Genomic DNA, 56,780 nt, shown 5'->3' with positions numbered 1-56,780 from the left:
TGATCTTCGGCTGCACCGACACCCTCGGCTCCCAGGCCGGCGACGTCGCCCGGACGTCCTGGCTGGTCGCCGGCCTGCCCGAGCACGTCCCGGGGGTGACGGTCGACCGGCAGTGCGGCTCCAGCCAGCAGGCGGTGCACTTCGCCGCGCAGGGCGTCCTGTCCGGGACGGCCGATCTCGTCGTCGCCGGCGGGGTGCAGAACATGTCCGCGATCCCGATCTCCGCGGCGATGACCGTCGGCGCGCAGTTCGGTTTCAGCACGCCGTTCGCGCAGTCACCCGGCTGGCGGGAACGCTACGGCGACCAGGAGGTCTCCCAGTTCCGCGCCGCGGAGATGATCGCAGAGAAGTGGGGCGTCTCCCGCGAGCAGATGGAGCAGTTCGCGTTCGCCAGCCATCAGCGTGCGCTCGCGGCGATCGACGAGGGCCGTTTCGCGCGGGAGATCGAGCCGGTCGGCGACTTCGCGGTGGACGAGGGGCCGCGCCGGGAGACCTCGCTGGCGAACATGGCCGGCCTGCGCACCCTGACCGAAGGCGGCCGGCTCACCGCCGCCGTCGCCTCCCAGATCAGCGACGCGGCCTCGGCACTGCTGGTGGCCTCCGAAACCGCGGTGCGCACCCATGGACTGACCCCGCGGGCCCGCGTCCACCACCTCAGCGCCTACGCCGACGACCCGGTGTGGATGCTCACCGCGCCGATCCCGGCGACCCGGCGGGCGCTGGAACGCGCCGGGATGTCGATCGACGACATCGACCTGTTCGAGGTCAACGAGGCGTTCGCCTCCGTCGTGCTGGCCTGGCTGCGGGAGACCGGCGCCGACCACGGCCGCACCAACGTCAACGGCGGCGCCGTCGCGCTGGGGCATCCGATTGGTGCCACCGGCACCAGGCTGATGGCGACCCTGCTGCACGAGCTCGAACGCACCGGTGGCCGCTACGGCCTGCAGGTGATGTGCGAGGGCGGCGGCCAGGCAAACGTCACCATCATCGAACGCCTCTGACCGTCGCCGCTGACCGTGCCTCCGGGCGGAAACAGGGGAAGCAGATGAACGAGGTCTTCGCGCCGGCCGCGCTCGGCCCGATCACCCTGCGCAACAGAGTGATCAAATCGGCGACGTTCGAGGGACGCACCCCGGACGCCCTGGTGACCGACGAGCTGATCGAGTTCCACCGGGAGGTCGCCGCCGGCGGGGTCGGGATGACCACCGTGGCCTACTGCGCGGTCGCCCCGGGCGGGCGCACCGACCGTCACCAGATCTGGATGCGCCCGCAGGCCGTCCCGGGGCTGCGCCGGCTGACCGACGCGGTCCACGCGCACGGCGCGGCGGCCAGCGCGCAGATCGGGCATGCCGGCCCGGTGGCCAACGCGGCCTCCAACCGGGCCCCCGCCCTCGCGCCCAGCCGGATGTTCAGCCCGCTCGCGATGCGGCCGGTGCAGGTTCCCGACATCGACGGGATCGCGCGGGTCGTCGCCGCCCACGCGGATGCGGCGAAGCTGGCGGAGCAGGCCGGGTTCGACGCGGTCGAGCTCCACTTCGGGCACAACTACCTGGTCAGCTCGTTCCTGAGCCCCAGGCTGAACCGGCGCGGGGACCGTTACGGCGGGCCGCTGGAGAACCGGGCCCGACTGGCGCGGGAGGTCGCCCGGGCGGTGCGGGAGGCGGTGGGCGGCCGGCTGGCGGTGATCGCGAAACTGAACATGGAGGACGGGGTTTCGGGCGGCCTCACGGTTCCCGAGTCGTTGCAGGTGGCGGTCCGGCTGGAGGCCGACGGTGCGCTGGACGCACTGGAGCTGACCGCCGGCAGCTCGCTGCTCAACCCGATGCTGCTCTTCCACGGCGACGCACCGCGGAAGTCCTTCGCGAAGGGACTCCCGCCGCCGGCGCGCTGGGGGTTCCGGCTGGTCGGCCGTTCCTTCCTGCGGGAGTACCCCTACCGGGACGGATTCCTGCTCGAGCGGGCCCGGCAGTTCCGCCGCGAGCTGTCCATGCCGCTGGTGCTGCTCGGCGGCATCACGAACCTGGCCATGATGCGCGAGGCGATGGCGGAGGGCTTCGACTTCGTCGCCATGGGCCGCGCTCTGCTGCGCGAGCCGGACCTGCTCCTGCGGATCCAGGCCGAGGAATCCACCCGGTCCGCCTGCGTGCACTGCAACGAGTGCATGCCGACCATCTACTCGGGGACGCGCTGCGTCTACCGCGTCGAGCGGCCGCACGGGTCGCCGTGACGGGTGAAACCTCTAGACATTTGGTGTTATGGTGGGCGGCGTCGATCGAGCAGAGGGCGAGGCGCTCATGCAAAGGCCACTGGCCGAAGTCTTCACCTGGCCGCACGACACGCCGCAGCTGATCGGCAGCCGGTGCGGCGACTGCGCGGCGACGACGTTTCCCGCGCAGTCCCGCTGCCCCCGCTGCGGGCGGTCCAGCATGGCCGAGCTGCTCCTGCCGCGGCGCGGCCGGCTGGTGGCCTGGACGACGCAGGGTTTCGTTCCCAAGCTGCCCTACGCGGGATCCGACAAGGCGGATGGATTCACTCCGTTCGGGGTCGGCCTCGTGCAGCTTGACGATGTCATCCGGGTCGAGTCGAGGCTGACGGAGAACGACCCGGCGAAACTGGCTTTTGACATGGAGATGGAGCTGTCGATCGTTCCCTTCTATGTCGACGACGCCGGTGACGAGGTCATGACCTTCGCCTTCGCGCCGGTTTCCGAAAGCACCGGCAGCACCGGCAGCACCGACACCGATGGCCGCTGAGGAGTCCACGATGAACGATGTCGCGATCATCGGAGCCGGTCTTCATCCCTTCGGCCGGTTCGGCGCCAAGTCTGCGTTCGCCATGGGCGCCGAGGCGATCGACCTCGCGCTCGCCGACGCGGGAGTGGGCTGGCAGGACGTCCAGTTCGCCTGCGGGGGCAGCTGGGAGGTGGCGCAGACCGATCCCCTGACCGGGCTGCTCGGCCTGACCGGTATCCCGTTCATCAACGTCTTCAACGCCTGCGCGACGGCGGCCAGCGCGATCCAGCAGGCGGCCAATGCCATCCGGACCGGCCAGTGCGAGATCGCCGTCGCCGTCGGCCTGGACAAGCATCCGCGCGGGGCCTTCGTCGAGGACCCGATGCTGGTGAACATGCCGTCGTGGTACGCCGAGAACGGTCAGTACGTCACGACGAAGTTCTTCGGAATGAAGATCAATCGTTATATGCACGACCACGGAATCACCTCCCGCACACTGGCCCGGGTGGCGGCGAAGAACTTCCGCAACGGCGTGCTCAATCCCAACGCGTTCCGGCGCAAGCCGATCTCCGAGGATGAGATCCTGGCCTCGCCGGTGCTCAACTACCCGCTGACGCAGTTCATGTTCTGCGCTCCGGACGAGGGTGCGGCGGCCGTGGTCCTGTGCCGGGCCGACATCGCCCACCGCTACACCGATGCGCCGGTCTTCGTACGAGCCTCGGTGATCCGTACCCGCCGATACGGCGCGTACGAGGTGAACACCACCTGGGCGGCCGTCGAGGAGGACGCCGCGCCGACGGTGTACGCCTCGCGGGCGGCCTACGAGGCCGCCGGGATCGGCCCCGAGGACGTGGATGTCGTCCAGCTGCAGGACACCGACGCCGGTGCAGAGGTCATACATCTCGCCGAGAACGGTTTCTGCGCCGACGGCGAACAGGAGAAGCTGCTCGCCGAGGGCGCCACCGAGATCGGCGGCCGGCTGCCGGTCAACACCGACGGTGGCCTGATCGCCAACGGCGAGCCGATCGGCGCCTCCGGGCTGCGGCAGGTGCACGAGCTGGTCCGCCAGCTTCGCGGGCAGGCCGGCGAGCGGCAGGTTCCCGGCAGCCCGCGGGTCGGCTACGCGCAGGTCTACGGAGCCCCCGGCACCGCGGCCGTCACCATCCTCTCCCTTTGACCCTCTCCCTTTGACCGTGGGCGGGGCCGGCGGGAGCCGGCGTGTCCCGCGGGAGCCGGGGGCCCGCGGGACTGCTTGCCGGTCGTGGCGCCCGACGTGTAGTACGGGAAAGGGTTCTTCAGCGCGCTGTTCCCGTCGTGCCGCGTGCCATGTGCCGTGCGAGGAGGTAGGTATGTCCGATCCGGGTGGGGGCCAGCCTGCGGTGCTCGCGGACCAGGCCTCGTTCGACGATCCGGGTTCCGACGGCGGCCAGTCGTCGGCCTACTTCCGCCGTCTCGACGACGGCCGCTACCAGCCCGGCCGCTTCGCCAGCGGCATCTGGGCGAGCGGATCCGTGAGCGGGCGCATCCTCGGCGGCCTGATCGGGCACGTCCTGGTGCAGGAGCAGGCGGAGCCCGGCTACCAGCTCGCCCGGCTCACGGTCGACATGTTCCGCTCGATCCCGTACGCGCCGCTGCAGGTGACCACGTCGCTGGTCCGGGCCGGCGGGCGGATCCGGGTGGCGGACGTCCACGTCAGCCATGACGGTGTGGTCGTCACCCGGGCGACGGCGGTGTTCCTGCGCCCGTCCAGCAACGCGCCGGGCGAGATCTGGCACGCCGAGCGCGAGGCCTGGCCCGCCCCGCGGCTGGGCTCGCCCGTCCCGCAGCAGCCGGAGGGCTCGCGTGCGGACGTGCGGCCGATGGTGCGCGGTGACGAGTCCGGCGGTGCGGTGGTTCCGACGGCTGGCGTCCAGCGGGGTGGGTCGTGGCTGCGTGAGGTGCGTGAGGTGGTCGAGGGCACGCCGCTGACACCCCTGGCGCGGGCGATACTGGTCGCCGACATGACCAGCCCGTTGACCCACCGCGGCACCGGCGGCCTCCAGTACATCAACACGGACTTCACCCTGACGCTGGTCCGCGAGCCGGTGGGCGAGTTCTTCGGCGTGCTCGCCCAGGACCAGTACGCCGTCGACGGCGTCTCGTTCGGCCTCACGACCATCCACGACGCCGCCGGCCTGCTCGGCACCTGCACGACGACGGCGCTCGCCAACGCGGGCCGGGCGGATCCGGCGCACCTGCTGGACCGCAAGCGCCGCATCTGAGGCGCCAGCACCCGCCGCGTCTCCTCCACCGTCCGCCGTGCCGCATAGCGCCGGTTCCGCGGCGCCGCCGGTTCCGCGGAACCGCGGTGCGGCTGTTCCGTGGAACCGCGGTGCGGCTGGTTCCGCGGCGCCGCCCGTTCCGGAGTGCCGCTGGTTCCGCGGAACCAGCGGCAACCCGCGCGTGCGCTGTTCCACTGGACCCCGGCACCAGGCGCACGGTCGAATGGTGGTACGGAGCAACGCGCCCGCGGGTGGACCCGGCGGAAGGAACGAGACGTGATGGCCACACCTCCTCCCCCCAGCCCCGGCCCCGGCACGCCGGCACCGGCGGAGTCCCTGCCGGCAGCGGGGTCGATGAAGCCGGCGACCACCGTCAGCCGTGGGCGGGTCCATGCCGAGCAGGCGAACAAGCGGGTCCGTGCGCTGCTCGGTGGCCACGTCGTCGTCGACACGATCCGGCCCGTGCTGGTCTGGGAGGGCCCGCACTATCCCGTGTACTACCTGCCGGCCGAGGACGTCCGGGCGGCCCTGGAGCCGAACGGGAAGATTGCGCGCTCGCCGAGCCGGGGTGACGCGGTCCGCCACGACGTGGTCATCGGCGGCCGGACGGCCCCGGACGCCGCGGGCACCTACCCCGATTCGCCCATCCCGCAGCTGCGTGGCCTCGTCCGGCTCGACTGGGACGCGATGGACGAATGGCTGGAGGAGGACGAGCTCGTCTACGGGCACGCGCGTAACCCCTATCACCGCATCGATGTCCTCTCCAGCTCCCGGCAGGTGCGGGTGGAGATCGACGGCGTGACGGTCGCCGAGTCGGCCCGGCCGGTCGTCCTGTTCGAGTCGGGTATCCGCCCGCGTTACTACCTGCCGCTGACCGACGTGCGGACGGAGCTGTTGCTGCCGTCGGAGTCGTCCACCCACTGCCCGTACAAGGGAACCGCCGGCTACTTCTCCGTCCAGGTCAACGACAAGGTCCACGAGGACGTCGTCTGGATCTACCGCACCCCGCTGCCGGAGAGCATCCGCATCGCCGGCCTGGTCTGCTTCTACGACGAGAAGGTCGACGTCTACGTCGACGGAACCCACACCTGACCTGTCAGATGCTAGAACCCGGTTCTGTCGTGGTGGGGGCTGGTCCGGTCGGCTGCCGGTTGGCGACCGACCGAACCTGGATGGAATCGGCTTTCAGGTAGCGTGTAGTCGTGGCGAAAGAGGAGACGCTGCCGCAGCCGGTCAGCACCATGACGCCGGCCCAGCTCGAGCGACGGCGCCGGCTGACCGACACGGTCATCGAGATGATCGACCAGATGGGTCCCGAGCAGCTGCAGATGCGCGACGTGGCGGAGCGGTCCGGCGTGGCGCTCGGCACCGCGTACCGCTACTTCTCCTCCAAGGACCATCTGCTCGCGGCGGCCTGGGCGGACTGGCAGCGGCGGCTCACCGACCGGGTCCGCGCCGAGGTCAGCCGGGACGCCTCGCGCAACCGCTCCGCCCCTGGCGGTGCCTGCACCCGGGTGCTGTCCTTCCTCAGCCGGGAGACGCGGGCGTTCCAGCGGCACCCGAACTTCGCCCGCCTCGTCGCCTACGTCGAGGTGTCGGGAGACCCGTTCGCCAGTGAGGAGCTCGCCGGTCTGCGCTCGGACAACTACGCGACCCTCATGGCCCTCATGGAGGGTGTTCCCGCCGATGTGGTCCGCCCGGCGATGACGGCCATCAACGCCACACTCGGCTCCGGCCTCACCGCGTGGATCTGCGGCCGGCTCACCTTCGCCGACTTCTCCCGGCAGCTGGAGGAGGTCGTCCGCCTCATCCTGGGCCCCTACGACGAGGCCTGACGCCCTGGCCGATCAGCCGAGCCGGGTGGAGATCTGGTAGCGGTCGGCGGGGTGGGTGTGGATGCCGGTGCTCACCAGGCGGCCGTCGGAGCCGTAGTGCCGCCGGGTGATGACCAGGGCCGCCGATCCGGGGGCGGCTCCGAGGGCGCGGCCCATCTCGTCGGTGAGCAGGGCGGCCGAGATGATCTGCTCGACGGGTTTGTCGGCGAGGTCGGCGGCCTGGAAGCTGACCCGCAGGATCAGGTCATGCGGCAGGTCGCCCCGCAGGTACTGCTCGCTCCAGCAGACCGGGGTGTCGTCGCCGCGCCGGGTCCGCGCCCCGCGGACGACGAACCACGACGTTCCCGCCTCGGCGCCGACCCGGCGGGCGGTGTCGGCGTCGAGAACGATGTCCGCGGAGGTGGGCCGGGCTATCCGGGTCTCGACCGCGAGGGCGAGGATGTCGTCCGCCGACTGGGCGAACGGCTGGTAGTCGGTGACCGGCCTGGTCGCGACCACCGTGGTTCCGGCGCCGGGCCGGCGGTTGACGAGCCCCAGCTCCTCGAGTCGCCGCAGTGCCCGCCGTACCGTCTCCCTGGCCAGGCCGTGTGCCGCGCACAGCTGTTCCTCGGTGGGCAACCGGCTGCCGACCGGGTAGCGGCCGTCGGCGATGCCGGCGAGCAGCTCCTCGGTGAGTACCCGATGTCGCGGCACTGCCAACGCTAGGTCCCTCCCTGGTCCCTTGGGTCGCCCCGGTCCTGTCGACAAGCTTCCCGGATGCCGTCTCGGATGTCCGTTCTGGACGCCCGTGGTGGCGGGGCCGGTGCGGGCGGACTGGTTCGAGGCTGGCGCGTCCGCGGATCCAAGGCTATCGTCCCCTCAGCACAGTTTGTCTAGACAAAGATTCGCGTAACGCCGCGAAGGAGCGCCGTGAGCGGACTGCTCGATGTCGACCGGCTGGCACGCTGGCTCGACGCACAGGGACTCGAAGCACGACTGCCGGTCTCGGCGGCGCCGTTGGCCGGCGGCAGGTCCAACGCCATGTTCACCGTGGACCGCGGGAACCAGCGGTGGGTGCTGCGCCGGCCGGCGGCCGTCGCCATGCCGAACGCCGACGCCGGGATGGTGCGCGAGTTCCGCATCCTCGCCGCGCTGGAGGGCACCGGCGTGCCCCACCCGGCGGTCGTCGCGCTGTGCGAGGACCCGGCCGTGCTCGGCCGCACCTTCTACCTGATGGAACGGGTCGACGGCGTGGCGCTGACACCGCCGCCGCAGCCGCTGGCGACCGACCCGGGCCGCGTCGAGATCAGCAGGTCCATGGCCGAGTCACTGGCCCGGCTGCACGCCGTCGACTGGCGCGACCGAGGGCTTGCGGACCTGGGGCGGCCCGAGGGGTTCCACGAGCGGCAGACCGAGCGCTGGACGCGCCAGCTGCGCTCCTACGAGGGCCGGGAGCTCCCGGGCGTCGACGGGGTGACCGCCTGGCTGCGCGGCCATCTGCCGGAGTCGTTCACGCCCACGCTCATCCACGGCGACTACCACATGCTCAACGTGCTGATCGCGCCGGAGCCTCCGGGGCGGGTCGTCGCGATCCTCGACTGGGAGACCGCGACGATCGGTGACCCGCTGCTCGACCTGGCCGGGTTCTGCGAGATCTGGAGCACCTCTCTGGGCGACGGGTGGGGAACTCCTGACCAGCTGATCGAGTGGTACTCGGCTGCCAGGGGAGCCGCCTCGGGGCCCGGCGCGGTGGGCGGGCTCGGCCTGGCCGACCTGACCTACTACCAGGTCCTCTACAACTTCCGCCTCACCGTGCTGCTGGAGGGCATCTACCAGCGCTCGCTGCGGGATCCCACCCGCCCCGCCATGGAGGACGTCGGCGCGCGGGCCCGGTGGAACCTCGACCGCGCCCGCCAGCTCGTCCACCTGCACGAGTAGGCCCGGGCCACACGTATCGCGTCACCAGTCCTGCTGGGCAGAAGGGGACAACAGATGGTCAGTTTCGATGTGGAGCCGGCGCTCGCCGCGGAGCTCGCCTGGATCCGGGAGTTCGTCGCCACCGAGATCGAGCCGCTGGACCTGGCGTTCGGCGACGAGGAGATCGTGTACGACAAGTCCCACCCGGTGCATGAGCGTCACCTGCGCCCGCTGCAGGACCGGGTGCGCGAGCGCGGGCTGTGGTCGTGTCACCTGACCCCGGAGTTCGGCGGCCAGGGCTACGGGCAGGTCCAGCTCGCGCTGATGAACGAGATCCTGGGGCGCTCCGCGTTCGCGCCGACGGTCTTCGGCTGCCAGGCGCCGGACTCCGGCAACGCCGAGATCCTCGCTCACTACGGAACGCCCGGGCAGCAGGAGCGCTATCTCGCGCCGTTGCTCGACGGGCGGATCTCGTCCTGTTACGCGATGACCGAGCCGCAGGGCGGCGCCGACCCGGCGCTGTTCACCACCCGCGCGGTGCGCGACGGCGACCACTGGGTGATCGACGGGGAGAAGTGGTTCTCCTCCAGCTTCGAGAAGGCCGCGTTCACGATCGTCATGGCGGTCACCAACCCGGACGTCTCCATCTACCAGGGCACGTCGATGTTCCTCGTGCCGGCGGGAACACCCGGGCTGGAGGTGATCCGGCGCACCGGGCTGGGCTACGACGCCGCGGGAACCGGCAACCATCCCTACGTGCGCTATGACGGGGTCACGGTCCCGGCGGAGAACCTGCTCGGCGCCGAGGGGCAGGCGTTCGTCATCGCCCAGACCCGGCTCGGCGGCGGCCGGCTGCATCACGCCATGCGCACGGTCGGCGCGGTCGCCCGTTGCCTGGACATGCTGTGCGAGCGGGCGTTGAGCCGAACCACGCAGGGTGAGCTGCTGGCGCGAAAGCAGCTCACCCAGCAGAAGATCGCGGACGCCTGGATCGAGCTGACCCAGTTCCGCCTTCAGGTGCTGCACGCGGCCTGGTGCGTGGACACCTACGGGGCGAAGGCCGCCCGCCGGGAGATCGCCGCGGTCAAGGTCGCGACGCCGAAGGTGTACCACGACGCGGTGGTGCGCACCATGCACGCGCACGGAGCCCTCGGGATCTCCAACGAGATGCCGCTGGCCCGGATGTTGCTCGGCTCGATCGCGCTCGGGATCGCCGACGGGCCCACCGAGGTCCATCAGGCCACCCTGGCGCGGGAGGTCCTCAAGGAGCATCGCCCCAGCCCGGACAGCTGGCCCAGCGAGCATGTCCCGGCCCGCCGCGCTGCCGCCCGCACCCGCTACGCGGATCTTCTGGAGGGCTGACATGGTCTATCCCGGCTTACACGCGCAGACCGACCCGGACCGGCCGGCCGTCATCATGGCCGCCGGCGGTGAGCGTCTCACCTACGCACAGCTCGATGCGAGATCCACCCAGCTGGCACGGCTGCTGCGGGCCCGCGGCCTGCAGGTGGGGGACACGGTCTCGATCCTGGCCGAGAACCACCCCGCCTTCTTCGAGGTGTACTGGGCGGCGAGGCGGTCGGGGCTCTACATCACCGCGATCAACCGGCACCTCGCCCCGGCGGAGGCGGCCTACACCCTCAGCGACGGCGGGTCGAAGGCGATCGTCGCCTCGGCCGCACTCGGCGCGACCGCGGCCGAGGCGGTGGCACTGGTGCCCGACTGCGCCTGCCGGCTCGTCCTGGACGGCACGCTGGACGGATTCGAGCCCTACGAGGAGGCGCTGGCCACCGAGCCGCCCACGCCGCTGGACGACCAGCCGCGGGGAGAGGTGATGCTCTACTCGTCCGGAACGACCGGCCGCCCGAAGGGCATCCGCCGCCCGCTGTCCGGGCGCAGCGTCGACGACCCGGAGAACGTCGGCACCTCCACCCTCGAGCGCGCCCTGTTCGGGATGGACGAGACCAGCGTCTACCTGTGCCCGGCACCGCTCTACCACGCGGCGGGGCTGCAGTGGTCGGCCGGCGTCCACGAACTCGGGGGCACCGTGGTCGTGCTGGAGAAGTTCGACGCCGAGGGCATGCTCGCCGTGATCGAACGCGAGCGGGTCACCCACACCCAGATCGTCCCGACGATGCTCGTGCGCGTGCTGAAGCTGCCCGACGAGCGGCGGCTGCGGTACGACCTGTCGAGTCTGCGCCGCGTGGTCCACGCGGCGGCGCCCTGCCCGCCCGCGGTCAAACGGGCGATGATCGACTGGCTGGGCCCGATCGTGGACGAGTACTACGCGAGCACCGAGGGCTCCGGGCTCAGCTACATCGGCGCCGCCGACTGGCTGCGCCATCCCGGCTCCGTCGGGCGGCCGCTGGTCGGCATCCCGCACGTCTGCGGCGACGACGGCGCCGAACTGCCCGCCGGCCAGCCCGGGCTGATCTACTTCGAGCAGGCCGAGGCACCGTTCGCCTACCACGGCGATCCGGAGAAGACCCGGGCCAGCCGGCACCCGGACCACCCGAACTGGACCGCGGTCGGCGATGTCGGCTACGTCGATGACGAGGGCTACCTGTATCTCACCGACCGGAAGAGTTTCATGATCATATCGGGTGGGGTGAACATCTACCCGGCCGAGATCGAGTCCTGCCTGGTGATGCACCCGGAGGTCGCCGACGTCGCGGTGTTCGGCCTGCCCGACCCGGAGATGGGCCAGTACGTGCACGCCGTCGTCCAGCCGGCGGCCGGGGTGGCGCCGTCATCGGAGCTCGCGGAGCGCCTGCGCGCCCACGCCCGCGAGAGCCTCGCCCACTACAAGGCCCCCCGGGTCTTCTCCTTCCGGGAGGAGCTGCCCCGCATGCCCACCGGCAAGCTGGCCAAGGGCGCGCTGCGCGACGAGTACCTCCAGGACGCGGACGTGTCGTCATGACCGGGCCCTCGTTCCGCCTCGACGGCAAGGTGGCGCTGGTGACCGGCGCGAGCCGGGGGCTGGGCCGGGCCATCGCGCTCGGGTTCGCCGCGGCCGGCGCCGACGTGGTCGTGTCCAGCCGCACGGCGGCGGCCTGCGAGCCGGTGGCCGCCGAGATCCGGGCGCAGGGCCGCCGGGCGCTCGCGGTCGGCGCGCACGTCGGCGACTGGCATGACTGCGAGCGGCTGGTAGCCCGGACCGTGGGCGAGCTGGGCCGGCTCGACGTGCTGGTGAACAACGCCGGGATCGCGCCGGTGCCGCCGTCGCTGGCCGGTGTCACCGAGGCGCTGTTCGAGAAGACGGTCGCGGTCAACCTCAAGGGCCCGCTGCGGCTGACCGGGCTCGCGGCCGAGTATCTGCCCCCGGGCGGATCGGTGATCAACATCAGCTCGAAGGCGGCGACCCACCCCGCCCCGCACACCGTCGTGTACGCGGCGGCGAAGGCCGGGCTGAACGCGCTGACCGCCGCCGCGGCCAGCGAGCTCGGCAGCCGAGGCGTCCGGGTGAACGCGATCGTCTGCGGCTCCTTCCACACCGACAGCTTCGACCGGTCGATCCCGACGCCCGAGCTCGCCGAACAGGTCGCCGGCCGGATCGCGCTCGGCCGGATCGCCGGCCCCGAGGAGATCCTCGGAACGGCGCTGTTCCTCGCGTCGGACGCATCGTCCTACATGACCGGCGCGCTGCTCGCGCTGGACGGAGGCTGAACATGACATCGACCGTGACGCCTGCCGAGGAGCAGGTGCGCGCCGTCGTCTGCACCGACCTGGTGGGCGAGGACGCCCTGGAGCTGCGGGACCGGCCCCGCGCGCCGCTGGGGCCGAAGGCCGTCCGGATCAGGGTCCGGGCCGCGTCGGTCAACTATCCCGACGTGCTGATGATCCGCGGCGAGTACCAGGCCCGGACGGAGCCGCCGTTCGTACCCGGGACGGAGGTCGCCGGCGACGTCGTCGAGGTCGGAAGCGAGGTCGGGGCCGAGGCCGGCGGGATCGCCGTCGGCGACCGGGTCCTGTCGGTCGTCGGCGCCGGGGCCTTCGCGACCGAGGCCGACGCCGTGCCGCCGTGGCAGCAGGTGCACCGCATCCCCGCCGAGATGCCCTACGACGAGGCCGCGGCGTTCACCATCACCTACGGCACCGCCTACCACGGGCTGATCCGCCGCGGCAGCCTGCGGGCCGGTGAGTCGGTGCTGATCACCGGAGCGAGCGGCGGCTGCGGTTCGGCCGCCGTCCAGGTGGCCAGGGCGGCCGGCGCCCGGGTCGTGGCGGTCGCCGGCGGCGCCGAGAAGACCGCGCTGGTCCGCCAGCTCGGCGCCGATGTCGTCATCGACCACCGGGAGCTCGACCCGCAGGATCCGAAGGCCCTCTCGGCGCTGGTGCGCGGGCACACCGGTGGCGAGGGGGTCGACGTCGTGTTCGACACCGTGGGCGGCACCGACATCCGCGAACCGCTGCGGTCCCTCGCCTGGTACGGGCGCTATCTGACGATCGGGTTCGCGGGCGGTATCCCGACCGTGAGCGTCAACCAGACGATCCTCAAGTGCGTCTCGATCATCGGTGTCGCCTACGGGATGTCCGCCCTGCGCGACCCGGCGGCGAACGAGCAGGACATGCGGGCGCTGTTCGACTGGTATCGCCAGGGCCTGGTCCGGCCGTCGATCGGGCACCGGTTCCCGCTCGAGCAGGCCGCCGAGGCGCTGCGGGTCGTGCGGCAGCGCCGGGCGCTCGGCAAGGTCGTCATCGAGATGCCGCCGCCCGCCGCCGACCGGGAAGCGGGACGGTGAGCGGGCCGGACCCGGCCGCGACGGCAGCCGGTGCCCAGGGGCTGCCGGAGCCCGGCTCACCGCGGGTCGCGGTGGTGACCGGCGGGGCGAGCGGGATCGGCCAGGCCACCGCCGGACTGCTCGCCGCGCAGGGGGTGCGGGTGGCCGTTCTCGACCGCGCGGGCGACGCCGGTCCATCCGGCGGCGGCATCGGTCTGGGCCCGGTGGATGTCAGCGACAGTGCCGCAGTCGGCGAGGCCGTCGCCCGAGTGCGCGACGAGCTCGGGCCGATCGGCGTCGTGGTGAACGCGGCCGGGATGCCCGCCGGCGGCAACCTGGGGGACGAGCATTTCCCGGAGGCCTGGGAGCGGACCCTCGCGGTCAACCTGACCGGCGCGATGCTGGTGGTACGGGCCTGCCTGGCGGACCTGATCGCGTGCGGCGCCGGGCGGATCGTCAACGTCGCCTCCACCGAGGCGCTCGGCGCCGGCCGGCTCACCGGGCCGTACACGGTGTCCAAACACGGGCTGCTCGGCTTCACCCGGTCACTCGCGGTCGATCTCGGGCGGCGCGGGATCACCGCGAACTGCGTATGCCCCGGCGCGACGCTGACCGGGATGACCGAGGCGATCCCGGCGGCGCACCGGGAGACGTTCGCGCGCCGCGCCATCCCGGCCGGCCGTTACGGCCGACCCGAGGAGGTCGCGCACATGATCGTGGCGTTGACCGCGCTGGAGGCGTCGTTCGTGAACGGCGCGGTGATCACCGTCGACGGAGGCATGTCCGCGCAGGGCCGTTGAGCGGTGCGCCGTTGAGCGGTCCGCCGGGCCAGGCCGGCCGGCCTGGCCCGGCCCGGCGTCAGGCGTTGCCGGCCAGGGGCGAGTAGGTGGTCCGGATGGCGCGCTTGAGCAGCTTGCCGGTGTCACTGCGGGGCAGCGGCTCCGCGGACAGCCACACGTGGGCCGGGACCTTGTGCGCGGCGAGGAGCGTGCCGACATGCGCGCGCAGGTCCTCGGTGGTGGTCGGGGAGCCGGCCGCGACATGGACGACCGCGGCGACCTCCTCGCCGAGGGTCGGGTGCCCCACCGCGAAGACGGTCGCCTCCAGCACGGCCGGGTGCTCCATCAGCGCGGCCTCGACCTCGAGCGTCGAGATGTTCTCGCCGCCCCGGATGACGATGTCCTTCAGCCGGTCGACGATGTAGAGGAAGCCCTCGTCGTCGAAGCGTCCGAGGTCACCGCTGCGCAGCCAGCCGTCCTCGAACGGCACCGCGGCCAGCTCGGCCCGGCTCCAGTAGCCGGCGCAGACGTTCGGACCCCGGACCCAGATCTCCCCGGAGTCCCCCGGTGCGGCGTCCGAGCCGTCGTCACCGACGATGCGCACCTCGGCCACGGGGACGGGCGCACCGACGCTCGCGGGCCGGTTCTGGTAGTCGGAGCCGTTGATCGAGGTGGTGAGCGCCGAGGTCTCGGTCAGGCCGTAGCCCGTTGCCGCGATCACGGTGGGGAACCGCTCGCGGATGCGGCGTGAGAGCGCCGGCGGCGAGGCGGCGCCCCCGCCGCCGAACCTCTGCAGGGCGCTGAGGTCGCGGCGGTCGACCGACGGCGCGTTGAGGAGGTCCCACAGCATCGTCGGCACACCGGAGAACGAGGTCACCCGCTCGCGCTCCATGAGATCGAGGGCGACCTCCGCGTCCCACCGGCGGATGAGGACGAGGGTCCCGCCGAAGGCGGCGGTGCTGACCAGAGTCGCGTGGCAGCCGGTGGCGTGGAACAGGGGCACCGACAGCATCTGGACGGTCGGCCCCGAGGGAGCTGCCGACGGTGTCGCGTCGCGCTGCATGGTGCGGGCGCCGACGAACATCATGTTCATGAGGTTCGCGCAGGCGTTGCGGTGGGTCCCGGCGACGCCCTTGGGGTTGGCGGTGCTGCCGGACGTGTAGAAGAGCGTGGCGAGGTCGTCGGGCTCGACGTCGACGTCGACGGGGCCGTGCTCCCGCTCGGTGAGCGCCGCGAACGGCAGGATTCCCGCGGGCAGGTCGGCGGTGCCCTTGCGGTCGTCGAGCCGGGTACCGATGACCGTGCGCCCGTCGAGCGCGCCGGGGACGGTCGCGAGCCGCTCAATCCGCTCACCGTCGGCGATGACGACCGTGGCGCCGGAGTCGTCGAGGGTGTAGGCGAGTTCGGCGCCGTTGCCGAACGAGTTCAATGCCACGGCGACGGCGCCGATCCTGGTCGCGGCGAAGAACGCGATCGACCATTCCGGGATGTTGCGCATCGCGATCGCCACCCGGTCGCCCTTGCGGACGCCGAGCTCGTCGACGAGTGAGGCGGCGAGGGCCTCGACGAGCTGGAGGTGGCGAACGTGGGAGATTCGTTCCTCGCCGAGGACGATGAAGTCCCGCGAGCCGCCGGCCGCCGCTCCCTGAGCCAGGACGGCACCGAGGTTCCGGGGAGCGTTCTTCCAGGTCCGGGTCGGCACGCCGCGTATCTCGACGGTCTCCCACTCGAAGAACTGCCCCGGTGCGCAGAGTGCCTCGTGAATTTCCTGGTTGCTGAGCAACGGCGGTGACCTCTCAGGTTGTACCGGTGGCTCTGAGTGCTCATCGGATAATTTATCCAATCATCCAGCGCGCTCGGGGGTAGACGCAACAGTCCCGGGCGCCCGGGCACGGCCGGCGGTGACGACAGCGCCCGGTGAGCGGGGGAGCTGGGAACGGCAGACGTCCAGCCCGGCTAAAGCAGGGCCGCGGCGAGCCTGCGCCACTCCTCACGGGGGAAGGCGGTCTGGTCCGCGGTGAGCACCTGGAGGGTGACGTGGTCCGCGCCCGCGGCCCGGTGCTCCTCCACCCTGCGCCTGACCGCCGCCTCGTCCCCCCAGGCGATCATCGCGTCGAACACCCGGCCGTCCGCGGCTGCCACCTCGTCGGGCTCGAATCCCAGCCGGATCAGGCTGTTGGCGTAGTTCGGGAGGGAGAGGTAGCCGCGCAGCCACCCGCCCGCGATCGCCTGGGCCTCCTCCTTGCCGGAGCACAGGACGACGGTCTGCTCGGGCAGCACGAGCGGACCGTCGCCCACCGCCTCCCGCGCGATCCGGGTGTGCTCCGGCGTGACCAGGTAGGGATGGACACCGCGGGCCCGCCTGGACGCGAGCTCCAGCATGCGGGGGCCGAGCGCGGCGAGGACCCGGCTGTCCTGGGGGACGGGCTGCTCCGCGGCGTCGAGGCCGTCGAGGTAGGTCTTCATCGCGGTCAGCGGCCGCTGGTATCTGCCGGGCTCCGCCGCGGAGTCCACGGCGATCGCGTGGCTCACCCCGATGCCGAGCAGCAGCCGGTCGTCGTGTTTCGCCGCCAGCGCCGCATACGACGCGGCCGCCTGCTCCGCCGGGCAGTACCAGAGGTTGAGGACGCCGGTCGCCACGACGGTGGAGCGAGTGGCGGCGAGCAGCCGCTCGGCGGCCTCGAACGTGTCGCCGCCCATGTCCGGGATCCACAGCGCGCTGAAGCCGAGCTCCTCGAGCTCGGCCGCCGCCTCGGCGGCTTCGCCGGGGTCGCTGTAGCGCAGCTGCTGGCTCCACACGCCGACGCCAGAGAGGTCCATGCTCTGCCTTCCGGAGAGATCGCGCTCCCGCCGTGCGCCGCCATCCGGCGCCGCCGGCGGAACCGCCTGAGAAAACGAGTCAGCCGGCGGCGCGGGGCGCGCCGTTCCCGGCGGAGCGGATCGCCCGCTCCATTCCGGCAATCATGTCGGGATAGCGCCCGGTCCGCGCGCCCCCGTCGACGCTGTACAGGGAGCCGGAGACGAAGGACGCCTGCTCCGAGGCGAGGAAGTAGATGACGTTCGCGATCTCCTCAGGTTCCGCGAACCGCCCGAGGGGGGCGTTGTCGACGAACTCGTCGACCAGGCCGGGCAGGTGCCACACACCACCGGTGAGCCCGGTGCGGACCAGGCCCGGGGCGACCGCGTTCACCCGGATTCCGTGCCGGCCCAGCTCCAGCGCGGCGACCTCGGTCAGCGCCACGGCGCCCGCCTTGGCCGCGCAGTAGGCCGCCACACCGCGGCCGGGCTGCACCGCGTTGAGGCTCGCGACCGTGACGATCGACCCTCCTCGCCCGGCCTCCCGCAGTGCCCGCCCGCCGTGCTTGAGGGTCAGGAACGCCCCGTGCAGGCTCAGGTCGACGATCCGCCGCCACTCGCCGAAATCGTGGTCGGCGACCTCGCCGAGGGTGCCGCCACCGGCGTTGGCGACCACGACGTCGAGGCCGCCGAACCTGGCCGCGGCCAGCGCGACCAGTGCGGCCACGTCGTCCTCGACGGTCACGTCGCACCGGGCGGCCGCGAAGGCGTCGGGGCCGAGCTCGGCGCTCAGGGCCGCCAGGCCCGGCTCGTCGATGTCACCGCCGACGACTTTCCCGCCTTCGGCGACGAACCGCCTGGTGACGGCCCTTCCGATGCCGTTGGCGGCCCCGGTGACGACACCGACCCACCCGGAGCGTGCGCCGCCCGTCATCGGCCCTCGACTCGCCGTAAGGGACGGCTGTGCCGGTTCCCGCTGTGAACAGCTCGCGTCATCTGACGGTCCTCCTGGAAGCGTGGGGCGTCGCAGGTCTCCAGTTCGAGCCCGCGGCCCGCCGGATTCGGAGCCGGATCGGGTGACGGAACCGGCGATGGTCCTGGCCCATGCCGGCGGACGCCCGAGTCGGTGGACGCCCGTGCCGGTGGGCGCGGGGCGATCACGAACGGCGAGACAGTTTTCGTCCGACGTTGTACAGCGACACAGTACGACAGATCTGTCTCGCCGGAGACCCGCGACTTCCGTGACTGTCTCGCCTGATACCGCCGCCGCGACTGATACCGCCGCCGCGCCTATCGGAGTGGCTGACGAGCCCAGCTCTCACTGAGGTGCATCGCGACCGAACCACCGTCCACCAGGAGGTCCGTTCCGGTGATGAACGTCGACTGGGGGCCGAGGAGGAACGACACCGCGTCGGCCACGTCGTCCGGTGTGCCGATCCGTCCCGCGGGGGCCGCGTCGGTGACGGAGCGCAGCGCGTCCCCCCAGGGCCCGTCCAGTTCGAGGCGCCCCATCGGCGTCGAGATCACACCGGGGCTCACCGAATTGACGCGGGCCCTGCGCCGCCCCCAGGGCGGAGCCGCCGCCCGCACGCGCAGCATCGCCCCCAGCTTGGCCAGGCTGTAGGCGCCGGTCGGTTCCGTGACCACCTGGCTCGACAGGAACGGGAGCTCCAGCAGCTCGCAGGCGGGTGTGATGGCGAGCGCGCGCTCCTGGTCGGCGGGCAGCCGCGGCGCGAAGTGCCCGGCGGTGCTGGAGATGACCACGCCGGCTCCGCCGGGCGCGATGACACGTGCGAACTCGTCGAGGAAGTGCGCGACACCGAGCAGATCCACCCGGATGATCGCGTCCGGCCCCGCCTGCGCCATCGAAAGACCGGCCGTGTGGACGGCGTGTGTGACGGGACCCAGACCGGCGGCGACGTCCGCCAGTGCGGCGACGGACTCTCCCTCGGACACGTCCACGGGCCGGGTGACGACCTCGTGCCCCTCATCCCGCAGCGCGCCGGCGACCGTCGTGAGTGTGTCGTCGTTGGCGTCGGCGAGTAACAGGGTCCGGGATCCACCGAACCGGCGGGCGATCGCCGCGCCCATGCCGCCCACACCGAGGACGACCACCACGTCCTTGCTCATCACTGCCTCCGTCATCTCAACAGCGGCGGCCGGGGTCTACGGGACCGCGCCCCGCGGATCCCCGGCGCCTTCGCCGACAGTCTGGCTGGTTCCTGTTCGAGGAGACCCGGCCCCGGGCCGTGGCCGGCGCCCCGCGCCATCTTGGCGAAGCTGGGCGTTTCACGTTTTCCGTCGTGATCGCGGGCGCGAGTGCGCAGTGTCGTCGAGGTATCCGACGGTCCCGGCCCCTCCTGGACGTTGGGCGTCGGGCAGTTGCGGTCACAGCGGACGTCGACCAGGAACGGGCGGTCGGTGGTCGCGAAGGCGCGCGTGTACGCGGCCGCGAGCTCGTCGGGGTGCTCGACCAAGTCGATCATGCGGTGGCCGTGCGAAGAGGAAAGCGGCGGTCCCGCGTCGCGACGCGGGTGGCGATCGGACCGGGCGGGTCGGCAAGGTGACAGTGGTGTTCCTTGCCTGCCGTGTCGAGCCGTCCAACGATGCGGGCAGGTCAGGGCCGCAGGATGTTTCGGCCGCCTGCCCGAACCCGGACGTCTCCATCGTCACCGTCACGCCGGTGGCTATCTGGACAGGGAGTTCTCGTGTCATACAGAAGGACGATCCGTGAGACCGTCGAAAACGGCATCAGTGATCTCTTCGAGCTCCAGGCCTCGCTGCTCACCGCGATCCAGCTGGAGTTCTCCACCATTCCGCCGTATCTGTGTGCACAGTGGTCGGTCCGGGATCCCGATCCGAGTGAGGTGGAGAAGCGACTGAAGACGGTGGTGACGCAGGAGATGCTGCATTTCGGCTTGGCCTGCAACATGTACACCGCTACCGGAGCATCGCTCAAGGGTGAGATCACCGCGGCGGACTTCGTTCCGAGATACCCGGTCACGGGACTGCCTGGTGGCGTACATCCGGGCCTTGTCGTCGGGCTGGCGCCGCTGGGGACGCAGACGCTGCAGACGTTCATGGCCATCGAGTATCCGGAGGCGGGCCCCGCTGTGCCGCAGCCGGTCACGCCTCCGCCGCCCCCGCCGCCGGCGGCGCCGACCATCGGCCAGTTCTACGACGCGATCGCACGCGGATTCACCGAGGTCTTCCCCGGCGGATCGCTGCCGCAGAACCCGTCCCCGAACCAGGTCAACACCAACGTGGGTGCCGATCAGCTGCTCCCCGTCAACACCGTGGCGGACGCCCTGAACGCCATAAAGGTGATCACCGTGCAGGGTGAGGGCACGGACACGTCGCCCGACGAAAGTGCCCCCGACTCGTCCACCTTCGCTCATTACTACATGTTCGCCGAGGTCTACTACGGCAGAGGTTTGGTCGCGGTGGGGGACGGTTTTCAGTACGCGGGCCCGGTCATCGAAACGCCCGCGGTATACACGTTTTCCAGCGGAGGGTCGGATGGATCCGGCCAGCAGGATTTCGCCGGATCCTTCACGGACCTGATGATCGACCTGGAGTCGTGCTGGACGACGAAGGATTCCTCCATAGGCGACGCCATCAGTCAGATGAGCGACCTGAGGACCAGGGGTGTGGACCTGATCAGGGCCGGAATTACCCCTCCGTTCACCCTGACCTGCTGATGTCTGCCGCGGGCCGCCTCGCGGGAGGTCCTCGCCTCCCGAGGCTCTGCCCGGACCGCGGCGCCACCGGCCCCTGCAGAGCCGTGCCGGTGGCACCGCGGGCGTGAGAGAGACAGGTGCCCTCGGGATGGTGCGTCTGTAGCCGGAAGGCCTGTAACTGACTACGCGGTGTTGCTTCAGCGAGCGGGGCTGATCCTGCGCTCGCGGCGCAACAGCCGGTCCCGGATGTCATCCGTGCCAGCGGCGTCGATGGCGGTCCAGGCGAGCGCGGTCGCCGCGTGGATGGCTGTGGCGTCCGCGTCGGCGGTGGCACAGGAGCGGGTGAAGTCGGAGTGGTGGGGGAATCCGATGGCATTGGCGATGCCGACACCTGGATGGATCGCGGGCAGGGCGAGCGAGACGTTCGCCATGTCGGTCGATCCGCCGGCACCGATCCGCACGTCGGAGGGGACCTCGATCGCCTGGCGGCCGAGTGCGGTGACGTTGCGGCCGTAGAGCCGGCTGAGATCGGCGTCGGCCTCCATGTGCGAGTAGGTCTTCGATGTGGGGCGGACCTCCATCTCGCATCCGGTCGCCAGGGCACCGGCCTCGAAGCACCGCCGGACCTTCTTCTCCAGCTCGTGGGCCCGCTCGAGGGTCCAGGAGCGGACGAAGTAGCTCAGTACCGTCCGCTCCGGAATGATGTTCGGTGCTTCGCCGCCGTAGGTGACGATGCCGTGCACCAGGTCACCGGCCGGAAGCTGCTGACGCAGCACACCGATCGCGGTCTGGGCGATGGTCGCCGCGTCGAGCGCGTTGATGCCGAGGTGCGGTGCGCCTGCGGCGTGCGACGCCCTGCCGCGGTACTCCACCTCGAACTGCACCGACGCCAGCACGGTGTTCGTCATGTCGACGATGTCGAAGTCGCCGGGGGCCGGGTGCGTCATCATCGCCGCGTGGACGTCGTCGAACACTCCGGCGTCCAGCATGATGATCTTTCCTCCGCCGCCCTCCTCCGCCGGAGTGCCGATCACCCTGACGGTGATGTCGAGGTCGTCGGCCACGGCGGCCAGCCCCAGCCCGGCGCCGACGCTGGAGGCGCAGATGACGTTGTGGCCGCAGGCGTGCCCGATCGCGGGCAGCGCGTCGTACTCCGCGCAGATCCCGAGCACGAGCGGGCCGGTCCCGTAGCTGGCCACGAACGCGGTCTCCAGGTCGGCGGCCTCGCGTTCGATGCTGAAGCCGTTTCGCTCCAGCAGGTCGGTGGCCCAGCCAGCCGCCTTGCGTTCGGCGAACCTGGTCTCGGGGTTGGCGTGCAGGTCGTGGCTGAGGGTCAACAGCGCGGTGTCGGCGGCGTGGATCGCGGCCCGGGCCGCGGATTTGGGCAGGGTCAGGATGGTGTCGGGTTCGGTGCCGGAGTCAGGCGTCGTCGCCGGGCTGGGGGGAGTGGTCAGGTCGGTCATGGTGAGCCTCCGTGGGCTGCGCCGGTGGGGGCGGGGCCGCGGTGTTCGTGCCGCGGGGGGCGCTTGCCCCGGCGGTCCGGGGCCGGCCGCGCCTGCGCGTGGGTGTGATCCCATGCAGCACCAGGTCGACCATCTGGTCGATGTCGCGCAGGTCCCGGATCCGCCCGGCGTAGTAGGTCTGGTATGCCGGCACGCCGGCGAGGATGTCGAGGATCAGCTCGAGGTCCGCGTTGGGCGGCAGGTCGCCGCGGCGGACCGCGCGTTCGAGGATGGTGCGCCCCATCTCGCGGCGCGGCTTGACGAATCGTTCGCGCAGCTGTTGGAGGGCGTCCTTGCTGTCGGCGGCGAGCTGCTGCATCACCTGACCGGCGATGCCGATCTGGTTGCGGAAGTTCACCGAGCTGAACTCGATGAGATCCTGCCTGGTGTCGCCGGTATCCGGGATCCCGCCCCACTCGAGCCAGCGGTCCATGATCAACTCGACCGCGAGATATGCCCGTGACGGCCACCAGCGGTAGACGGTTGCCTTGCCGACACCCGCCCGGGCGGCGATCTCCTCGATCGTGACCGCCGTGTAGCCACGCTCCCGCACGAGCGCCTCCGTCGCGTCGAGGATCGCCTGATGGGCGGCGGCGTTGCGGTTGCGGCCACGACGGGGCTGGGACGGGTCGGGCGATCCATCGGCAACGGTCACGGGCGCTATTTTCCTGGTCGTGGGCCCGGCGGCGGCACCACGATCGGCCGAGCTCACAACCTTGGTCATGCACTGTGGCTTCCGTCCGACCCATCCGACCCGTCCGCGAGCAACGGGAAGTGGCAGGCCACCTGGTGGTCGGGGCCGACGGGACGCGGCGTCGGGCGCTCGGAGACACAGCGGTCGACGGCGATGGGGCAGCGCGTGTGCAGCGGGCAGCCGGCCGGTGGGTCCAGGGGCGAGGGCAGGTCTCCGGCCAGGGCGGGGGCCTGTTCCGGGTCGACGGCCGGGTCCGGCACCGGAACCGCGTCCAGCAGGGCTCGGGTGTACGGGTGCGCCGGGGCGTTGTACACCGCGTCGACCTGGCCGATCTCGACGATCGTCCCGAGGTACATCACGGCGACCCGGTCGACGACGGCGCGTACCACGGCGAGGTCGTGCGCGACGAACAGCAGGGCGAGCCCGCGTTCGGCGCGCAGCCGGGCGAGCAGGGAGAGCACCTGAGCCTGGATCGAGACGTCGAGCGAGGCGACCGGTTCGTCGCAGACGAGCAGGTCGGGTTCGAGCGCCAGCGCGCGGGCGATCGAGACCCGCTGGCACTGGCCGCCGGACAGCTCGTGCGGATGGCGATCCCCGACGAGCTCCGGGTCGAGGCCGACGTCGCGCAGGAGCGTGGCGGCGCGGGCCGCGCGTTCCTGCCTGGGCCGGTCGCCCCGGATGTCGAGGCCTTCGACGACGATGTCGCGCACGCGGCGGCGCGGGTTGAGCGCGGCGATCGGATCCTGGAAGATCATCTGCAGTCGCGGCCGGCGCGGGCGCAGCTGCTTCTCGTCGAGGTCGCACAGGTCCTCGCCGTCGTAGACGACCCGGCCGGCGGTGGGGCGGGGCAGCTGGAGGATGGCCCGGCCGGTGGTCGACTTCCCGCATCCGGACTCGCCGACGAGGCCGAGCGACTCGCCGCGGAGCACGTCGAAGCTCACGTCGGACACGGCATGGACCGTTCCGCCGCGGACCCGATAGCGCGCCACCAGGTGTTCCACCCGGAGCAGGGGGTCCGGGCGCAGCTGCTCCGCCGTCGCGGGGGCGGCCGAGGCCAGCACACCGGTGCCGGGGGTCATCGGGCCACCGCCGTGAGCGCCCCGACCGGGTGCCGACAGGCATAGGAGTGGGTCGCGTCGAGACCCTGGCGGCGCGGCGGTGGGCCCTGCTCGCAGTCCGCGGCGACCGACGGGCAGCGCGGCGCGAAGCGGCAGCCCGCCGGTGGATGGACCAGGTCCGGCGGGGTGCCGGCGATCGCGCGCAGGGCCGCCCCGCGCGGGCTGTCCAGACGCGGGGCGGCGGCGAGCAGGGCCTCGCTGTAGGGGTGCCGGCGGGCCGCGAACAGCGTTGCGGTGCCGGCCTCCTCGGCGATCCGGCCGCCGTAAAGCACCACGACACGGTCTGTGCGGCCGGCCACCACGCCGAGGTCGTGACTGACGAGGACCAGCGCGAGGCCGCGCTCCCGCTGGAGCTCGGCGAGCAGGTCGAGGATCTGCTTCTGCACGGTGACGTCGAGAGCCGTCGTCGCCTCGTCGGCGATGAGCAGTTCGGGGTCGCAGGCGAGTGCCATCGCGATGACGACTCGCTGGCGCATCCCGCCGGACAGCTCGTGCGGGTACTGGCGCAGCCGCCGCCGCGGCTCCGGGATGCGGACCTGGTCAAGCAGTTCGACGGCGTGTTCGTCGGCCTGCCTGCGGCGCAGCCCTTTCCAGGCGCGCATCGCCTCGGTGAGCTGCCGCCCGATGGTGAGAACCGGGTTGAGCGATGTGGCCGGGTCCTGGAACACCATCGCGATCCGGCGGCCCCAGTACTGGCGGGCCGCCTGCGGGGGCAGCCCGTTGAGATCGACGCCGTCGAACGTGACGGTCCCGGTCACGGTGGCTCGCGGCGGGACGATGCCCATGATCGACCGGACCAGCATCGACTTGCCCGATCCGGACTCACCGACCAGGCCCAGTGTCTGCCGTGGGGCCAGGGTCAACGAGACGTCGTCGAGGGCGCGCAGCGGGCCCCGGGGGGTCGGGATGTCCACGGTCAGTCCCGCCACCCGCAGGAGCGGCTGCGCTTCCGGCACCGTCGGTTGCGCTGCCGGCGCCATCAGTTGTCCGTCCGGCCGAGGATGTCCACCCGCATCGTGCCTTCGTTGAAGAACTCGATGCCGCCCACCTGACCGGTGTGGATCGCCCCGACTTCGGACTGCTGGTAGAACCAGAACGGCACCTCGGTTTTCATGAGCTTCTCGACCTCGGCGATCGCGGCGACCCGGTCCGGCCCGTCGGGTGTGGCGCGGGCCTTGTCGAGCGCGGCGTCCATCTCCGGGCTGCCGTAGTTGCCGTAGTTGTCGGAGCGGCCGGAATGCAGCCGGTTGTAGAGCACCGGCTCGGGGTCGTCATAGCGAATCGTCAGGAAGCTGAGGTCGTAGTCCTTGTTGAACAGGAGGTTGACCTGGTAGCTGGCCAGGTCGACGGTCTTCAGGCCCACCTTGATGTTGCGCAGCCCGCTCAGCGCCGCCTGGATGTACTCGCCCAGCGCACGGGCCTGCGGCGTCGACGGAAGGAGCAGGTCGAACTCCAGCGGCCTACCGTCCGCCGCCAGTTCGTCGAGCAGTTTCTGCGCCTTCGCCGTGTCACCGTCGTCGGTGGCCATGCCCTCGACATAGAACGTCGAGCCCCTGCGGAACGGGTCGCCGCTGGGCAGTCCCTTTCCGTCGTACACGACCTTGTCGAGCCGGTCGCGGGAGAGGGCGGCCGCCACGGCCTGGCGGGCCCGGACGTCGTCGAAGGGAGCGCGCCCGGAGTTGAACAGCAGCACCTCGCCGCCGTTGAGCTCGTGCAGGTCGACCGCCGTGCCCTGGCCCTGCGCCCTGGTGATGGTCTCGGCGGTCTGCGTCAGCATCAGGTCGGTCTCGCCCGCGACGAACGAGTTGTAGCGCTGCTGCTCGTCCGTGTTGACGACAAAAGTCAGCTCGTCGAGATTCGGGAGTGGGGCATTCCAGTAGGTGAGGTTGCGCTTCAGAGTGAGATGGTCGTCGCGAACCCATTCGGAGACCACGAACGGCCCGGCGCCGACGGGGTGCTCGGAGAACTCGGTGAGCCCCTTCTTCAGCGCGGTCGGTGAGGCGATATAGGGAACGCTGCGGGCGATCAGCTTGTCGAAGTGCGCGTTCGGCGCCGGCAGCGTGATCCGCAGGGTGAGGGAGTCGACGACGGTGAACGTGTCGCCCCTGAGCGTGGCGCTCTGCAGGGAGGCGTTCTCCGCGACCGAATGCTGCTCCCAGGTGTACTTCACCGCCTCGGCGTCGAACGGTGTGCCGTCACTGAACTTCACGCCGTCGCGGAGCTTCAGCGTCCAGGTCAGGTTGTCCTCGGTGGTGGCGCTGGTCGCGATGCCCGGCTGCACCTTGTCGGTCTTCGGATCGAGCCGCAGCAGCACGTCGTAGATCGCCGCGAGCCGGTTGCCGTCGACGGCGCCCTGCGGGCTCCCGGCGAAGGGATCGAGCCCGCGGGCCTCGGTGACCAGCGACACGGTCATGGCGCCACCCCGGGTGGGCGTGGCCGATGACGATCCGCTGCCGGACGATGACGACCCGCCGGAGTCGGAGCCGGCGCAGGCGGTGAGGGACACCAGGGCGGCCGCAAGGACAGCGGCGACGCGACGTTTCACGAAGATCCTCTCAGTGGGATGGTTCGCCCGCGGGCCGGCGGCCGTCGGCGGGGAGTGCACGTGGTGACGGCGGGCACCGGCGTCAGACCTTCGACGCGCGCACGTCGAGGCGGGAGTTGAGGCGGTTCGCCACCGTGTTGAGGGCCAGCACGGTGAGGAACATGGCTGCACACGGGACGAACACGTACGCGGGATGATCGGCCAGATCGTCCTTGCCGGCGGCGATCATTCCGCCCCAGCTGGGGTTCGGCGGCGGGATGCCGAGCCCGAGGAAGCTCAGCGAGCCCTCCGCCACGATGAGCCCCGCGATGCCCACGAAGGCGAACGAGATCATCGGCTGCACGATGTTGGGGACCAGCTCCCGCAGGACGATGCGCCGACCGCTCGCCCCCATCGCCCGCGCGGCCAGCACGTACTCCCGCCCGGTCGCGCTCGCGACGTTCGCCTTGGCGAGTCTCGCGCCGGGCGGGACGGCGAGCAGGGCGAGCCCGCAGGCCAGTGTCCACAGCGTCGGTGACACGACGCTGGCCAGCGCCAGCAGCATGATCAGGGGCGGGAACGCGAGCAGGGTGTTGAAAAGGACATCCGTGACCGCCTCGAACCAGCCCCGCAGGTAGCCGGCGAGCACCCCGAGCAGCCCTCCGACCAGCAGCCCGACCGCGGCGGCGCCGACGCTCACCACCAGGGAGGAGCGGGCCCCGTACAGGAGCCTGGCCAGCACGTCTCTGCCCAGGCCGTCTGTTCCCAGCGGGTGCGACCAGTCGGAGAACACCGGGACGCCTGGATCGCCGACCAGTTTGTCGAAGTCGTCGAGGGGCAGCAGCCCGGCGGTGACGGCGCCGAGCACCAGAACCACCAGCCACCCGATCGCAAGCCCCGTGCCAGCACCCTTCGCCCATCCGCGCCGGCCGCTCATGCCGTCCGTACCCGGGGGTCGATCGCGGCGTTGACCAGGTCCACCAGCGCGTTGATGACGACGTAGCTGAGCGCCACCACGACGACAACGGCCTGGATCACCGGCAGGTCCTTGCCGTAGATCGCCTGGGTCGCGAGATTGCCCAGCCCTGGCAGCGCGAACAGCGACTCGATGATCACGGTGCCGCCGATCAGCCGCCCGGCCGCGAGCCCCGTCAGCGTGACCAGTGACGGCGATGCGGGCCGCAGCGCGTGCCGGAAGAGCACGTAGGGCCGGGAGAAGCCTTTCGTCCGGGCGGTGAGGATGAAGTCCTCCCGCAGCACGGCGAGCACGTCGGCGCGCAGGATCCGCGCGAGCACCGGTATCTCGACGACGGCGAGCGCGATGACCGGGAGCACCAGATGCCGCAGGTTCTCGACCGGGTCCTCGTGTAGCGGCACCCAGCCGGCGACGGGGAACACGTGAGCGCGGACCGCCAGCAGGTACGCCAGCACCAGCGCGACCGCGAACGAGGGCGTGGACAGCATCGCCGACGTCAGCACGGACATCACGCGGTCCGCGAGTCCGCCGGCCCGGGCCGCGGCGGCAAGGCCGAGTGGGATGGCCACCGCGAGCGAGACCAGCAGCGCCAGCGCCGCGATCTCGAAGGTCACGGGCAGCCGGTCGGCGATGAGGTCCGTGACCGGTTGCCGCTTGGTGATCGAGCTGCCCAGGTCACCGGTCAACGCGTGGCCCAGCCAGGACAGGTACCGCTGGGGAAGCGGCTGGTCGAATCCGTAGCGGCTGTCGAACGCGGTGACGGTCTCGGGTGAGGCGTCCGGGCCGAGGATCGCCCGCCCCGGGGAGCCCGGCATCAGGTCGACGAGTGCGGTCGCCGCCAACGTCACCAGGAGAAGCACGGGCAGGAGCTGAGCGATTCGGTGCGCCAGAGCGCGAGTCATAGGCCATCCAGAACGGAGGTAGCGGCGTGTCGGTGCATCGCATGGGACACCGGGCTCGTTGGCAGTGTCAAGACGATACGTTTCGTTTTACACAGTGTTTTCCCAGCGTAGCAGCCATGATCAAACAGTGATATGACATTTTTCTGCCTGAGAAGGGTTGCCCTGGTGAAGGTGGGCGGGTCAGACTCGGCGCCATGCCACCCCGAACCGCGCTGGGCTCGCCCAGCGTTCTCGACCTGTTCTCGATCGGCCTCGGCCCGTCGAGCTCCCACACCGTCGGCCCGATGCGGGCGGCTCGCCGCTTCGCCGAGGCGTGCGGTGCGGCGATCGCCGCGGTGGCCCGGGTCGAGGTGACGCTCTACGGCTCGCTCGCACTCACCGGCGCGGGCCACGGCACCGACGCCGCCGTCCTGGCCGGGCTCGCGGGCCTTCTCCCCGAGACTGCGGAGCCGGACGAGGTGCCGGCGATCACCACCGCCGTGCGCGTCAGCGGCCGACTGCGGCTGCTCGACGCGCACGAGGTGGCGTTCGACGTCGACCGTGACCTGCTCCGGCAGCCCGAGCCACTCCCGCGGCACCCGAACGGGCTGCGGTTCGTGGCGTGGAACGCCGGCGGCGGACGGCTTCGCGACGAGACGTACTACTCGGTCGGCGGCGGCGCGGTGGAGGCCGACTCGTCGAGTGAACGCGATGGCGCGGGCGTGCCCGACGCCACCGCGGGCGTCTACGCCTACTCGTCCGCCCGCGAGCTGCTCGACCTCTGCGAGCGACACGAGCTGCGGATCAGTGACGTGGTGCTGGTGAACGAGGCCGCCCGGCACGGCGCGGCGACGCTGCGCCGCGAGCTGCTGGACCGCTGGCGGGCGATGGCCGAGAGCATCGAACGGGGCTGGCGCGCCGACGGGCAGCTGCCCGGCGGCCTTCGGGTCCGCCGGCGCGCCCGGGAGATGCACGACGCGCTGGTCGCGGCCATCAACGGGAACGGTTCGGGCCGGGTCGACGCGCTGCACTCGCTCGACTGGGCGACCGCCGCGGCCCTCGCCGTCAACGAGGAGAACGCGGCCGGCGGGCGGATCGTCACCGCTCCCACGAACGGCGCGGCCGGCATCGTGCCCGCGGTGCTCTACTACTACCGCCGGTTCGTCGCACCCGACGACGCGGCCGCGGACGCCGGAACCATCCGCTTCCTGCTGGCCGCCGGGGCGTTCGGGCTCGTCATCCGGCGCGCGGCGTCACTGTCCGGGGCCGAGGTCGGCTGCCAGGGCGAGATCGGGTCGGCCTGCGCCATGGCGGCCGCCGGGCTGTGCGAGGTGCTCGGCGGAACACCCGCGCAGGTGGAGAACGCCGCCGAGATCGGGATGGAGCACAACCTCGGCCTGACCTGCGACCCGGTCGGCGGGCTGGTGCAGGTCCCCTGCATCGAGCGCAACGCGATCGGCACCACCAAGGCCATCGCCGCCGCCCGGTTGGCGCTGGCCGGCAACGGGCGCCACCGGGTGTCGTTCGACCAGGTCGTCGCGACGATGCGGGCGACCGGGCTCGACATGAAGGCCGAGTACCGGGAGACGTCGCGCGGCGGCCTGTCCGTGGCGCTCGCCGAATGCTGACCCGGCGAACGCCGACCTGGCGAATGCCGGCCTGGCGAAGGAAGGAATCCTGATGACCATCCCGAGCCATCTGCGCTACACCGAAGAGCACGAGTGGCTGGAGATCGACGGTGATCTGGCCAGGGTCGGGATCACCGCCTACGCGGCGGACGCGCTCGGCGACGTCGTCTTCGTGGACCTGCCCGAGATCGGCGCCGCGCTGGCCGCCGGTGAGCCGTGCGGCGAGGTGGAGTCGACGAAGTCGGTGAGTGATCTGTGCGCGCCGGGAGACGGCGAGGTGATCGAGCGCAACGAGGCCGCCCTCGGCGATCCGGCCCTGCTCAACAGCGACCCGTTCGGCTCAGGCTGGCTGTTCCGGATGCGGCTCACCCGCCTTCCGGACCTTCTCGACGCGGACGGCTACACGGTGCTGACGGGGGCGCCGCCGGCCTGAGGATCTGGTGTCGAGGCCGCCGGTGGGAGCGTTGATCCGCTACCGCCGGCGGCCTCGGTGCGTTACTTGCGGCGCTCGTCGAGTTCGCCCATCCGCGGCCGTGGGAGCAGGACCTCGTCCGGCCCCGCCCGTGCCGCGGTTTCGTCGCGCGGGAAAACGAGCCCGGTGGGCAGATCGTCGCCGCGGAAGAGGGTCTCGGTCACCCCGCCGGCCAGGGTGTCCACGGCCAGGATCACCGCCGCGGCCGTCCAGGAGCTGCGTTCCTCGGGCCAGTTGACGCCGGCCTCGAACTGCCAGCCGGTCCAGTAGCTGCCGTCGGCGTGGCGCAGGTGCCCGATGTCGCGCACCAGCTGGACGGCGGCGTCGGTCTCCCCGACCAGGTGCAGGGCGATGGCCAGCTCGCAGGTCTCGGCACCGGTCACCCACGGCTGGTCGTCGACGCAGCGGGCACCCAGCCCGGCGACGACGAAGTCGTCCCAGCGTGACCGCAGCCGGGCCCGCCCCTCGGCGCCGCGGAGGACGCCGCCGATCACCGGGTAGTACAGGTCCATCGACCAGCGGTCCCGGCGGCCGAACAGCTCCGGACGAGCGCGCAGCGCGTGCCGCAGCATCCCGGCCCCGAGCTCCCACTCGGACCGCGGCTCACCGACGAGGTCGGCCAGGGCGAGGCCGCATCTCAGGCTGTGCAGCGTGCTCGAGCACCCGGTGAGCAGTGCCTCGGTGTGCGGGCTGCCGTCGGCCGCGCGGGCCCACCACACCTGCCCGTCCGGCTGCTGCAGGTCCAGGACGAAGTCGAGCGCGGCCCGCACCACCGGCCACACGCGGGCCGCGTGCTCGCGGTCGCCGGTGACGAGCCAGTGGTGCCAGGCGGCGGCGACGTACGCGCACTGGTTGCTGTCCGCTCCCGCGTCCTCGATGACACCGGCCACTGTGCGCATCGGCCAGGAGCCGTCCGGGCGCTGGCTGCGTGCCAGCCACTCCCACCCCGCGGCGGCGGCGTCGGACCGCCCCGCCAGCTGCAGGGCCATCACGCACTCGAGATGGTCCCAGGCATCGGTGTGGTCGCCGGGGGACCAGGGAATCGCCCCGTCGGGTTCCTGCATCGCCGCGATGGCGTCGGCCGTCTCGATGATCGCCGCGGGGGTGAGGAGCGTCGGCGTGCCGTCGGATGGCAGGGCGTATGTGTGGCTCACGGTGTCTGTTGCCGCCAGTCGGCCAGGACGTCCTCGATCGGCGTGCCCGTGGGCGGCGGGCCGACCGGCGCGGCGGTCGGGGTGCGGGTGAAGCGCGGTGCGGGGGCGGCCTGTTCCACTCCGTCGACCGTCACGATCGTCTGTCGTTCCGCCATGTGCGGATGGGTCGACACCTCGCCGAACGCGAGAACCGGCGTCACGCAGGCGTCCGTGCCGGCGAACACCTCGGCCCACGCGTCGCGCGGGCGGGTGGCGAAGATCCCGGCGAGGCGAGCGCTCACGACAGGCCACCCGGCCCGGTCGTACTGGCCCGGCAGCTCCTCGGCGGTGAGCCCGACGCCGGCGAGCAGCTGGGCGTAGAACTGCGGCTCGATCGCGCCGACCGCGACGTAGCGCCCGTCCCCGCAGACATAGGTGCGGTAGAACGGCGCGGCCCCGTCGAGGATGTTCGACGACCGCTCGTCCGACCAGACCCCCATGGCCCGATGCGCCCAGGCCATCTGCCCGAGCACGCTGGCGCCGTCCACCATCGCGGCGTCCACGACCTGCCCGCGCCCGGAGACCGCCTGCTCCCACAGGGCCGCCAGCACTCCGGCGACCAGGAACATCGAGCCTCCGCCGAAGTCCGCGGCGAGATTGAGCGGCGGGACGGGCGGGGCGTCCGCGGGGCCGATCGCGTGCAGGAGCCCGGTCAGCGACAGGTAGTTGATGTCGTGGCCGGCCCGCTGGGACAGCGGCCCGCTCTGCCCCCACCCGGTCATCCGTGCGTAGACCAGCCGCGGATTGCGGGCGAGACAGTCGTCCGGGCCCAGCCCCAGTCGCTCGGTCGTGCCGGGGCGGAACCCCTCGATCAGCACATGCGCGTGTTCCACCAGCCCCAACACGGCTTCCCGCCCGGCGGGGTCCTTGAGGTCCGCGCCGATCCAGCGACGGTTGCGCAGCATCAGATCGTTCATGCCGGTCGCCCCGGGACGCTGGACGCGCACGACGTCCGCGCCCAGGTCGGCGAGCAGCATGGCGGCGTGCGGACCGGGCCCGATGCCGGCCAGCTCGACGACGCGCAGGCGCGTGAGCGGGCCGCCACGGCGAGGCGTGGGTGGAACAGGCTCGACCTCCGTGGTCGCACCGCCGAGCGTGCTATCGGTCATTCCTGTCTCCGAACGTGCTCTTGACGAGTGGAACCGGCCTGGCGGGCACCCGGGCGCGTTGAGTCCTGTGCCGGTTCGGGGAGTGCGGCTACTTCCCGCCGCGGAGCCGCCCGGCGCCGCGCGCATCAGGTGCGAGCGCGTGCACCGACGAGACCTCCGGCCGGAAGCGGCCGGCGAACCAGGGCGAAGTCCGACGATGTGTGCTCGGCGGCACGCTAAGGCCGCCGCAAGCGCGGAGTCAAGAGTTCCGGACGAGAGTCGTCCGGATCAATTCGGGGCTCGGGAGCCCGGAGCCCGGAGTCCGGAGTCCGGCCGCGATCAGCTGATCGCGGCGCGGGCGTGGACCCCCGCCAGGACCAGATCCACGACCTCCGCCGCGTAGGCGTCCCGCCGGGCGTGCCAGACGTCGGTCTTGTCCGACGGCAGGAGGAGGAAGTTGTGGATGATGGTCCCGCGGACCGCGTCGACGATCATTTCGGGGCGGGTGCCCTTCGGGAGCTCGCCCCGCTCGATCGCGCGGTTCACCCCCTCCCGGACCAGCGCGCGGCTGCGCCGCCTGCCCGGGTCGATGTCCGGGAAGGCGACGTCTCCCGTGTACAGCTTGGTGTCCAGGAGGAGTCGGATCTCCGCAATCCCCGCGGGCTGGTCCAGGCGGTCGAGCAGGGCCAGGGCCAGCGTGAGGAGGTCGCCGCGGATGCTGCCCGTGTCCGGAAGCTCGACGAGGTCCGGCTGCGTCGCCGCGAAGGCGCTGGAGAGGATCTCCATCTTGGAGGACCAGCGACGGTAGATGGCGGCCTTGCCGACGCCGGCACGGACCGCGATCGCGTCGAAGGTGAAGCCTGACCAACCCACCTCGGCGTAGATCTGGATCGCCGCGCCGGTGACCTTCTCCTCGATGGTCGGATCCACGGGGCGCCCGATGCGGCGCCTGGGAGGGGTGGACATCACCCCACCATCCCACAGCCCCACATGATCCGTTGATCACGTGGGTGTCCGGCGCTGGTTCATGATCCGGCGGCGGCGGCGGCGGCGGCGGTGGTGGCCATGGCCGGGTGCGGGTCCCGGGTTGTCTTGACGCCGACTGGGCGGTCGAATACCTTGCGCCTATTACAGAACAAGTTCGTCCGAAATGTCACCTGTGCTGCGCGGCGGAGGGGAAGGCGTCATGGCGATCGCCATCAGCGACGAGCACCAGGAGATCGCGCGTACGACGCGGGCCTACCTGGAGAGCCACGGGGCGCGTGCCGCGGGCCGGGAACTGCTGAACGCGCCGCCCACAGCGGTGCCGGACTTCTGGAAGGGGCTCGCCGAGCTCGGCCTGCTCGGCCTGCACCTTCCGGAGGAGTTCGGCGGTGGCGGGGCGGGGCTGCCGGAGCTTGTCGCGGTGGTCGAGGAACTCGGCCGGGCCGTCGCCCCCGGCCCTGCGCTGCCGACGCTGGCGGTCTCCGCGGTCATCGCGGCCAAGGGCAGCCCGGACCTGCGCGCCCGGCTGCTGCCCGCCCTCGCCGGTGGCGAGACGGTGGCGGCGATCGGTCTCGGCGGGACGCTGACGGGTGGCGGCGACGTGCTTACCGGCGATGCCGGTGCCGTGCTCGGCGGTGGCCTGGCCGAAATCCTGCTGGTTGCCGTCGGTGACGACCTGGTCGTGCTCTCGGCCGCGGCGCCGGGAGTCATGGTCGAGGTGCCGGCGTCGAACCTCGACCGTTCCCGCCCGTCGGCCCGGGTGCGCCTCGACAATGTGCCGGTCGCCGCTGACGCCGTCCTCGCCGGGGCCCGCCCCTTCGCGGAGGCGGTCGTCCGCACGCTGGTCGCCGCCGAGGCGGTCGGCGGTGCCCATGAGTGCGTGACGGCCGCGACCGAGTACGCGAAGGTCCGTGAGCAGTTCGGCCGCACGATCGGCACCTTCCAGGCGGTCAAGCACCACCTGGCGAACATGCTGGTCGCGGCCGAGCTCGGTACCGCGGCGACGTGGGACGCGGCGCGGGCCGCCGCGGGACCCCAGGACGAGTTCGTGCTGGCGGCGGCGGTCGCGGCAGCGCTTGCCCTGCCGGCCTTCGTCACCAACGCGGAGCGCAACATCCAGCTGCATGGTGGGATCGGCTTCACCTGGGAGCACGACGCCCACCTGCTGCAGCGGCGCGCCGTGGTCCTCAGGGCACTGTTCTCCCCGATCGAGGCGGCGGCCGACGTCACCCGGCTGAGCGTGGCCGGTGTGACGCGCGAGACGGCCCTCGACCTGCCGCCCGAGGTCGAGGCCGAGCGACCGGCTGTCCGGCGGCTCGCGGCGGAGATCGCCGCGCTGCCCGCGGCCGAGCAGCGCCAGCGCCTCATCGAGACCGGCTACGTCCAGCCGCACTGGCCGAAGCCGTGGGGGATCGAGGCCCCCGCCGGCCTGCAGCTGGTGATCGAGGAGGAGTTCCGGGCCGCCGGCGTCGCGCGGGTGAACCTGTCGATCACCGGCTGGGTCATCCTCACCCTGATCCAGCACGGCACCCCCGACCAGGTCGACCGGTGGGTCCGGCCCGCGCTGGCCGGGGACGAGATCTGGTGCCAGCTGTTCAGCGAGCCGGCCGCCGGCTCCGACGCCGCCGCCGTGCGGACCTCGGCGGTGCGGACCGACGGGGGCTGGGTGGTCAACGGCCAGAAGGTCTGGACCTCCGATGCACACCGGGCGCGCTGGGGCCTGGCCACGGTGCGCACCGAGCGCGGGGTCGGCAAGCACAACGGCATCACCACCCTGGTGATCGACATGGCCGCCCCCGGAGTGGAGATCCGCCCGCTGCGCCAGAGCACCGGCGACAGCATGTTCAACGAGGTCTTCTTCACCGATGTCTTCGTCCCGGACGCCGACGTCGTCGGGGTGCCGGGAGCGGGCTGGACGGTCGCCCGCGCGACTCTCGGCAACGAGCGGGTCAGCCTCGGTGGCAGCGTCGACATGATGGGATCGGTCGACTACCTCGACCTGTACCGGGCACACGGTCACCGGCTGCCCGGCGCCGAGTCCCGGATCGGCGCGCACCTGGCTGAGAACCTCGCACTGCGCCAGCTGAACCTGCGCCGCGCCGAGCGGGCGGTCGCCGGTGGCGGCCCAGGACCGGAGGGCAATGTCACCAAGCTGGTCGTCGCCGAGCACGCGCAGCGCACCGCGACCCTGGCCGCCGACCTCGTCGGTGAGCAGACCGCGTTCAGTGACGAGCTCGGCGGCGTCGGATGGCGCCAGCTGATCTCCCGCGCGGCGACGATCGCGGGCGGCACCTCGGAGATCGCCCGCAACCAGATCGCGGAACGCATTCTCGGCCTGCCGCGTGATCCGCTGGCGATCTGAACCGTTCCCGCTGACCGGCGCACGCCGCGGCCCCGCGTGCGACCTGACCTGACCTGGACGGGCGGTCGCCGGTCGTCATTCCGGTTCGTCGTAGTCGTGCAGGGGCGGCGGGCCGGCCATGGGTGGGCGTGGCTCGGTCGGCCGATCGGCGATCTCGTCTCGCAGCTGGGTGAGGCTCGCGAGTTCGGCGTACATCCGGCGCAGCACGTAGTCGCCGACGGCGCGGGAGTGACGCAGCCGCGTCACTTCGTCCAGATGAACCTCGCGGGCTCGCCGCCGGCCCCACTGCAGCTCGTCGATCGCGGCCCGGGTTCGCGCCAGGTGCTGGTCTAGCAGCCGCACGATCTGGTCCGGCTCGCCCTCCGCACCCAGCCACACCCGCAGCAGGACGGAATCCTTGACGACGACGGGCTCGTCGTCGGGCAGGTCGTCCAGCCAGCCGCGCAGCACCGCCCGGCCCGCTGGGGTGATCTCGTGGACGACGGTGTGCCGGGCCCGCGGCGCCGGCACCATCTCGGCGGTGACGAGTGCCAGCTCACCGAGGCGAGCCAGCTCCTTGCGGATATGGCTGACCGCCGGCGCCCAGTAGAAGAACCGCAGGCTGAAGTCCGCGCGGGTCTTGAGCTCGACCGCGGACAACGGCACGTCTGCGACTGCCAACAGCCCGAGCACCGCGTAGCTGGTCGGCGGCAGTCCGGCCGCGTCCCGTCGGGGCACTGCTGCACTCCCTTTCCCACGGCGTCACATCGATGCCGCGCCAGGCTGTCATACGCCGGCCGGTGAGCGACGAGCCCGTCCTTCGTCGGTTCGATGGACGGCAGCTCCGGAACCCGGCTGGATGCTGCCGGGTCAAGGGTGTGGAAGATCGGCGTCCTCGGCGAAACGGTCCTCGAGATCGCGCTTGATTACCTTGCCGGACGCATTGTGGGGCAGGGCGTCAACGATGCGTATCCGGGCGGGGACCTTGAAGGCGGCCAGCGTGGCCGCGACCCAGTCGCGTACTTCCGCCGGGTCGAGGATGCTCCCATCGTGGGGGACCAGGACAGCCAGCACCTCCTGGCCGAGCTGGTGGTGTGGCACCCCGATCACCGCGGCCTCGGCGATGCCCGGATGCTCGATCAGCCGGTTCTCGATCTCGATCGGGTAGATGTTCTCGCCGCCACGGATGATCAGGTCGCGCAGGCGGCTCTCCAGGTACACCATGCCGTCCACGATCCGGCCGTAGTCCCCACTGCGATACCAGCCATCGGCGTCGAGGACCGCCGCCGTGGCCTCCTCGTCGTTCCAGTAACCGAGGAAGACGCTGGGGTTGCGGAGCCAGATCTCGCCGACGTCGCCATCTGCTGTGAGCTCGGAACCGTCTGCGTCTCGCAACATCAGCTCCGAGGTCGGCGTGGGTACCCCGACGGCGCCGGGATGCGTGACGAGCCGGGTACCGCCGATCGCCGTGCCCACCCCGAAGGTCTCGGTCATCCCGTAGCCGCTGCTGACCCGCACGCCCGGTAGCCGCTCGGCGACGACCCGGGGCAGCTCCGGGGGCATCGGCGCGCCGCCGCAACCGATGCCCCGCAGGGTGACGAGCGTGGCAGGGTCGAGGTCGGGATGCTCCAGCAGGCGGAGAAACTGGGTCGGGACGCCGGTCCACTGGGTGACGCCGTACCGGCGGGTGAGTTCCAGGTGCGCGGCGGGATCCCAGCGGCCGGGCGGAGCGAGTACCAGCGTCATGCCGGATCGCGGCGCAGCGCCGAGCAGCGGGCCGAGCCCGGAGATGTGGAAGAGCGGGCTCGCGAGCACGCTGACGGCGGCCCCGGCGGGCGGCGCGGCATCCCCGCTCACCACCTCGACCGCGCCGCGCAGGCTAGCGTCCAGGCCGAAGTTGACGACCGCGCGGTGACTCAGCACCGCACCCTTGGCGCGGCCGGTGGTCCCGCTGGTGAACAGCACGGCGATCGGCTCGTCCTCACCGATGTCGCAGGCGAACAGGTTCTCGTCCACATCCACGTCCCGGACGGACGACTGCGATCGGTCGAGGGCGTCCGGGACGCTCACGGTGGCCTCGGCGGCCAGCTCGTCGAAGGTCACCACCGGCAGGCCGGCATCCGCCATCCCTGCGAGCCTTTCGATCCGCTCGAGCCGGCGTTCGTCCCCGACCAGCAGCCGGGGACCAGTCAGCACGAGGCCGTGGCGCATTTCGGGCCCGGTCCACCAGCCGTTCAGGCCGACGACGACCCCACCGAGCAGGACGACCGCCCAGATGGTCAGGGCGTGCTCGACGCTGTTCGCGCCGACCAGCGCCACTCGGTCACCGCGCCGGACGCCGTACCGGCCGTGCAACACGGCGGCGACGCGTTCCGCGGCCGCCGCGGCCTCGGCGTAGGTGACCGTGCGGTCGCCCAGGATGAGGTATGGCCGGTCGGCGTGGTCGCGGCCGGCGGCGCGCAGCACCTCCACCACATTGCGCGGCCGGTTCGCGAAAACCGTCATCTCGACACCGCGAACGTTCTCGCGGGCCAGTTCGAATGGCGCACCGGGCCCGACGAGCCCCGGGCGAACTGATTCTGGAACTCGGTGAAGGTCGGGCCACCGAAGCATTTCTGCCCTTCCGATCGACGCCGACGGGCCGGCCGGCATCTGTGCTCGGGCCGGCCGGCGTCTGCTCTCATGAAATCGGCGGTGCGGCCCGGGTTTTACCAGCGGCCCGGGCGCCCCGAACGTCGTCAGTAGTCCTCAGCAGCCGTCAGTAGTCATCGGTCGGCTCGAAGAGCCCGGCGAACTCGAGCTTGCCGTCGCGGACCCGGCCGAAGTGCAGCCAGTCGCCCTTGAACAGCTGGTGGTCGAACGGGCCGCCGGCGATGTGCGTGTTCGGGCCACCGGTGACGGCCGGCATGAAGCGGATCCGTTCGATGCCCTCCTTGACGCCCTCGCCGGTCAGGACGGTGGCACGGTGCAGGGCCTCGACGGTGGTGGCGGCCATGTCGTAGGCGAGGCCGGGAATGGCGTTCGGCCACATCCAGGGATCCTCGCCGTAGCGGGCGACGAACCGCTCGTGGAACCGGTGCATGCGCGGGTTCTCCGGGCACCACTGGTCGATGCCGACCCAGCCTTCCAGCTGCTCGAAGCCCCAGATGTACTGCATGAACGCGGTGGTCATGATTCGCGGCGGATCCCAGTCGATCTTTTCCAGTGCTGCGCGTACCGTCCCGTTCACGACCAGGCCGCCGTAACCGAGCCAGGCCAGCGCATCGGCCCCGGAGTCGCGCAGCAGGGCGAACTTCTCCGCGAGCTCGTCGGTGGTGGTCTTGTTCGTGATCGACTCGACGGCGGCGACCGAGATACCGAGCCGGCGGCACTCCTGATGGAAGAACCGGACGTACTCGGGGCTGATCGGCGACCAGGGCATGACGACCGCCACGCGTCGGTGGCCCTCGCGCTTCAACCAGTTGACCATCAACGCCGGGTCGCCTCCGACGTCACCGTTGCCGAGCCGGAAGCAGTACTCGCCGTGGAACGCGTCGGTTCCGCACATGCTGATGAGCGGGACCTTCCGGGCGTTCGCGTGCTCGGCCAGCGCCATCGCCGAGTCGGTGTAGTTGGCGCCGACCACCGCCAGGCAACCGGCGTCCACCAGCCGGTTGAACGCGTCGATGCCGCCCTTGGCGGTTCCCTGGGGCAGACCCGCGTTGTCCTCGAAGAGGAACTCGTAGCGGCGGTCGAGCAGGCCGCGCTCGATGCCCTCGTCGAAGGCCATCTGGATTTCTCGCTGGAAACGCTGCCATTCCATGCCCAGCCAGCCGATCCTGATCGGCTCGAGGCGTAGCCAGCGGTCCTCGATCGACGTCGTCGTCATCGTCGGTGCTCCGTCCTGTTTGGCGCTGGTTCCCGTTTCCGGTCGGTGGTGTCCGGTGAGGCGGGTGGTCGCACTGTCGTGGGTCATCGGTCGAATGCGCTGAGGGCGTTGTGGTCAGCCGCCGCGGTACCCAGCCGGGTCAGCAGCAGGCTGGTGACCGCCGGGTCGACCTTGAGGGTGATGGCCCACAGGTAGAGGCCGTGGATGATGCCGCGCCCGATCCCCTGCCAGACGGCGTTGTCGGGCGGCGTCTCGACCCCTGCCGACCGCAGCCGTTCGAGGTAGTGCGCGACGAGGTCCTTCTCGGTTCGGCGGCGGTCGGAGACGGTCAGCGCGGAGGCGAGATGGTAGCCGACGTCGAGGTACCACGGCCCGCGTTGGACCAGCTGCCAGTCGAGGAAGGACGGCCGGCCCGCGCCGTCGAGGAAGACGTTCCCGACATGGGCGTCGCCGTGGATCACGCACCAGGGCTCATCGTCCTGCCTGGTCAGCGCGGCAAGCGAACGGTAGGCGTGCACCAGCCGCCCGGCGTCGCGCACCTCCGCCGGCACGCCGGCGCCGATCGGCCCGTCGAAGTTGACCCGGATCTCGTCCACCCCGCGTAGCTGGAGATAGCTGGTCAGCCGCGGGGCGAGCCATTCGGTGGTGGCGAGGTCGGCGGCGCCCCAGGTCGAGGCATGCAGGGTGGCGAGCTGCGCGAGGCTCTCGGCGGCCTGGTCGGGCGTGTAGTCGCTGCGTGCGTCGAGGAACTCCGCGCCCTCGACGATCACATCCTCGGTGATGACGACGCCCTGCCGCTCCCGCGGGTCGACGTCGGCGTAGACGCTGCGCAGCGTTCGGACGCCGGATCTGGCCGCCACATCCCGGTAGAAACCAGCCTCCGGAATCCCCGCGTGCCGGAACGCGTGGCCTGCCTCGGTGAAGTAGCCCTTGCCACACAGATCGGGGGAAAGCCCTGCCGGGACACCATCCGCGCACTCGATCCGGAACCGGGCGTTGGTGGCGATCCGGCTGATCACGGGTCCTGGCCTGACCGCGGTGACGGCGATGCCGGGGAAGCGGGCGCCGAGCGCGCCGGTCAGCCAGTCCGGCGACAGCATCTCGTCGAGCGTGCCGGGAACGGGAACGGTCATTCATGGCCTCTCTCATCGCTGCTGTCGCTGTCGCTGTCGCCGCCGTCCGGCCCCGGTGGGCTGGCGGTGGACGGCTGCTCCGCGGGTGCCGCGCGCAGCCGCGGAGCGATGTCCGTCATGAGACGAAGGAGCAGGTCGTCGCCGCCGTCACGGACGGCCGGCAGGAGCACCAGGTGGCGGGCCCCGGCTCGGATGTAGTCCTGCAGCCGTGCCTCCACCTGTGCCGAGGTCCCGGCGACGGCGACCCGGTCGACCATCGGCAGGAAGTCCTGCCGGTAGGTCCCGCCGAGGAACTCGGCCGCGCGCCGCCGGGCGACCTCGGTGTCGTCGTCGACGACCACCGGCAGGTACGCCGCCCAGACGAAGCCGTCCAGGGCGCGGCCGGCCGCGTGTGCCTCGGCTCGGACGACGGCGACGGACCGCCGATAGCGTTCGGCGGAGTACAGGTAGGGCATCCAGCCGTCGCCCAGCCGGGCGGCCCGGCGCATCGCCGGCTCCCGGCGGCCGGCGACGATGACCGGCGGCCCACCCGGCTGGCACGGTGGCGGGCCGATCCGCACGCCCGTCATCGGGAACAGCGGGCCGGGCCGGTCGACCGGGGTGCCGCCCCACAGGTCATGCAGCACCCCGATCGCCTCGTCGGTGCGGCGGCCCCGCCCGGCCAGCGGCACCCCGCAGGCGTCGAACTCGGCCGGGTACTCGCCGCCGACTCCGATCCCGAGCGCGATCCGGCCGTCGGTGGCCGTGTCGAGATCGGCGATCTGCTTGGCGACGATGGCGGGTTGGTACAGCGGCAGGAGCAGGACCGCTGTGCCGATGACGACCCGTTCCGCCTGCGCGCTCAGCCGGGCCAGCCACGTCATCGCCTCCGGGCTCTGGTTCGGCGAGGCGACATGCCCGCCGACCCAGAGCGCGTCCGCGCCGGCAGCCTCCAGCGCGGCGACCCCGGCCCGGGATCGCGGTGCCACGCAGCCGACCGTCACCTCGCCGCCCGTGAGCAGCTCCCGCGCCTGTCGAGTCCGCGGCGTCTGTCGCGCCGCCGAGTCTGTCGCATCCATGATGGGCCGCTGGTCGGTCGACGGTCAGCTGCTGGGCAGCGGGGCGCCGCAGGAGAGCTTCAGGGTCTCGACGTATTTCTTGTCCTGCAGCCTGACAGTGCTGGCACACGGCGCCGAGATGGTGTGGTTGAGCGGCCACTGCGTCTCGGCGAGCGCGCCGTCCCGGTGGAAGGTGTAGCCACCGCCGTTGATGGTCTTCAACAGGTTGTCGACGGTGAGGTCCTTGCCGGTTTTGGCCACCGCGTCGAGGAAGAAGTCGGCAGACCAGTAACCGGCCATCGCGACCAGCCCTACCGCCTGGTCCGGGGCGTACTTGGCGAAGTCGGCCTCGAGCTGCTTCATCGCGGGCGAGTCAGTCTGTGTCGATGACCACTGGAGCAGCGTGTAGGTGCCCTGGAGTCCTGCGTACCCCTCCAGCCGTGGGTCGTAGCCGACGGCGCTCAGGACCGCGCCCTGGTAGCCGGCGGCGGCGAGGGCCTCGGCGATCTTCGCGGTCGGCCCGAAGTCCGTGGTCAGCACGACCAGGTCGGGCGGCGCGCCACCGTCGGCGCTCATGACGTCCCCGATGATCGGGGTGGCGTCGGCCAGCCCGGCCGCCGGTACCGGGCTCTTGTCGTAGACGACCTTCATCCCGGACTGCGTGAACGACCTGGTGATGCTCGCGAGACCGAGACGTGCGTTGTCCTGGTCGGTCCCGATGGCCGCGACGCTGCCGCCGGTGGCCTTGTCACCGAGAATCGACCGCCCGACCATGCCCCACGCCGAGCTGGTGCTGTGCCCCGAGCTGGGAACCAGGCAGCCGGTGATACCGAAGCCGATCGCGGTGTCGCAGTACGCCTCCTGGGTGCCCCAGCCGAAGTAGGGCACGCCGTCGTTGCAGAAGGTGTCCCGATAGTTGGGCGAGCGGACCATCGTCGGAACGGCCGCGAAGACGTTCTCGTTGACGAGTGCCTTGGCCTGGGAGACGTTGCGGGCCGGGTCGCTGCCGTCGTCGAGGGTGCCCACATAGTTGATCTTCCGGCCGTTCACGCCGCCCTCCTCGGCGTTGGCACGGTCGAACCGGACCTTCGCCCCGGCCTCGGCAGCCGCGAGCGCCACCCCGGCGGCGCTGGTCATGCTCAACAGGCCACCGACCCGGATCTCGGTGTCGGTCACGCCGCGGGCCTGCGGGCCGCCCGGATCGGCGCATTTCAGGCTGGCCGGGTCCACGGAAAGGCCCGTGTTGTCCCAGCCGGTGGCCGGTCCCGGGTCGAACATCTTCTGATCGATCGCCGTTGTGGCAGTGGAGTCGTCTCCGCCGCCACATGCGGCGATGCCGAGTAAGAGAACACTGGCGATGACCAGGCCGGTCCTGGATCGTCTCATCGGTTCCTCCGTAGGCGTTCAGGTGCGGGAAGCGGGTTTCAGGTGCCCCTGCCGAGGCGCGGAAGGGGACACAGGTCCGGAGAACTACGGGAGCCCCGGGCCATGGGGGGTGGCGGTCGATCGGGGTGTCAGGGCTGGAACCGATTCCGGAGGACGGACTTGGCGATCTTCCCCATGTCGGTGCGGGGAAGGACGTCGACGATCTCGACCTGTTCCGGGATCTTGTAGCGGGCGAGGCCGGCGTCTTCGCAGTGGCGGGCCAGGTCGGTGAGGCCGACCGGGGCCGCCCCGGGAACAAGGGTGATCACCGCGCAGCAGCGTTCGCCGGTGCGTGGGTCGGGCAGTCCGATGACGGCCACCTCGCCGACCGCCGGGTGGGTGGCGATGACCTCCTCGACCTCGCTCGCCGAGATGTTCTCCGCGTTGCGGATCACGATGTCCTTGCGCCGGCCGGAGATCCGGACATGCCCACGCGGGCCGGCGACACCGACATCGCCGGTGCGGAAGAAGCCGTCCGGGTCGAACAGCTCCGCCGGGCGTGACCGCCGCTCGCCGATCGGCCGCCGACGGCCCGCATCCGCATCGGCCGCGGCGAGGTAGCCGGCGAACAGCTGCGGACCGCGAACCAGCAGCTCGCCCTCGACGCCGGCCGGGCAGTCCCGGCCGTCCGGCCCGACGACGCGCACCTCGACGCCGGGCGTCGGGCGGCCCTCGGTGCGGTCCAGGTCGTCGTCGGTGTCGTCCAGGGCGCCGTGGGTGGCGAGCGGGAACTCGGTCATGCCCCAGCTCGACACCAGGCCGCGTCCGCCGAGCGCGTCGGCGATCTCCCGGTGCAGGCCGGCGGGCTTGGCCGCGCCACCGCTGACCGCCACCCGCAGCCGCGGGAACAGTGCAGCGGCAGCGGCAGCGGCAGCGGCGTCGGCGTCGCCGCTGCCGCGGTGCTGGTCGCCGTGGTGCTGGCCGGCCTGGGCCGCGAGGTACGCCCGCAGGAACGGTGTCGCCGAGCCCAGGATGGTCGCGCCGTGCGCCGCCATCGTCAGCGGGCTGGTCGCCGGGTCGAAGGCGTCCACCAGCAGCAGCCGCGTACCGGATGCCAGGGCGGCGGCGAGCATGACGGTGCCGCCGATGTGCGCGATCGGGAACGCGATCGGGTAGACGTCGTCCGGGCCGAGGCGCATCGCGGTGACCGAGCCGGCCGCGGCGGCCATCACCGAGGCGTCGGTGTGCAGCACGCCTTTCGGTGCTGCCGTGGTCCCGGATGTGTAGTAGATCCAGCGGATCTCCTGCTCCGCATCGACCGTGGGCGGTGGGGGAGGCGGGAGCGGGCCGCTGCCTGTCGGCAGGCCGAGCTCGCCGGCTGCGGCGGCGGCACGGTGGTCGACCACGAGGATGCGGAAGCCACGGGCGGCGGCGATGGCCGTGGCCATCACCTGGTGGTCGAATCCGCGCCAGGCCGGCGGGACGGCCAGCAGGGTGGTGCCGACCTGCTCGACGATGTACGAGACCTCGCGCTCGCGCAGCGTGGGGACGATCGGGTTCTGGCTGACCCCGAGCCGCGCGCAGGCCACGGCCAGCACCACCGCCTCGAGGGAGGTCGGCAGCTGCCAGCTCACCACCGAGTCGTGGCCGACCCCCAGGCCCAGCAGCCCGGCGGCGGTGGCTGCCGCCGCGTCGCGCAGCCCGGCGGCGGTGAGAGTGCGGCCGAGGTCGTCGAGCAGCAGCGGTGCGTCCGGCGCCGCGTCGGCACGCCGCTGCACGAGCTGCCAGAGGGTGGCGGCGGACAGACCGGGCACGGTGGAAGCCGGCACGGTGGAAGCCGGTATCGGTAACGCGGAGCGGGTCATCGGGGCAGCCTCCGCCCGGTCGTCACAGCACCGCTCCGTCGATCTTGAACTGGACGATGTCGTCCCAGCTGTAGCCGTGCTCCAGCAGGACCTGGTCGGTGTGCTCGCCGTGGCCGGGGGCCGGCGCGAGGGCCGGAGCGACGCCGTCGAACTGCGCGGGGCTGGCCACCAGCGGGTAGGAGACGGTGTCCTTCTGGACGGTGGTGACGAAGTTGTTCGCGCGCACCTGCGGGTCGGCTGCCGCCTCCCGGGCGGTCTGCACCAGCGACCAGGGGGTGGCGATCTTCTCCAGCAGCGTGATCCATTCGGCGAGGTCGCGGGAGGCGAAGATCTCGTCGAGGACGGCGATGCAGGCCGGCGCGTTCTCCGCGCGGGCGGCGGCGGTCGCGAACCGCGGGTCGGTGAGCAGGTCGGTGCGGTCGACGGTCTCGCAGAAGCGGTCGAAGTGCTTCTCCGTCTGGATGCCGGAGAGGTAGACGAGCCTGTTGTCCCGGGTGGTGTAGGCGGCGACGAACGGGTTCGGCAGCTCGTGGTGGCGGTTGCGGGGGATCGCGTCGACGTCGTAGAGCTGGCTCGCGACCACCCCGGGCCCGAACATCCACATGCCGGAGGAGAGCAGCGAGACGTCGACGACCCCACCGCGGCCGGTGCGCTCTCGCCGGAAGAGCGCGGCCGCGATGCCGCCAGCCAGGAAGGCGCCCGAGGCGAGGTCGCCGAGCGCCGGGCCGGGCTGCGGGACGAACTCGTCACTCACCTGGCTGGCCGCGTGGGCCATCCCGGTGCGCGCCCAGAAGTCGGTGTGGTCGAAGCCGCCGGCGTCACGTTCCGGCCCGGCCGGCCCGTGCGCGCTCGCCCGGGCGTAGACGAGGTTCGGGTTGATCGCGGTGAGGTCCTCGGCGTCCACCCGGAACCGGCGGCGTGCGTCCGGGAGCAGGTTGGTGATGAAGACGTCGGCGCCGCGCGCCAGCTCCGCCACGATCTTCTGGCCCTGTTCCGTGCGCTGGTCCACGCCGATGCAGCGCTTCCCGCGGTTCGTGATCTCCCACATGAACGCGACGCCCACCTCGCGCTCCGGCAGACCGGCGATGATGTTGCCGCTCATCGGGTCGCGGACGTCGGGCGGCACGATCTTGATGACGTCGGCACCCCAGTCGGCGAGCACGGCGCCGGCGGACGGCGCGAACGCGTACATCGACGCCTCGATGACGCGCACACCGGCAAGCAGGTCGTAGGGCATGACTCTCCGGTTTCTCGTCGGTCTCTCGGTCACGAGAACGCCGATCGGCGAAGGCGGGGCGAGGCAGGACGAAGGACGAACTCAGGCCTGCAGCAGACCGCGCAGGTTCGTTTCGGCGATCTTCACGGCGTCCGCGTCGGGCACGTCTGCGAGGGCCTTCTCCAGGTAGGCGCGGTTGTTCGGCCACAGCCCGTCCCCGTGCGGGAAGTCGCCTTCGAACAGCAGGTTGTCCACCGGGACGTCGGCGAGGCTGCGCAGCGCGAACCGCTCGTCGACCAGGCAGACGTACATGTGCTCGGCGAACACCTCACGGGGCGACCGGGTGGCCTTGACGCCGGCCTGGCCGATGGAGGTGTCCTGGCTCAGGCGGCCGTCGTGAAAGGCTTTCTCCGCCCGCTCGAGAATGTACGGAATCCACCCGGCGCCGCCTTCGGAGAGGATGACCTTAAGCCGGGGGAAGCGCTCCAGAATGCCGGCGAACAGCCAGTCGACGCCGGCCATCATCGAGTTCACGCCGTTGAGCGCGACGAGCACCGTCGGCGGGGCGTCCGCGGAGGTCGTGACAAGTCGCGACGAGCTGCCGATGTGCATGCAGACGGGAATGCCGGCCTCGTTCGCCACCGCCCACAGCGGATCCCAGTGGTCGGTGTGGACCGAGGGAAGGCCGAGCACGGTCGGGTTCTCCGAGAAGGCGATCGCCCGCGCGCCCTTGGCGAGCACCCGCTTCAGTTCCTCGACGGCCTTCTCGACGTCGAACAGCGGGAGGATGACGGCGCCGAAGAGGCGCTCGGGGTCGGTCGCGCACCACTCGTCGAGCAGGTAGTCGTTGTAGGTGCGCAGGCAGGCGAGCCCCAGCTCCAGGTCCGTGACGTTCAGGAAGAAGCGGTGCCCGGCGAACCGTGCGTAGTTCGGGAAGCAGAGCTGGCCCCACGTCCCGTCGATGTCCATGTCCTTCAGCCGCTCGACCGGGTCGTAGCAGCCGGGACGGATCTCGTCGAAGCGGGCGGTGCCGGGCGCCGGCGGGTAGCCGGCCTCGGAGAAGCCGGGCAGCGCACGACAGGAGCCCATCGGGATGTAGGTGTGCTCACCCTCGTAGAGCCAGGCCTGCCGGCCCTCGACCTCCACGATCTTCGGGCAGCCGTCGCGGTACTTCGCCGGGACACGGTCGACCCACAGGTGGGCCGGTTCGATCAGATGGTCGTCCGCCGACATGATTCGGGTGGTCGTTGGCAACATGTGCACTACTCCTGTTCGCGATGTCCGCGACCGTGCCGCTGGTGGGGACGCGCGCTCAGCGCGGTGCCCCGACGAGCAGGGACGAGGTGAACGACTCCGCGCCGCTGGTGACGACGGCAAGCTGACGGGCGGTGGGCAGCTGGTGGGCACCGGCCTCGCCGCGCAGCTGCAGGCAGGCCTCCAGCAGGCCGCCGTAGCCGTGCAGCCGCCCGCCGGAGAGCTGGCCGCCGCCGGTGTTCAGCGGCAGATCGCCGGTCGGGCCGATCCGGTCCCCGCCCTCGATGAAGTCGAGCGCCTCGTGGCGGCCGCAGAACCCGAGGGCCTCCAGCCAGCGCAGCGCGTAGACCGAGAAGCCGTCGTAGACCTGAGCGAGGTCGACGTCGGCCGGTTTGAGGTCGGTCCGCTCCCACATCATGGCGGCGGACTCGTCGAACCCGGAGGCGGAGCCCATGGCCTCCAGCCGCAGCGCCCGGCCGGGGTCCCCGGCCGCCGCCGCGTTCGAGACCACGAACGCCACCGAACCGTCGACCGGGACGTCGCAGTCGTAGACACAGATCGGATCGGAGATCATCCGGGCGCCGAGGTAGTCGTCGAGGGTGAGCGGATCGCGGTACACCGCGGCCTCGTTGCGGGCCGCGTAGGCGCGGGTGGCGAGCGCGAGCGTGGCGAACTTCTCCCGGCTGGCACCGGCCAGCTCGATGCGCCGCTGCATCTCCATCGCCGCGTAGCAGGGGTAGCCGATCCCGAACGGCGTCGACCAGTGGGTGAGCTCCCGGCCGAAGCGCACCGGCTGGCCCTGGGTTCCGCCGCCGCCGAGCAGCGTGGCCGACCGGCTGCCGAAGCCTTCCTGCGCGGTCGACTCCCACACCGTCCGGAAGCACAGCACGTGGGTCGCGAGGCCGGCGGCGACCGCCAGCACGGCGTTGACGATCGAGCCGAGCTGGCCGGCGAGCTCGCCGCCGCCGGTGTGCCAGCGCAGCCTGAGCCCGAGCATCGCCCGGACGTCGTCGACACCGGCGCCGGTGATGCCGGGCGTCGACCAGAACGCGCCCGGGTAGGTCGAGACCCCGTCGATGTCGTCCGGTGTGAGCCCGGCGTCGGCGATCGCGGCCAGTGCCGCGTCCGCGGTGAGCACCCACGGGTCCACCCGCAGCCGCCGCCCGATCGCCGACCGGCCGACCCCGGTGATCAGCGCCGTGTCCTCGGGCCGGCGGCCGTCACTCCCGCGCATCGCCGGCCCCCTGATCCTCCGCTGCCGGGTGCTCGGGGCGGAACAGCGGGATGAACGCCTCACCGGACCGGCTGAAGCAGACCACCACCGGCAGCCCGACACGGATCCGCTCCGGAGAGCAGTCGACCACGTTGGTCAGCAGGCGCAGCCCGGGCTGCTCGACCAGCTCGACGTCCGCGACCAGGTACGGCGGTGGCATGGAGGGAACCCACTGGTAGCGGTTCAGCGTCCACGACCACACCGTGCCCCGGCCGGAGACCGGGTCGAACCCGACGTCGCGGCCCCGGCAGGCCGGGCAGACCGGCCGCGGTGGGTGCAGGTAGCGCCCGCAGTCACGGCAGTGCGCGATCCGCAGGACGCCGTCCGCGCCCGAGGTCCAGAACGCCGCGGTCCGCTCCGTCAGTGGCGGCGCGACCCGGCCGAACTCCTCGACCCACACCTGCCCCGGCACCACCGCGGCGGCGTGCGAGTTCTCGACGGAGCTGGTCGTCATCCCCACACCACCGGAACCGCGGTCGGACCGCGCTCGTACATGCCGATGATCCGCGGCGTCTCGGCGTCCGGGTCGAGGCGCAGGTTCGGGAGGCGGTCGAGCAGCGCGGAGATCGCGGTGAGGATCTCCGCACGGGCGACGTGCATCCCGAGGCAGATGTGCGGGCCGCCGCCGAAGCCGAGGTGTGCGCCGGGCGGGCGGCTCGGGTCGAACTCGTCCGGCCGCTCCCAGCGCGCCGGATCGCGGTTCGCCGCACCGAAGCACAGGTGGATGACCGATCCGGCCGGGACGTCGACACCGCCGAGCGTGGTGTCCTTCGTGGCGTAGCGGGAGAACATCGGGTCGGTCGGCATCCAGCGCAGCGACTCCTCGATCGCGGCGCGCAACACCGCCCGGTCCGCCCGGGCGGCGGCGAGCCACTGCGGGTGGGTCAGCAGAGCGAGCAGGGTGATGCCCATCTGCTTCCACGTCGTGCCCGAGCCGGCGGCGAGCAGTAGGTGGGAGAAACCCAGGATGTCCACGTCGGAGAGCCGATGGCGCTCACCGTCCTCCTCGGTGACCTCCGCCTGGACCAGCACGCTGATCAGATCGTCCGCTGGCTCCCGGCGGCGCTCGGCGATGATCGGGGCCAGGATCTCGACCAGGATGTGGGCGTCGCGTCCGTCGGAGGTGGCTGCCTCGCGGATCCGCAGCGCGTCGGACACGCCGATGCCGAAGCTGCCGCAGATCGTGAGCAGTGGGATCGCCGCGCAGAAGTCGACGTTGAGGTCCGACCGCCCGGCCGGCTCGATCGCGTCGAGCAGTGCCCGCACCGTGGACTCGATCCAGCGTTCGCTCCACCAGCCGCCCCGCTTCGGCACGAACGACGGCTGCACCAGGGCGCGGTAGCGGCGGTGCTTCACCCCGTCCATGTAGAGCAGCAACGTGTCGGCCATCGCGCGTTCGGGGCCGGGCGCGCTCGGCGCCGACACGAACGTCTCGCTGTCGCGCAGCACCGCCTGGCAGGTGGCGTGGTCGAAGACCGAGAAGTGCGCCAGCTCCGGGTAGGGCAGGCCCTGGAAGAACGCCTCGCCGTGGAATCCGACCAGCGGCCCGACGATGCCGGGATGCACCGGCCCGGTCTCGCGCAGCTGGTGGAACGCCGGGTACGGGTCGGTCTCGAAGGCCCCGCCGCGGCTCGCGTAGACGTCGCTGCGCAGGTCGAACAGCTCGCGGATGCGCTGCGGGTCCAGGGTGGGAACGTCACTCGCGACCATGTCAGCCTCGCTCGAGAACGACGACGGGAATCCTGCGTGTCGTCCGCTTCGTGTACTCGTCGTAGTTCGGCCACCGCTGGGCCATCAGACTCCACAGACGCTCGTGTTCCGCGCCCTCGGCGGTGCGGGCGGTCGCCGTGAACCGGTCCGCCAGCACCTGCACCTCGACCTTGGGCTGGGCAAGGAGGTTGTGGTACCAGCCGGGATGAGCCGGCGCGCCTCCCTGGGAGGCGATGACGACGAAGCGGTCGCCGTCCTGCGCGTAGATGAGCGGCGTCGCCCGGCGCTGCCCGGTGCGTCGCCCGGTCGTCCAGAGCACCAGGCAGGTCACGCCGTTCCAGCTGTGGCCGACGGCGCCGCCGGTCTCGACGTAACGGCGGACGTGTTCCGCGCCGAACAATGCCAGATCGGGCGCCGTGTAACCGCCGTCGCGGGTCGTCGGTGCCGCGTTCTCCGTCATGGATCTCGCCTCCTTTCCCTGGGGCCGACTGACATGGGCCCCGGTCGCGTCCTCAACGGGCGACGTATCCACCGTCGACCGGCAACAGGACGCCGGTGATGTTCCTCGACGCGTCCGATGCCAGGAAGAGCGCCGCCTGGGCGCAGTCCTCGGCGGTGATGTAGCGTCCCAGCGGCTGGTAGGCGGCGACCTCGTCGAGGTACTGCTGTTCCGGTGGCTGGAACTCGGCGCCGGGCGAAACGGGAGTGAAGTTCGTCAGCGGCATGGCACCCGGGCAGATGGCGTTGCAGCGGATGCCGAACGGTGCGCACTCGACGGCGACACCGCGGGTGATCTGGTTGACCGCGCCCTTCGTCGCACCGTAGACGACGCTGCCGAACCCGACGATGCCCGCGACCGAACCGGTGTTGACGATGACACCGCCGCGGTCACCGTCGCGGCCCTGCTGCTTGAACTGCTTCACCGCGTGCTTGCAGCCGTTGAAGACGCCCCGGAAGTTGATGTCCGTCAGCCGGGCGAAGTCGTCCGCGGTGAAGTCCTCGAACGACGCGCCGGGCTTGAAGCCGGTCACACCGGCGTTGTTGAACATGATGTCCAAGCGGCCGAAATGCTCGACGGCCGCCGCGACCGCGGCGGCGACATCCTCCTCCACCGCCACGTCGCAGTGCTGGACCACCGCCGTCCCGCCGGCCGCGGCGACCAGCTGCGCGGTCTCCTTCGCCCAGTCGTCCCGGACGTCGGCGCAGACCACCCGCGCGCCCGCGGCGGCGAACGCCAGGGCGGACGCACGGCCCACGCCGGAACCGGCGCCGGTGATCACCGCGGCCTGGCCGGCTAACGACGATGGCGATGTCATGAAATCTCCCCTGGTTCGGATCGGGTGACGAGCCTGAGCGCCCCGGACGGGCAGGACTCGACGGCGGCGCGCAGCGCGTCCGCGGAGTCCGATCCGTCGAGGAGCACGACCTTCATCTGGTCGTCAAGGTCGAAGATCGCGGGTGCCTGGAACGCGCAGGACCCCGAGCCCATGCACAGGTCGCGGTCCACACGCAGGCTGGATCCGCCCGCGTCGGCACCCCGGTCGCCGTCGGTGGCCATCGGCTCAGCGGGCGCCGGCGACGACGACATGCTTGAGCTCCTGGTACTCCCGGAATCCCGCCACGCCGCGTTCGCGGCCGATCCCGCTCTGCTTGTACCCGCCCATCGGGGTGTAGGCGTTGGCCGCGCCCCGGTTCACCTGCACCGTCCCGGAGCGGATGCGCTCGGCGATGGAGAGCCCGAGCCGCAGGTCGGCGGTGTAGACGCCGCCGGACAGGCCGTACTCGCTGTCGTTCGCGATGGCGACGGCGTGGTCGACGTCGCGGTAGCCCTGCACGGTCACCACCGGGCCGAAGACCTCCTGCTGGGCAAGCGGATTGCGGTTGTCGTCGACCACGACGACAGTCGGCTCGACGTAGTACCCGACCGGCAGATGAGCCGGGCGGCCCCCGCCGGCGACCAGCCGCCCACCCGCCGCCACGCCGGCGGCGACCAGCTGCTCGACGCGGTCCCGCTGCGCGGCCGAGATGACCGGGCCGATGACGGTCGCCGGGTCGTGCGGGTCACCCACCCGAAGCGCGCCCGCGACGGCGGCCAGCCGTCCGGCGACCTCGTCCAGGCTCTCCCGCGGCACCAGCACTCTGGTCTGCAGCGCGCAGCCCTGTCCGCTCTGCGAGCCGAAGACGGTCGACACCCCGGCCTCCACCCCGCCGAGCGCGTCGGGAAGGTAGAGCTGCACCGACTTGCCACCGAGCTCCAGCAGCAGCCGCTTGACCGTCGGCGCCGCCTGGGCGGCGATCCGGCGGCCCACCGCGGTGGACCCGGTGAAGGACACACAGTCGATCCGTGGATCGCTGGTGAGCAGTTCCGCGCCGTGGGAGTCACGCTCGACGACGACATTGAGCACTCCGGGCGGAAGACCGGCATCAAGCCCGGCCGCGCCGAGCGCCAGCGCGGTCAGCGGTGTCAGCGGGCTCGGGCGCAGGACGACGCTGCACCCCGCCGCCAGCGCCGAGACCACCTTCCACACGTTCGTCTGGAGCGGAAAGTTGTAGGGACTGATCGCCGCGACCACACCGCACGGCTCGTAACGGCGGATGCTGAGCAGCACGTCGCGGCCGGCCGGGTCGAACGAGTCCGCCAAGGGCAGCTCGTTGTGCTCCCACTCGGGCAGCGTCGCGAACAGGTCCGGCAGCTGGCGGGCCTGGTCGAGGGCCATGTCGACCTGTGCCCACTGCGCGACGATCCTGGTCGCGCCGGTCTCGCGGATCGCCGTCTCGATCAGTTCGTCGCGGCTCTCGCGCAGCCGATCGGCGAAGCGCCGCAGCACGGTGACCCGTTCGGCCACCGGGAGGCGACTCCACGGGCCGTCATCGAACGCCCGTCGCGCCGCGTCGACCGCCTGGTCCACCTGGGCCAGTGAGGCCGTGGGCACATGAGTGAAATTCTGTTCTAGTGCTGGGTCTTCGACCGCGAGGGCATCCGACTCTCCGGCTACGGCGCGGCCGTCGATGTAGAGCTGGTCGAACGTGAGGTGGTCTGCCACGAAGCGACTCCGGTCCGTGCGTCCGTAGGTGATGTCGTTTCTGAGCTGCGACTTGCCGGCCGCGGGATTGTGCGTGCGCAGGCCGACGCGGGCGTCGAGGCGGGCTCGCCGTGGGGGGAGCCCCGCGGCGAGCGTCTGGCCAGCGTTGCCGGCGCGACCTGAACTCTCGTGCCGGCAACGCTGCATCGAAGTTCTAATTGGTAACCTAGTCAGGTGACTGTAGTCGGGCGACTAAATCAATGCAAGGGCCATCCTGTCGGTCATCGAGGACTCCGGCCGTGCCGTCCGGGAGCGCCTAGGATGCGACCCTGTGGCCCCAGGTAGCAGCGGAACGGAATCGCGGTCCGAGTCGGGCCCGGACGACTCGGACTCGGCGGCCGACGGCGCGGGCCGCGCTCGGCGGCCGCGCGGTCGTGCGGAGGTACGCGAGGCGTTGCTGGAGTCGGCGCAGCGGCTGATCGCGCGGCAGGGGCCGTCCAAGGTGCGGCTGCGTGAGATCGCCGAGGACGCCGACGTGAACTTCGGTCTCGTCTACCAGTACCTCGGCACTCGGGAGGAGTTGCTGCGGGCCGTGTACCAGCGGGTCTCGGCGAGGTCGGCGACCCGCTTCGAGCACATCGACGACCTCGCGGACGCGATCGACATCTTCCTGACCGCGGATGACAGCGTCGGGCGCATCATGGGCTGGGCGGCACTCGAAGGCGATCCCGCCGACGTGTTCGGGCCGTCGCCCGGTCTCCAGCAGGTCGCCTCGATGATGGTCCGGGCCGCGCGGCAGGACGGCCTGGACCTGCCGGAGGACGAGGCGCGGCTGCTGGCCGCCTTCCTGCAGGTGGTCGCGCTCGGCTGGCGGCTGTTCGGTTCGATCGGCCTGACCGGCGCCGGTGTCGAGGCGACCTCGGACGTCGACCGTCGGGTGCGGGAGTGGATGAGAACGCTGGTCGAGTCGGTCGTACGGGGCGGGGCCGGGTAACGGCGCGGGACCCAGAATAGATTCGTGTTCTAGTATCTGTTGAGCCCGGTCCGTTCCATCCGAGGGAGTGCTGATGGGCGCCCGATACACGATCATCTCCGCCGACACCCATGCCGGCGCGAACCATGCGACCTACCGCGAGTACCTCGACCCCTCCTTCCACGACGACTTCGACGCCTGGCGGGGGAAGTACAAGAACCCCTGGAAGGACCTGCGCGACACCGACCTGCGCGTCCGCAACTGGGACGACGACCGGCGCGACCGGGACCAGCTCGCCGACGGCGTCGTCGGCGAAGTGATCTTCCCGAATACTGTACCGCCGTTCTACCCGGGCTTCGTGCTGTTCGCCGGCCCGCCCACCGCGGAGGAGTACCCGCACCGCCGCGCCGGCATCCTGGCCCACAACCGGTGGCTCGCCGACTTCTGCGCCCGCAAGGCGGCGCAGCGCGCCGGCGTCGGGCAGATCTTCCTCAACGACATCGACGACGCCATCGCGGACGCGACCTGGATCAAGGAGCACGGCCTGCGTGGCGGCGTGCTGCTGCCGAACGTCGCGCCCGACGTGAAGTGGGTGAAGCCGCTCTACCACCCGGACTACGACCGGCTCTGGGCAGCGCTGCAGGATCTTGAGATCCCGGTCAACCTGCACGGCGGCACCGGCTCCCCGAACTACGGCCGCTTCGCCTCGGTACCGGCGATCATGATGAGCGAGGTCAGCTTCTACGGCCTGCGCCCGTTCGTCCACATGCTGCTCGCCGGTGTGTTCGAGCGTTTCCCGCGGCTGAAGTTCGTCATCACCGAGGCCTCGGCCTCGTTCGTTCCACCGCTGCTGCGGCAGCTCGACGACATCATCGCCAAGATCCGCGGCGGTGAGATCGGCGAGCTGAAGTACACCAGCGACAACGCGCTGCCCCGCTCGGCGACCGAGTACTTCCACCAGAACTGCTGGGTGGGCGCCAGCTTCCCGCGGCCGGACGACGTCGCCGCCCGCGAGGTGATCGGCCGCGACCGGTGGATGTGGGGCAGCGACTACCCGCACGACGAGGGAACCGGGCCGTACACTCGCCAGGCGCTTCGTCAGGTCATGCACGACCTGCCCGAGCCGGAGCTGCGCGACCTGCTGGCCGGGAACGCCGCCCGCCTCTACGGCTTCGACCTCGACGCACTCGCACCGTTGGCCGCGCAGTACGGCCCGAGCGTCGAGGAGATCGCCGAGCCGCTCGACGCGCTCCCGGAGGACTCCAACAGCGCCCTGCTCAACGCCCAGAAGCAGTTGGTGACGGCCTGAAGGGCCCTTCCCCGGCGTCAGGCTGGAACGGCCTGACGCCGGGGTGGCCTGACCGTGTGGTGGGTCAGTAGACGCGGAAGGCGTCGAGGACGGTGTCGGCGTAGGCCGTGTCGCCGGTGATCTCGACTCGGCCGTGTCGTGCCTCCCGGCCGGTTCCCCAGAGGATGAAGTCGGTGGCGCTCGTGCGTACGGTGGCGCGCGTGCCGTCCTGCGCCGCCGTGGCGTCGTGGTGGAGCTCGGTCGCCTCGGCGTGGGGGAGGAGCCGCAGGGCTGTGCCGCCCGGTCCGGTCAGGACGAGGGCCAGTGGGTCGGTGAGCAGCTCATGGAACCGGTCGGTGGTCATCTGCCGGATGCCGCCGATGAGCCAGCGGGTCGCGGCGGCCAGCCGTTCACCGTCGAGGTCGGGCAGGGTGCGCCGGACAGGCCCGCGGGGAGTGAGGACGTCCCATCGGGTGTGGCAGGTGTGGTCGAAGACGATGGCGTCGGCGAGGCTCGCGAGCGGGTAGCTGCCGGCGGTGCCCATGTTCACGGGCGTGGTGGCGAGTTCGTCGGTCAGCCCACCGAAGATGGCCAGCACAGCTGGCACCGATGACCTGATGATGTCGAGGAGTTCCGCGGTCGGCCGTTCGGCGACCTCGTGCGTGTGGGCGTCG

General features: G+C 71.6%; 52 protein-coding genes (2 of these 52 cut by a window edge). 19 read left to right on the top strand and 33 right to left on the bottom strand.

The genetic code is table 11. From position 1 onward, the window contains the following. The 7 genes from ACG83_RS31515 to ACG83_RS31485 form a co-directional block, all read left to right on the top strand. A protein-coding gene (locus tag ACG83_RS31515) for an acetyl-CoA C-acetyltransferase (protein WP_054569889.1) crosses the window boundary here: on the top strand, positions 1-1,001 show its 3' portion. 151 nt of this gene lie to the left of the window's left edge; the window shows 1,001 of its 1,152 coding nt (coding positions 152-1,152); its start codon lies off the left edge, out of view; it ends in the stop codon at positions 999-1,001. 44 nt (positions 1,002-1,045) lie between these two features. Beyond that, positions 1,046-2,227, top strand: coding sequence for an NADH:flavin oxidoreductase (locus tag ACG83_RS31510; protein WP_054569888.1), 1,182 nt, complete (start codon positions 1,046-1,048; stop codon positions 2,225-2,227). Positions 2,228-2,294: 67 nt separating this feature from the next. Further along, positions 2,295-2,753, top strand: a complete 459-nt coding sequence (locus ACG83_RS31505) for a Zn-ribbon domain-containing OB-fold protein (RefSeq protein WP_054570007.1) — start codon at positions 2,295-2,297, stop codon at positions 2,751-2,753. Positions 2,754-2,763: 10 nt separating this feature from the next. Then, the gene (locus ACG83_RS31500; RefSeq protein WP_054570006.1) at positions 2,764-3,909 is read left to right on the top strand and encodes a thiolase family protein; all 1,146 of its coding nucleotides are present in this window, start codon (positions 2,764-2,766) and stop codon (positions 3,907-3,909) included. A gap of 172 nt (positions 3,910-4,081) precedes the next feature. After that, complete coding sequence (locus tag ACG83_RS31495) at positions 4,082-4,993, top strand: thioesterase family protein (protein WP_054569887.1); 912 nt, start codon at positions 4,082-4,084, stop codon at positions 4,991-4,993. A gap of 279 nt (positions 4,994-5,272) precedes the next feature. Beyond that, positions 5,273-6,085 carry a DUF427 domain-containing protein gene (locus tag ACG83_RS31490; protein ID WP_054569886.1) on the top strand — a complete coding sequence of 271 codons (813 nt, stop codon included), beginning with the start codon at positions 5,273-5,275 and terminating at the stop codon, positions 6,083-6,085. Between the two features lie 110 nt (positions 6,086-6,195). Beyond that, positions 6,196-6,828 (top strand): TetR family transcriptional regulator, encoded by a 633-nt coding sequence (locus ACG83_RS31485; protein WP_054569885.1) that lies wholly within the window; start codon positions 6,196-6,198, stop codon positions 6,826-6,828. Positions 6,829-6,840: 12 nt separating this feature from the next. Here ACG83_RS31485 and ACG83_RS31480 read toward each other — a convergent pair whose 3' ends face one another. After that, on the bottom strand, positions 6,841-7,521 hold the full coding sequence (locus tag ACG83_RS31480) for a GntR family transcriptional regulator (protein ID WP_054569884.1): 681 nt from the start codon (positions 7,519-7,521) through the stop codon (positions 6,841-6,843). Positions 7,522-7,737: 216 nt separating this feature from the next. Here ACG83_RS31480 and ACG83_RS31475 point away from each other — a divergent pair, with 216 nt between their 5' ends. Genes ACG83_RS31475 through ACG83_RS31450 form a run of 6 tightly spaced genes read left to right on the top strand, consistent with a single transcriptional unit; the run spans position 7,738 to position 14,245 of the window. After that, positions 7,738-8,745 (top strand): phosphotransferase family protein, encoded by a 1,008-nt coding sequence (locus ACG83_RS31475; RefSeq protein WP_054569883.1) that lies wholly within the window; start codon positions 7,738-7,740, stop codon positions 8,743-8,745. Positions 8,746-8,799: 54 nt separating this feature from the next. Then, positions 8,800-10,086: an acyl-CoA dehydrogenase family protein gene (locus ACG83_RS31470; protein WP_054569882.1), complete on the top strand. Its 1,287-nt coding sequence runs from the start codon at positions 8,800-8,802 to the stop codon at positions 10,084-10,086. 1 nt (position 10,087) lies between these two features. After that, positions 10,088-11,644 carry an acyl-CoA synthetase gene (locus tag ACG83_RS31465; RefSeq protein ID WP_054569881.1) on the top strand — a complete coding sequence of 519 codons (1,557 nt, stop codon included), beginning with the start codon at positions 10,088-10,090 and terminating at the stop codon, positions 11,642-11,644. Continuing rightward, complete coding sequence (locus ACG83_RS31460; RefSeq protein WP_054569880.1) at positions 11,641-12,390, top strand: SDR family NAD(P)-dependent oxidoreductase; 750 nt, start codon at positions 11,641-11,643, stop codon at positions 12,388-12,390. The genes ACG83_RS31465 and ACG83_RS31460 overlap by 4 nt, the downstream gene beginning before the upstream one ends. A gap of 2 nt (positions 12,391-12,392) precedes the next feature. Further along, the gene (locus ACG83_RS31455; RefSeq protein ID WP_054569879.1) at positions 12,393-13,466 is read left to right on the top strand and encodes an NADPH:quinone oxidoreductase family protein; all 1,074 of its coding nucleotides are present in this window, start codon (positions 12,393-12,395) and stop codon (positions 13,464-13,466) included. After that, the gene (locus ACG83_RS31450) at positions 13,463-14,245 is read left to right on the top strand and encodes an SDR family NAD(P)-dependent oxidoreductase (protein ID WP_054569878.1); all 783 of its coding nucleotides are present in this window, start codon (positions 13,463-13,465) and stop codon (positions 14,243-14,245) included. Before ACG83_RS31455 ends, ACG83_RS31450 begins: the two co-directional genes overlap by 4 nt. 58 nt (positions 14,246-14,303) lie before the next feature. Here ACG83_RS31450 and ACG83_RS31445 read toward each other — a convergent pair whose 3' ends face one another. The 5 genes from ACG83_RS31445 to ACG83_RS31425 form a co-directional block, all read right to left on the bottom strand. Beyond that, a complete protein-coding gene (locus ACG83_RS31445) occupies positions 14,304-16,007 on the bottom strand; it encodes a class I adenylate-forming enzyme family protein (protein ID WP_054569877.1) in 1,704 nt (567 codons plus the stop codon). 173 nt (positions 16,008-16,180) lie between these two features. Further along, positions 16,181-17,044, bottom strand: a complete 864-nt coding sequence (locus ACG83_RS31440; protein WP_054569876.1) for a TIGR03620 family F420-dependent LLM class oxidoreductase — start codon at positions 17,042-17,044, stop codon at positions 16,181-16,183. Between the two features lie 79 nt (positions 17,045-17,123). Beyond that, positions 17,124-17,954, bottom strand: a complete 831-nt coding sequence (locus ACG83_RS31435) for an SDR family NAD(P)-dependent oxidoreductase (protein WP_054569875.1) — start codon at positions 17,952-17,954, stop codon at positions 17,124-17,126. Positions 17,955-18,310: 356 nt separating this feature from the next. Continuing rightward, a complete protein-coding gene (locus ACG83_RS31430; RefSeq protein WP_054569874.1) occupies positions 18,311-19,150 on the bottom strand; it encodes an SDR family oxidoreductase in 840 nt (279 codons plus the stop codon). An 11-nt stretch (positions 19,151-19,161) separates the two neighbouring features. Beyond that, entirely contained in the window at positions 19,162-19,506 is a 345-nt protein-coding gene (locus ACG83_RS31425; RefSeq protein WP_054569873.1) for a hypothetical protein, read from the bottom strand. Positions 19,507-19,728: 222 nt separating this feature from the next. Between ACG83_RS31425 and ACG83_RS31420 the strand changes: the two genes are divergently transcribed. Further along, a complete protein-coding gene (locus ACG83_RS31420) occupies positions 19,729-20,721 on the top strand; it encodes a ferritin-like protein (protein WP_054569872.1) in 993 nt (330 codons plus the stop codon). A gap of 176 nt (positions 20,722-20,897) precedes the next feature. Here ACG83_RS31420 and ACG83_RS31415 read toward each other — a convergent pair whose 3' ends face one another. The 7 genes from ACG83_RS31415 to ACG83_RS31380 all read right to left on the bottom strand — a co-directional run bounded on the left by ACG83_RS31415 (position 20,898) and on the right by ACG83_RS31380 (position 28,416). Then, positions 20,898-22,163 carry a M20 family metallopeptidase gene (locus ACG83_RS31415; protein WP_083473742.1) on the bottom strand — a complete coding sequence of 422 codons (1,266 nt, stop codon included), beginning with the start codon at positions 22,161-22,163 and terminating at the stop codon, positions 20,898-20,900. Further along, positions 22,120-22,926, bottom strand: coding sequence for a TetR/AcrR family transcriptional regulator (locus ACG83_RS31410; protein WP_083473741.1), 807 nt, complete (start codon positions 22,924-22,926; stop codon positions 22,120-22,122). Before ACG83_RS31410 ends, ACG83_RS31415 begins: the two co-directional genes overlap by 44 nt. Further along, positions 22,923-23,975, bottom strand: a complete 1,053-nt coding sequence (locus tag ACG83_RS31405; protein WP_054569870.1) for an ABC transporter ATP-binding protein — start codon at positions 23,973-23,975, stop codon at positions 22,923-22,925. Before ACG83_RS31405 ends, ACG83_RS31410 begins: the two co-directional genes overlap by 4 nt. Then, on the bottom strand, positions 23,972-24,994 hold the full coding sequence (locus ACG83_RS31400) for an ABC transporter ATP-binding protein (protein ID WP_054569869.1): 1,023 nt from the start codon (positions 24,992-24,994) through the stop codon (positions 23,972-23,974). The genes ACG83_RS31405 and ACG83_RS31400 overlap by 4 nt, the downstream gene beginning before the upstream one ends. Then, on the bottom strand, positions 24,994-26,559 hold the full coding sequence (locus tag ACG83_RS31395; RefSeq protein WP_131831135.1) for an ABC transporter substrate-binding protein: 1,566 nt from the start codon (positions 26,557-26,559) through the stop codon (positions 24,994-24,996). The genes ACG83_RS31400 and ACG83_RS31395 overlap by 1 nt, the downstream gene beginning before the upstream one ends. A gap of 82 nt (positions 26,560-26,641) precedes the next feature. Then, positions 26,642-27,475 carry an ABC transporter permease gene (locus ACG83_RS31385; RefSeq protein ID WP_054569866.1) on the bottom strand — a complete coding sequence of 278 codons (834 nt, stop codon included), beginning with the start codon at positions 27,473-27,475 and terminating at the stop codon, positions 26,642-26,644. Continuing rightward, positions 27,472-28,416, bottom strand: a complete 945-nt coding sequence (locus ACG83_RS31380) for an ABC transporter permease (RefSeq protein ID WP_054569865.1) — start codon at positions 28,414-28,416, stop codon at positions 27,472-27,474. The genes ACG83_RS31385 and ACG83_RS31380 overlap by 4 nt, the downstream gene beginning before the upstream one ends. A 194-nt stretch (positions 28,417-28,610) precedes the next feature. Here ACG83_RS31380 and ACG83_RS31375 point away from each other — a divergent pair, with 194 nt between their 5' ends. Further along, positions 28,611-30,023, top strand: a complete 1,413-nt coding sequence (locus ACG83_RS31375) for an L-serine ammonia-lyase (protein WP_054569864.1) — start codon at positions 28,611-28,613, stop codon at positions 30,021-30,023. Positions 30,024-30,075: 52 nt separating this feature from the next. Then, positions 30,076-30,456, top strand: coding sequence for a glycine cleavage system protein GcvH (gene gcvH, locus ACG83_RS31370; RefSeq protein ID WP_054569863.1), 381 nt, complete (start codon positions 30,076-30,078; stop codon positions 30,454-30,456). Positions 30,457-30,518: 62 nt separating this feature from the next. Here gcvH and ACG83_RS31365 read toward each other — a convergent pair whose 3' ends face one another. The 3 genes from ACG83_RS31365 to ACG83_RS31355 all read right to left on the bottom strand — a co-directional run bounded on the left by ACG83_RS31365 (position 30,519) and on the right by ACG83_RS31355 (position 33,742). Next, on the bottom strand, positions 30,519-31,649 hold the full coding sequence (locus ACG83_RS31365; RefSeq protein WP_235498309.1) for a hypothetical protein: 1,131 nt from the start codon (positions 31,647-31,649) through the stop codon (positions 30,519-30,521). Then, positions 31,646-32,797, bottom strand: coding sequence for a CaiB/BaiF CoA-transferase family protein (locus ACG83_RS31360; protein WP_083473740.1), 1,152 nt, complete (start codon positions 32,795-32,797; stop codon positions 31,646-31,648). Before ACG83_RS31360 ends, ACG83_RS31365 begins: the two co-directional genes overlap by 4 nt. Positions 32,798-33,115: 318 nt before the next feature. Beyond that, positions 33,116-33,742 (bottom strand): TetR/AcrR family transcriptional regulator, encoded by a 627-nt coding sequence (locus tag ACG83_RS31355; protein ID WP_083749610.1) that lies wholly within the window; start codon positions 33,740-33,742, stop codon positions 33,116-33,118. A gap of 220 nt (positions 33,743-33,962) precedes the next feature. Between ACG83_RS31355 and ACG83_RS31350 the strand changes: the two genes are divergently transcribed. Next, the gene (locus ACG83_RS31350; protein ID WP_054569861.1) at positions 33,963-36,122 is read left to right on the top strand and encodes an acyl-CoA dehydrogenase; all 2,160 of its coding nucleotides are present in this window, start codon (positions 33,963-33,965) and stop codon (positions 36,120-36,122) included. Between the two features lie 75 nt (positions 36,123-36,197). Here the strand turns inward: ACG83_RS31350 and ACG83_RS31345 are convergent, their stop codons facing one another. The 16 genes from ACG83_RS31345 to ACG83_RS31270 form a co-directional block, all read right to left on the bottom strand. Continuing rightward, entirely contained in the window at positions 36,198-36,839 is a 642-nt protein-coding gene (locus ACG83_RS31345; RefSeq protein WP_054569860.1) for a hypothetical protein, read from the bottom strand. Positions 36,840-36,971: 132 nt separating this feature from the next. Beyond that, positions 36,972-38,606 (bottom strand): class I adenylate-forming enzyme family protein, encoded by a 1,635-nt coding sequence (locus ACG83_RS31340; protein ID WP_083473738.1) that lies wholly within the window; start codon positions 38,604-38,606, stop codon positions 36,972-36,974. A 253-nt stretch (positions 38,607-38,859) separates the two neighbouring features. Next, positions 38,860-39,969: an ABC transporter substrate-binding protein gene (locus ACG83_RS31335; protein WP_054569858.1), complete on the bottom strand. Its 1,110-nt coding sequence runs from the start codon at positions 39,967-39,969 to the stop codon at positions 38,860-38,862. An 83-nt stretch (positions 39,970-40,052) separates the two neighbouring features. Further along, positions 40,053-41,102: an aminoglycoside phosphotransferase family protein gene (locus ACG83_RS31330; RefSeq protein WP_054569857.1), complete on the bottom strand. Its 1,050-nt coding sequence runs from the start codon at positions 41,100-41,102 to the stop codon at positions 40,053-40,055. Continuing rightward, entirely contained in the window at positions 41,099-42,160 is a 1,062-nt protein-coding gene (locus tag ACG83_RS31325) for an LLM class flavin-dependent oxidoreductase (RefSeq protein ID WP_083473737.1), read from the bottom strand. Before ACG83_RS31325 ends, ACG83_RS31330 begins: the two co-directional genes overlap by 4 nt. 24 nt (positions 42,161-42,184) lie before the next feature. Then, on the bottom strand, positions 42,185-43,525 hold the full coding sequence (locus ACG83_RS31320) for an ABC transporter substrate-binding protein (protein ID WP_054569856.1): 1,341 nt from the start codon (positions 43,523-43,525) through the stop codon (positions 42,185-42,187). 128 nt (positions 43,526-43,653) lie between these two features. Further along, entirely contained in the window at positions 43,654-45,369 is a 1,716-nt protein-coding gene (locus tag ACG83_RS31315) for a class I adenylate-forming enzyme family protein (RefSeq protein WP_200931414.1), read from the bottom strand. A gap of 22 nt (positions 45,370-45,391) precedes the next feature. Continuing rightward, entirely contained in the window at positions 45,392-46,606 is a 1,215-nt protein-coding gene (locus ACG83_RS31310) for a CaiB/BaiF CoA-transferase family protein (RefSeq protein ID WP_054569855.1), read from the bottom strand. 81 nt (positions 46,607-46,687) lie between these two features. Beyond that, complete coding sequence (locus ACG83_RS31305; RefSeq protein WP_054569854.1) at positions 46,688-47,842, bottom strand: amidohydrolase family protein; 1,155 nt, start codon at positions 47,840-47,842, stop codon at positions 46,688-46,690. 55 nt (positions 47,843-47,897) lie between these two features. Further along, positions 47,898-49,073: a thiolase family protein gene (locus ACG83_RS31300; protein WP_054569853.1), complete on the bottom strand. Its 1,176-nt coding sequence runs from the start codon at positions 49,071-49,073 to the stop codon at positions 47,898-47,900. Further along, a complete protein-coding gene (locus ACG83_RS46235; protein ID WP_054569852.1) occupies positions 49,060-49,566 on the bottom strand; it encodes a Zn-ribbon domain-containing OB-fold protein in 507 nt (168 codons plus the stop codon). The genes ACG83_RS31300 and ACG83_RS46235 overlap by 14 nt, the downstream gene beginning before the upstream one ends. Next, complete coding sequence (locus ACG83_RS31290) at positions 49,563-50,822, bottom strand: cytochrome P450 (RefSeq protein WP_054569851.1); 1,260 nt, start codon at positions 50,820-50,822, stop codon at positions 49,563-49,565. Before ACG83_RS31290 ends, ACG83_RS46235 begins: the two co-directional genes overlap by 4 nt. Before the next feature lies 1 nt (position 50,823). Beyond that, a complete protein-coding gene (locus ACG83_RS31285; protein ID WP_054569850.1) occupies positions 50,824-51,282 on the bottom strand; it encodes a nitroreductase family deazaflavin-dependent oxidoreductase in 459 nt (152 codons plus the stop codon). Between the two features lie 52 nt (positions 51,283-51,334). Then, positions 51,335-52,138 carry an SDR family NAD(P)-dependent oxidoreductase gene (locus ACG83_RS31280; RefSeq protein ID WP_054569849.1) on the bottom strand — a complete coding sequence of 268 codons (804 nt, stop codon included), beginning with the start codon at positions 52,136-52,138 and terminating at the stop codon, positions 51,335-51,337. Next, a complete protein-coding gene (locus tag ACG83_RS31275; protein ID WP_235498308.1) occupies positions 52,135-52,410 on the bottom strand; it encodes a ferredoxin in 276 nt (91 codons plus the stop codon). The genes ACG83_RS31280 and ACG83_RS31275 overlap by 4 nt, the downstream gene beginning before the upstream one ends. Continuing rightward, positions 52,385-53,866 carry an aldehyde dehydrogenase family protein gene (locus ACG83_RS31270; protein WP_054570000.1) on the bottom strand — a complete coding sequence of 494 codons (1,482 nt, stop codon included), beginning with the start codon at positions 53,864-53,866 and terminating at the stop codon, positions 52,385-52,387. Before ACG83_RS31270 ends, ACG83_RS31275 begins: the two co-directional genes overlap by 26 nt. A 310-nt stretch (positions 53,867-54,176) precedes the next feature. Here ACG83_RS31270 and ACG83_RS31265 point away from each other — a divergent pair, with 310 nt between their 5' ends. Both ACG83_RS31265 and ACG83_RS31260 read left to right on the top strand, forming a co-directional pair. Beyond that, a complete protein-coding gene (locus ACG83_RS31265) occupies positions 54,177-54,839 on the top strand; it encodes a TetR/AcrR family transcriptional regulator (RefSeq protein ID WP_054569848.1) in 663 nt (220 codons plus the stop codon). 73 nt (positions 54,840-54,912) lie between these two features. Then, entirely contained in the window at positions 54,913-56,127 is a 1,215-nt protein-coding gene (locus ACG83_RS31260; protein WP_054569999.1) for an amidohydrolase family protein, read from the top strand. Positions 56,128-56,191: 64 nt separating this feature from the next. On the opposite strand, the gene ACG83_RS31255 is transcribed toward ACG83_RS31260, so the two are convergent. Next, positions 56,192-56,780, bottom strand: partial view of a maleylpyruvate isomerase N-terminal domain-containing protein gene (locus ACG83_RS31255; protein ID WP_054569847.1) — the 3' portion only. The gene runs 266 nt beyond the window's last position; the window shows 589 of its 855 coding nt (coding positions 267-855); its start codon lies off the right edge, out of view; its stop codon occupies positions 56,192-56,194.

The sequence above is a fragment of the Frankia sp. R43 genome (assembly GCF_001306465.1).
GTDB lineage: Bacteria > Actinomycetota > Actinomycetes > Frankiales > Frankiaceae > Parafrankia > Parafrankia irregularis.
The sequence above is the reverse complement of the archived record's forward strand: the minus strand, read 5'-3'. Positions and strand labels throughout refer to the sequence as shown.

Excerpts from the sequence above, each read along its gene's own strand:
- ACG83_RS31510 (WP_054569888.1), top strand. The coding sequence starts at position 1,046 with ATGAACGAGGTCTTCGCGCCGGCCGCGCTCGGCCCGATCACCCTGCGC.
- ACG83_RS31505 (WP_054570007.1), top strand. The coding sequence starts at position 2,295 with ATGCAAAGGCCACTGGCCGAAGTCTTCACCTGGCCGCACGACACGCCG.
- ACG83_RS31500 (WP_054570006.1), top strand. The coding sequence starts at position 2,764 with ATGAACGATGTCGCGATCATCGGAGCCGGTCTTCATCCCTTCGGCCGG.
- ACG83_RS31495 (WP_054569887.1), top strand. The coding sequence starts at position 4,082 with ATGTCCGATCCGGGTGGGGGCCAGCCTGCGGTGCTCGCGGACCAGGCC.
- ACG83_RS31490 (WP_054569886.1), top strand. The coding sequence starts at position 5,273 with ATGGCCACACCTCCTCCCCCCAGCCCCGGCCCCGGCACGCCGGCACCG.
- ACG83_RS31470 (WP_054569882.1), top strand. The coding sequence starts at position 8,800 with ATGGTCAGTTTCGATGTGGAGCCGGCGCTCGCCGCGGAGCTCGCCTGG.
- ACG83_RS31465 (WP_054569881.1), top strand. The coding sequence starts at position 10,088 with ATGGTCTATCCCGGCTTACACGCGCAGACCGACCCGGACCGGCCGGCC.
- ACG83_RS31460 (WP_054569880.1), top strand. The coding sequence starts at position 11,641 with ATGACCGGGCCCTCGTTCCGCCTCGACGGCAAGGTGGCGCTGGTGACC.
- ACG83_RS31455 (WP_054569879.1), top strand. The coding sequence starts at position 12,393 with ATGACATCGACCGTGACGCCTGCCGAGGAGCAGGTGCGCGCCGTCGTC.
- ACG83_RS31440 (WP_054569876.1), bottom strand. The coding sequence starts at position 17,044 with ATGGACCTCTCTGGCGTCGGCGTGTGGAGCCAGCAGCTGCGCTACAGC.
- ACG83_RS31435 (WP_054569875.1), bottom strand. The coding sequence starts at position 17,954 with ATGACGGGCGGCGCACGCTCCGGGTGGGTCGGTGTCGTCACCGGGGCC.
- ACG83_RS31430 (WP_054569874.1), bottom strand. The coding sequence starts at position 19,150 with ATGAGCAAGGACGTGGTGGTCGTCCTCGGTGTGGGCGGCATGGGCGCG.
- ACG83_RS31425 (WP_054569873.1), bottom strand. The coding sequence starts at position 19,506 with ATGATCGACTTGGTCGAGCACCCCGACGAGCTCGCGGCCGCGTACACG.
- ACG83_RS31415 (WP_083473742.1), bottom strand. The coding sequence starts at position 22,163 with ATGACCGACCTGACCACTCCCCCCAGCCCGGCGACGACGCCTGACTCC.
- ACG83_RS31410 (WP_083473741.1), bottom strand. The coding sequence starts at position 22,926 with ATGACCAAGGTTGTGAGCTCGGCCGATCGTGGTGCCGCCGCCGGGCCC.
- ACG83_RS31405 (WP_054569870.1), bottom strand. The coding sequence starts at position 23,975 with ATGACCCCCGGCACCGGTGTGCTGGCCTCGGCCGCCCCCGCGACGGCG.
- ACG83_RS31400 (WP_054569869.1), bottom strand. The coding sequence starts at position 24,994 with ATGGCGCCGGCAGCGCAACCGACGGTGCCGGAAGCGCAGCCGCTCCTG.
- ACG83_RS31385 (WP_054569866.1), bottom strand. The coding sequence starts at position 27,475 with ATGAGCGGCCGGCGCGGATGGGCGAAGGGTGCTGGCACGGGGCTTGCG.
- ACG83_RS31380 (WP_054569865.1), bottom strand. The coding sequence starts at position 28,416 with ATGACTCGCGCTCTGGCGCACCGAATCGCTCAGCTCCTGCCCGTGCTT.
- ACG83_RS31375 (WP_054569864.1), top strand. The coding sequence starts at position 28,611 with ATGCCACCCCGAACCGCGCTGGGCTCGCCCAGCGTTCTCGACCTGTTC.
- gcvH (WP_054569863.1), top strand. The coding sequence starts at position 30,076 with ATGACCATCCCGAGCCATCTGCGCTACACCGAAGAGCACGAGTGGCTG.
- ACG83_RS31360 (WP_083473740.1), bottom strand. The coding sequence starts at position 32,797 with ATGACCGATAGCACGCTCGGCGGTGCGACCACGGAGGTCGAGCCTGTT.
- ACG83_RS31355 (WP_083749610.1), bottom strand. The coding sequence starts at position 33,742 with ATGTCCACCCCTCCCAGGCGCCGCATCGGGCGCCCCGTGGATCCGACC.
- ACG83_RS31350 (WP_054569861.1), top strand. The coding sequence starts at position 33,963 with ATGGCGATCGCCATCAGCGACGAGCACCAGGAGATCGCGCGTACGACG.
- ACG83_RS31340 (WP_083473738.1), bottom strand. The coding sequence starts at position 38,606 with ATGACGGTTTTCGCGAACCGGCCGCGCAATGTGGTGGAGGTGCTGCGC.
- ACG83_RS31335 (WP_054569858.1), bottom strand. The coding sequence starts at position 39,969 with ATGACGACGACGTCGATCGAGGACCGCTGGCTACGCCTCGAGCCGATC.
- ACG83_RS31330 (WP_054569857.1), bottom strand. The coding sequence starts at position 41,102 with ATGACCGTTCCCGTTCCCGGCACGCTCGACGAGATGCTGTCGCCGGAC.
- ACG83_RS31325 (WP_083473737.1), bottom strand. The coding sequence starts at position 42,160 with ATGGATGCGACAGACTCGGCGGCGCGACAGACGCCGCGGACTCGACAG.
- ACG83_RS31320 (WP_054569856.1), bottom strand. The coding sequence starts at position 43,525 with ATGAGACGATCCAGGACCGGCCTGGTCATCGCCAGTGTTCTCTTACTC.
- ACG83_RS31315 (WP_200931414.1), bottom strand. The coding sequence starts at position 45,369 with ATGACCCGCTCCGCGTTACCGATACCGGCTTCCACCGTGCCGGCTTCC.
- ACG83_RS31310 (WP_054569855.1), bottom strand. The coding sequence starts at position 46,606 with ATGCCCTACGACCTGCTTGCCGGTGTGCGCGTCATCGAGGCGTCGATG.
- ACG83_RS31305 (WP_054569854.1), bottom strand. The coding sequence starts at position 47,842 with ATGTTGCCAACGACCACCCGAATCATGTCGGCGGACGACCATCTGATC.
- ACG83_RS31300 (WP_054569853.1), bottom strand. The coding sequence starts at position 49,073 with ATGCGCGGGAGTGACGGCCGCCGGCCCGAGGACACGGCGCTGATCACC.
- ACG83_RS46235 (WP_054569852.1), bottom strand. The coding sequence starts at position 49,566 with ATGACGACCAGCTCCGTCGAGAACTCGCACGCCGCCGCGGTGGTGCCG.
- ACG83_RS31290 (WP_054569851.1), bottom strand. The coding sequence starts at position 50,822 with ATGGTCGCGAGTGACGTTCCCACCCTGGACCCGCAGCGCATCCGCGAG.
- ACG83_RS31285 (WP_054569850.1), bottom strand. The coding sequence starts at position 51,282 with ATGACGGAGAACGCGGCACCGACGACCCGCGACGGCGGTTACACGGCG.
- ACG83_RS31280 (WP_054569849.1), bottom strand. The coding sequence starts at position 52,138 with ATGACATCGCCATCGTCGTTAGCCGGCCAGGCCGCGGTGATCACCGGC.
- ACG83_RS31275 (WP_235498308.1), bottom strand. The coding sequence starts at position 52,410 with ATGTCGTCGTCGCCGGCGCCCGCTGAGCCGATGGCCACCGACGGCGAC.
- ACG83_RS31260 (WP_054569999.1), top strand. The coding sequence starts at position 54,913 with ATGGGCGCCCGATACACGATCATCTCCGCCGACACCCATGCCGGCGCG.